47 protein-coding genes and 3 pseudogenes (1 of these 50 running past the window's edge) are annotated in these 57,100 nt (G+C 72.5%); 20 read left to right on the top strand and 30 right to left on the bottom strand.

The annotated features are described in order from the left end of the window. Both ACFW48_RS06515 and ACFW48_RS06510 read right to left on the bottom strand, forming a co-directional pair. Window positions 1–343: the 5' portion of a hypothetical protein gene (locus ACFW48_RS06515; RefSeq protein WP_386310979.1), read on the bottom strand. 161 nt of this gene lie to the left of the window's left edge; only the first 343 of its 504 coding nucleotides appear in the window; the start codon lies at window positions 341–343; the stop codon falls past the left edge of the window. 635 nt (window positions 344–978) lie between these two features. Continuing rightward, window positions 979–1,146 carry a hypothetical protein gene (locus ACFW48_RS06510; protein ID WP_310874904.1) on the bottom strand — a complete coding sequence of 56 codons (168 nt, stop codon included), beginning with the start codon at window positions 1,144–1,146 and terminating at the stop codon, window positions 979–981. Window positions 1,147–1,341: 195 nt separating this feature from the next. Here ACFW48_RS06510 and ACFW48_RS06505 point away from each other — a divergent pair, with 195 nt between their 5' ends. Then, window positions 1,342–1,782 carry an SPW repeat protein gene (locus tag ACFW48_RS06505; protein ID WP_386310978.1) on the top strand — a complete coding sequence of 147 codons (441 nt, stop codon included), beginning with the start codon at window positions 1,342–1,344 and terminating at the stop codon, window positions 1,780–1,782. 138 nt (window positions 1,783–1,920) lie between these two features. After that, window positions 1,921–2,190 (top strand): GlsB/YeaQ/YmgE family stress response membrane protein, encoded by a 270-nt coding sequence (locus ACFW48_RS06500; protein ID WP_386310976.1) that lies wholly within the window; start codon window positions 1,921–1,923, stop codon window positions 2,188–2,190. 13 nt (window positions 2,191–2,203) lie between these two features. Here ACFW48_RS06500 and ACFW48_RS06495 read toward each other — a convergent pair whose 3' ends face one another. Together ACFW48_RS06495 and ACFW48_RS06490 are read right to left on the bottom strand one after the other, a co-directional pair. Next, window positions 2,204–3,163 (bottom strand): NAD-dependent epimerase/dehydratase family protein, encoded by a 960-nt coding sequence (locus tag ACFW48_RS06495; RefSeq protein WP_386310975.1) that lies wholly within the window; start codon window positions 3,161–3,163, stop codon window positions 2,204–2,206. Window positions 3,164–3,593: 430 nt separating this feature from the next. Beyond that, on the bottom strand, window positions 3,594–4,820 hold the full coding sequence (locus tag ACFW48_RS06490; RefSeq protein WP_386310973.1) for an MFS transporter: 1,227 nt from the start codon (window positions 4,818–4,820) through the stop codon (window positions 3,594–3,596). Between the two features lie 126 nt (window positions 4,821–4,946). On the opposite strand from ACFW48_RS06490, the gene ACFW48_RS06485 reads away from it, so the two are divergent. Beyond that, on the top strand, window positions 4,947–5,519 hold the full coding sequence (locus ACFW48_RS06485) for a TetR-like C-terminal domain-containing protein (RefSeq protein WP_386310972.1): 573 nt from the start codon (window positions 4,947–4,949) through the stop codon (window positions 5,517–5,519). A gap of 91 nt (window positions 5,520–5,610) precedes the next feature. Further along, a complete protein-coding gene (locus tag ACFW48_RS06480) occupies window positions 5,611–6,102 on the top strand; it encodes a nucleoside deaminase (protein WP_386310970.1) in 492 nt (163 codons plus the stop codon). Window positions 6,103–6,225: 123 nt separating this feature from the next. On the opposite strand, the gene ACFW48_RS06475 is transcribed toward ACFW48_RS06480, so the two are convergent. Next, on the bottom strand, window positions 6,226–6,927 hold the full coding sequence (locus ACFW48_RS06475; RefSeq protein ID WP_386310969.1) for a chaplin: 702 nt from the start codon (window positions 6,925–6,927) through the stop codon (window positions 6,226–6,228). Window positions 6,928–7,186: 259 nt separating this feature from the next. Between ACFW48_RS06475 and ACFW48_RS06470 the strand changes: the two genes are divergently transcribed. From ACFW48_RS06470 to ACFW48_RS06455, 4 genes are all read left to right on the top strand, one after another. Beyond that, entirely contained in the window at window positions 7,187–8,791 is a 1,605-nt protein-coding gene (locus tag ACFW48_RS06470) for an alpha/beta hydrolase (RefSeq protein ID WP_386310967.1), read from the top strand. Between the two features lie 110 nt (window positions 8,792–8,901). Then, window positions 8,902–9,996 (top strand): chemotaxis protein, encoded by a 1,095-nt coding sequence (locus tag ACFW48_RS06465; protein ID WP_386310966.1) that lies wholly within the window; start codon window positions 8,902–8,904, stop codon window positions 9,994–9,996. A 116-nt stretch (window positions 9,997–10,112) separates the two neighbouring features. Continuing rightward, the gene (locus ACFW48_RS06460; protein ID WP_386310964.1) at window positions 10,113–11,132 is read left to right on the top strand and encodes a Gfo/Idh/MocA family protein; all 1,020 of its coding nucleotides are present in this window, start codon (window positions 10,113–10,115) and stop codon (window positions 11,130–11,132) included. Between the two features lie 272 nt (window positions 11,133–11,404). After that, entirely contained in the window at window positions 11,405–12,727 is a 1,323-nt protein-coding gene (locus ACFW48_RS06455; RefSeq protein WP_386310963.1) for a PP2C family protein-serine/threonine phosphatase, read from the top strand. A 15-nt stretch (window positions 12,728–12,742) separates the two neighbouring features. On the opposite strand, the gene ACFW48_RS06450 is transcribed toward ACFW48_RS06455, so the two are convergent. Then, window positions 12,743–14,257 carry a hypothetical protein gene (locus tag ACFW48_RS06450; RefSeq protein ID WP_386310962.1) on the bottom strand — a complete coding sequence of 505 codons (1,515 nt, stop codon included), beginning with the start codon at window positions 14,255–14,257 and terminating at the stop codon, window positions 12,743–12,745. A 304-nt stretch (window positions 14,258–14,561) separates the two neighbouring features. Here ACFW48_RS06450 and ACFW48_RS06445 point away from each other — a divergent pair, with 304 nt between their 5' ends. Together ACFW48_RS06445 and ACFW48_RS06440 are read left to right on the top strand one after the other, a co-directional pair. Then, window positions 14,562–15,704 (top strand): aminoglycoside phosphotransferase family protein, encoded by a 1,143-nt coding sequence (locus ACFW48_RS06445; RefSeq protein WP_386310960.1) that lies wholly within the window; start codon window positions 14,562–14,564, stop codon window positions 15,702–15,704. A gap of 275 nt (window positions 15,705–15,979) precedes the next feature. Further along, window positions 15,980–17,914: an N-acetylmuramoyl-L-alanine amidase gene (locus ACFW48_RS06440; protein ID WP_386310958.1), complete on the top strand. Its 1,935-nt coding sequence runs from the start codon at window positions 15,980–15,982 to the stop codon at window positions 17,912–17,914. Between the two features lie 9 nt (window positions 17,915–17,923). Here the strand turns inward: ACFW48_RS06440 and ACFW48_RS06435 are convergent, their stop codons facing one another. The 4 genes from ACFW48_RS06435 to ACFW48_RS06420 form a co-directional block, all read right to left on the bottom strand. Then, complete coding sequence (locus tag ACFW48_RS06435) at window positions 17,924–18,421, bottom strand: hypothetical protein (RefSeq protein ID WP_386310957.1); 498 nt, start codon at window positions 18,419–18,421, stop codon at window positions 17,924–17,926. A gap of 58 nt (window positions 18,422–18,479) precedes the next feature. Next, window positions 18,480–19,082: a CGNR zinc finger domain-containing protein gene (locus ACFW48_RS06430; RefSeq protein WP_386310955.1), complete on the bottom strand. Its 603-nt coding sequence runs from the start codon at window positions 19,080–19,082 to the stop codon at window positions 18,480–18,482. Between the two features lie 169 nt (window positions 19,083–19,251). Next, window positions 19,252–20,157: a universal stress protein gene (locus ACFW48_RS06425; RefSeq protein WP_386310953.1), complete on the bottom strand. Its 906-nt coding sequence runs from the start codon at window positions 20,155–20,157 to the stop codon at window positions 19,252–19,254. Between the two features lie 164 nt (window positions 20,158–20,321). Beyond that, window positions 20,322–20,564, bottom strand: a complete 243-nt coding sequence (locus ACFW48_RS06420; protein WP_121751142.1) for a DUF397 domain-containing protein — start codon at window positions 20,562–20,564, stop codon at window positions 20,322–20,324. A gap of 303 nt (window positions 20,565–20,867) precedes the next feature. Between ACFW48_RS06420 and ACFW48_RS06415 the strand changes: the two are divergent. Then, window positions 20,868–20,956 (top strand): annotated as a pseudogene (locus ACFW48_RS06415) (alpha/beta hydrolase); the annotation flags it as partial. A 96-nt stretch (window positions 20,957–21,052) separates the two neighbouring features. Here the strand turns inward: ACFW48_RS06415 and ACFW48_RS06410 are convergent. After that, window positions 21,053–22,558, bottom strand: coding sequence for an acyl-CoA synthetase (locus ACFW48_RS06410; RefSeq protein ID WP_386310951.1), 1,506 nt, complete (start codon window positions 22,556–22,558; stop codon window positions 21,053–21,055). A gap of 142 nt (window positions 22,559–22,700) precedes the next feature. Here ACFW48_RS06410 and ACFW48_RS06405 point away from each other — a divergent pair, with 142 nt between their 5' ends. Then, window positions 22,701–25,121: a penicillin acylase family protein gene (locus tag ACFW48_RS06405; RefSeq protein WP_386310950.1), complete on the top strand. Its 2,421-nt coding sequence runs from the start codon at window positions 22,701–22,703 to the stop codon at window positions 25,119–25,121. Between the two features lie 171 nt (window positions 25,122–25,292). Beyond that, on the top strand, window positions 25,293–27,068 hold the full coding sequence (locus ACFW48_RS06400; protein ID WP_386310949.1) for a serine hydrolase: 1,776 nt from the start codon (window positions 25,293–25,295) through the stop codon (window positions 27,066–27,068). 24 nt (window positions 27,069–27,092) lie between these two features. Here the strand turns inward: ACFW48_RS06400 and ACFW48_RS06395 are convergent, their stop codons facing one another. The 5 genes from ACFW48_RS06395 to ACFW48_RS06375 all read right to left on the bottom strand — a co-directional run bounded on the left by ACFW48_RS06395 (window position 27,093) and on the right by ACFW48_RS06375 (window position 32,778). Continuing rightward, window positions 27,093–27,284 (bottom strand): DUF2795 domain-containing protein, encoded by a 192-nt coding sequence (locus tag ACFW48_RS06395; protein ID WP_386310948.1) that lies wholly within the window; start codon window positions 27,282–27,284, stop codon window positions 27,093–27,095. Window positions 27,285–27,372: 88 nt separating this feature from the next. Beyond that, entirely contained in the window at window positions 27,373–28,950 is a 1,578-nt protein-coding gene (locus tag ACFW48_RS06390; RefSeq protein ID WP_386310946.1) for a phytoene desaturase family protein, read from the bottom strand. 241 nt (window positions 28,951–29,191) lie between these two features. Next, window positions 29,192–31,414, bottom strand: coding sequence for a tetratricopeptide repeat protein (locus tag ACFW48_RS06385; protein WP_386310945.1), 2,223 nt, complete (start codon window positions 31,412–31,414; stop codon window positions 29,192–29,194). A 61-nt stretch (window positions 31,415–31,475) separates the two neighbouring features. Continuing rightward, window positions 31,476–32,357, bottom strand: coding sequence for an oxygenase MpaB family protein (locus tag ACFW48_RS06380; protein WP_386310943.1), 882 nt, complete (start codon window positions 32,355–32,357; stop codon window positions 31,476–31,478). A gap of 43 nt (window positions 32,358–32,400) precedes the next feature. Continuing rightward, on the bottom strand, window positions 32,401–32,778 hold the full coding sequence (locus ACFW48_RS06375; RefSeq protein WP_073732046.1) for a four-helix bundle copper-binding protein: 378 nt from the start codon (window positions 32,776–32,778) through the stop codon (window positions 32,401–32,403). Window positions 32,779–32,931: 153 nt separating this feature from the next. Here ACFW48_RS06375 and ACFW48_RS06370 point away from each other — a divergent pair, with 153 nt between their 5' ends. Genes ACFW48_RS06370 through ACFW48_RS06355 form a run of 4 tightly spaced genes read left to right on the top strand, consistent with a single transcriptional unit; the run spans window position 32,932 to window position 35,785 of the window. Next, complete coding sequence (locus tag ACFW48_RS06370; RefSeq protein WP_310875944.1) at window positions 32,932–33,336, top strand: ChaB family protein; 405 nt, start codon at window positions 32,932–32,934, stop codon at window positions 33,334–33,336. A 37-nt stretch (window positions 33,337–33,373) separates the two neighbouring features. Next, on the top strand, window positions 33,374–33,730 hold the full coding sequence (locus ACFW48_RS06365) for a DUF6479 family protein (protein WP_386310941.1): 357 nt from the start codon (window positions 33,374–33,376) through the stop codon (window positions 33,728–33,730). Window positions 33,731–33,765: 35 nt separating this feature from the next. Continuing rightward, entirely contained in the window at window positions 33,766–34,116 is a 351-nt protein-coding gene (locus ACFW48_RS06360) for a hypothetical protein (RefSeq protein ID WP_386310940.1), read from the top strand. Window positions 34,117–34,171: 55 nt separating this feature from the next. After that, window positions 34,172–35,785 carry a cytochrome bc complex cytochrome b subunit gene (locus ACFW48_RS06355; protein WP_386310938.1) on the top strand — a complete coding sequence of 538 codons (1,614 nt, stop codon included), beginning with the start codon at window positions 34,172–34,174 and terminating at the stop codon, window positions 35,783–35,785. Here ACFW48_RS06355 and ACFW48_RS06350 read toward each other — a convergent pair. From ACFW48_RS06350 to ACFW48_RS06320, 7 genes are all read right to left on the bottom strand, one after another. After that, window positions 35,713–36,171 (bottom strand): cytochrome c oxidase subunit 4, encoded by a 459-nt coding sequence (locus tag ACFW48_RS06350; protein ID WP_386310936.1) that lies wholly within the window; start codon window positions 36,169–36,171, stop codon window positions 35,713–35,715. The genes ACFW48_RS06355 and ACFW48_RS06350 overlap by 73 nt on opposite strands. Then, window positions 36,171–37,901, bottom strand: a complete 1,731-nt coding sequence (gene ctaD / locus ACFW48_RS06345; protein ID WP_386310935.1) for a cytochrome c oxidase subunit I — start codon at window positions 37,899–37,901, stop codon at window positions 36,171–36,173. Before ctaD ends, ACFW48_RS06350 begins: the two co-directional genes overlap by 1 nt. A gap of 13 nt (window positions 37,902–37,914) precedes the next feature. Then, entirely contained in the window at window positions 37,915–39,117 is a 1,203-nt protein-coding gene (locus tag ACFW48_RS06340) for a CaiB/BaiF CoA transferase family protein (protein ID WP_386311128.1), read from the bottom strand. Between the two features lie 160 nt (window positions 39,118–39,277). Continuing rightward, entirely contained in the window at window positions 39,278–42,076 is a 2,799-nt protein-coding gene (locus ACFW48_RS06335; RefSeq protein ID WP_386310934.1) for a hypothetical protein, read from the bottom strand. Between the two features lie 97 nt (window positions 42,077–42,173). Next, complete coding sequence (locus ACFW48_RS06330; RefSeq protein ID WP_386310932.1) at window positions 42,174–42,842, bottom strand: hypothetical protein; 669 nt, start codon at window positions 42,840–42,842, stop codon at window positions 42,174–42,176. Next, window positions 42,839–44,350 (bottom strand): ATP-binding protein, encoded by a 1,512-nt coding sequence (locus tag ACFW48_RS06325; RefSeq protein ID WP_386310930.1) that lies wholly within the window; start codon window positions 44,348–44,350, stop codon window positions 42,839–42,841. Before ACFW48_RS06325 ends, ACFW48_RS06330 begins: the two co-directional genes overlap by 4 nt. After that, window positions 44,347–45,036, bottom strand: a complete 690-nt coding sequence (locus tag ACFW48_RS06320) for a response regulator (protein WP_386310928.1) — start codon at window positions 45,034–45,036, stop codon at window positions 44,347–44,349. The genes ACFW48_RS06325 and ACFW48_RS06320 overlap by 4 nt, the downstream gene beginning before the upstream one ends. A gap of 113 nt (window positions 45,037–45,149) precedes the next feature. Between ACFW48_RS06320 and ACFW48_RS06315 the strand changes: the two genes are divergently transcribed. Beyond that, complete coding sequence (locus tag ACFW48_RS06315) at window positions 45,150–46,079, top strand: DUF3152 domain-containing protein (RefSeq protein WP_386310927.1); 930 nt, start codon at window positions 45,150–45,152, stop codon at window positions 46,077–46,079. A 55-nt stretch (window positions 46,080–46,134) separates the two neighbouring features. Here the strand turns inward: ACFW48_RS06315 and ACFW48_RS06310 are convergent, their stop codons facing one another. The 6 genes and pseudogenes from ACFW48_RS06310 to ACFW48_RS06285 all read right to left on the bottom strand — a co-directional run bounded on the left by ACFW48_RS06310 (window position 46,135) and on the right by ACFW48_RS06285 (window position 50,660). Further along, complete coding sequence (locus ACFW48_RS06310; RefSeq protein WP_386310926.1) at window positions 46,135–47,004, bottom strand: GyrI-like domain-containing protein; 870 nt, start codon at window positions 47,002–47,004, stop codon at window positions 46,135–46,137. A gap of 120 nt (window positions 47,005–47,124) precedes the next feature. Next, window positions 47,125–47,611 (bottom strand): annotated as a pseudogene (locus tag ACFW48_RS06305) (FAD-dependent oxidoreductase); the annotation flags it as partial. 225 nt (window positions 47,612–47,836) lie between these two features. After that, a complete protein-coding gene (locus tag ACFW48_RS06300) occupies window positions 47,837–48,046 on the bottom strand; it encodes a hypothetical protein (protein ID WP_386310924.1) in 210 nt (69 codons plus the stop codon). A 46-nt stretch (window positions 48,047–48,092) separates the two neighbouring features. Then, complete coding sequence (locus ACFW48_RS06295; RefSeq protein ID WP_386310922.1) at window positions 48,093–49,106, bottom strand: TerC family protein; 1,014 nt, start codon at window positions 49,104–49,106, stop codon at window positions 48,093–48,095. A gap of 73 nt (window positions 49,107–49,179) precedes the next feature. Then, entirely contained in the window at window positions 49,180–50,226 is a 1,047-nt protein-coding gene (locus ACFW48_RS06290; RefSeq protein WP_386310920.1) for an SPFH domain-containing protein, read from the bottom strand. A gap of 2 nt (window positions 50,227–50,228) precedes the next feature. Beyond that, window positions 50,229–50,660: an NfeD family protein gene (locus tag ACFW48_RS06285; RefSeq protein WP_386310919.1), complete on the bottom strand. Its 432-nt coding sequence runs from the start codon at window positions 50,658–50,660 to the stop codon at window positions 50,229–50,231. A gap of 346 nt (window positions 50,661–51,006) precedes the next feature. On the opposite strand from ACFW48_RS06285, the pseudogene ACFW48_RS06280 reads away from it, so the two are divergent. After that, a pseudogene (locus ACFW48_RS06280) lies at window positions 51,007–51,192 on the top strand (DoxX family protein); the annotation flags it as partial. A gap of 222 nt (window positions 51,193–51,414) precedes the next feature. Here the strand turns inward: ACFW48_RS06280 and ACFW48_RS06275 are convergent. Continuing rightward, the gene (locus ACFW48_RS06275; protein ID WP_386311126.1) at window positions 51,415–52,419 is read right to left on the bottom strand and encodes a LacI family DNA-binding transcriptional regulator; all 1,005 of its coding nucleotides are present in this window, start codon (window positions 52,417–52,419) and stop codon (window positions 51,415–51,417) included. Window positions 52,420–52,972: 553 nt separating this feature from the next. Between ACFW48_RS06275 and ACFW48_RS06270 the strand changes: the two genes are divergently transcribed. After that, on the top strand, window positions 52,973–56,971 hold the full coding sequence (locus tag ACFW48_RS06270) for an endo-alpha-N-acetylgalactosaminidase family protein (RefSeq protein ID WP_386310917.1): 3,999 nt from the start codon (window positions 52,973–52,975) through the stop codon (window positions 56,969–56,971). The last annotated feature ends 129 nt before the right edge of the window (window positions 56,972–57,100 follow it).

Raw genomic sequence — 57,100 nt, 5'->3', positions numbered from 1 at the left:
CGTCGAAGCGCGGGCCGCCCCGCTCGTCGGTGGCGCACACCTGGACCCGGGACGCGGAGCGGACGTGCGCGTAGGCGATGCCGCCCAGCAACTCGCCGGTCGCGAGCGGACGCAGCAGGCGTTCGCGGGCGGGCAGCCCGGGCTCCGCCTTCGCGAGCAGCCGAACCGGCGTGTGCGCGACCGAGCGGACGAGGTGGTGTTCGCCTTCACCGACGCCCGCCCGTGAGCGTCCGGGGCTGCGGCCGTCACCGCCCATGCGGCTCGCGGTGCTGACGGCGGCCCGGACGGTGTCCGTGGAACTGGACGCCCTGTGGGCGCCGGAAGCCTCCGTGGTTCTGCGCACTCCGCGCGAGGAGTCCGCCCGGGTCGACGTACCCCGCGGCACCAACACCGCGCGACACGGCCCGCTCGCTGCACCCGGCTCGACGAGGTCAGGGCGCGGGCGTACGCACTCGCCGACCGTCCCGCAGCGGCACGAGCACGTCGAGGAACGGCCGGCACTGCGGACGCGCGTGTACGACCTCTTACGGGCGGCCACGACGACGGCGGTCGTGACCGGTGGCGGGCGGGCCATGAGCCTGGACAGACCGGCCGGGCGCCTCGCGAGGGAGGGGATGTTCCTGCTGGTGCAGGGCCGGACGGCGCCGGTGCGTCAGGCCCGACTGGCCGCGCCGACGTCGCTCTGTACCGCGAGTCGCAATGGTACGCCGCCGCCTTCCCGCACCCGCGCCGGGCGGCGCGCGGCGCTCGACGGCCCGACCTTCCCGAGCCGCGCGGGCAGGGGACGTCCGGCGGCGGGCTCACCGGTGGGAAACGCCGACGGTCGACGGCGACATCGGCGGAGCCGGAATCAACGGGCCTGCGGGGGCACGGGATCCGGGCGGCGCGGCGAGTCGCTCGCACGGCGGTGCCGGGCCGCGGCGAGGTGGGGTCGGCCGGGGGCGGGGAACGCGCAACCGCTCCTTCCCCGGCCCCCGTTCAGTCCTCGTCGCGGGCCGGTACGACCACCAGGAAGGCGTCCGACTGCAGGTCCATCACGACGGTCGCGGCCTCGCCCTGCGCACGGCGGCGCGCGGCGTACTCCTCCGCCGGCCACGATCCGCGCGGCGACCCCGCTGGAAATCGTTCCAACACCTTCGCGCCCATAGCGGCGGTCACCTCCACTGCCCCTGTGTCCGTTCGTGCTCTCGTGCCTGAGCGTTTGCCCGCGATCCGCATGGACATGTCCCACCAACCCACGACTACACATAAGGGAAAAATAAGAGCAGAATGGACACATGCGGCGTCACCGCACACCGCAACCAGACGCGGTCAAGGCCCGTAAGTCAAAGGAGACGACTCATGGCCAACGTCTCGCACACCCGAGGTGACATCTCCAGCCACCCCGACGCTCCGGAAATGCAGGCGCGCTACGCCCGCATGCTCGGCGGTCGGGATGTGGCACTCGTGGACGGGCCGGTGTTCCTGGTCGGCCTGTACTGTGCCGTGTCCCCGTGGATACTCCACTTCACCACGAGCCAGCCCGCACTAGTGGCCCACAACCTGATCATAGGGATCGCCATCGGCCTGCTGGCCCTCGGCTTCACCCGCGCCCCGGAACGCATGTACGGCCTCAGCGGGGCGATGTGCGCGATGGGCATCTGGATGATCATCTCGCCGTGGATCGTCGGCACCAACCCGGACGCCGGCGTCATCTGGAACAACATCATCATCGGCGCCCTGACCCTGGCCCTGGGCGCGGTGTGCGCCGCTACGGCGGCGAAGACCATGCGCAAGCCCTAGACGCGCGGAAAGGGAACACGACGGGCCGGCCCGCCCCCACGGACCGGCCCGCGCTGCGCCCCGAGACCTCTGGCGGACTGCGCCCGCCCGCAGCGGGCACACGCACTACCGCGGGGGTCTTGACAAGAAGGGGCGGAGATGGAGATCGACGGCATCATCAGTGCCATTGTCATCGGAATCGTCATCGGCGTCCTGGGGCGACTCGTCGTCCCGGGCCGTCAGCGCATCGGGGTCCTGTGGACGATCCTCGTCGGCATCGCGGCCGCGCTGATCGGGTCGTGGATCGCGATGGCGTTCGACGTGGCCGACACCGACGGCGTCGACTGGGTCGAGTGGCTCATCCAAATCGGCCTGGCCGCGGTCGGCGTGGCCGCGCTGGACCGGTCGCGGCCGCGCACACGCCGCTGAGGACGCGGGACCGTCACCGACCGCCGAGCCACTCCTCGTACCAGGTCACGGTGGCCTCCACGGTGTCGGCGAGCGGCTTCGGGGCCACCCCGAAGGAGCGCTCGAAGGCGGTGGAGTCCATTATCTGGGGTTCCGTGTGCTGGTAGAACATCTCCGCGTACTCGGCCATGAACCGCTCGTCGAAGGGGCCGATGGGGCGGGGCTCCGCGAGCACCGTGACGTTCAACGGCCGGCCCACGCGCTTCTCGATCATCGTGTGGATCTCGCGCGTGCTGACGGCGGGCGCGGTGGGCAGATGCCAGACACGGCCGTCGCCCTCCGGTCGCTCACCGAGGGTCGCGAGACCGGCCGCCACGTCCCGGATGTCCGTGTAGCTGTGCGGCAGGTCGATGTCGCCGAACCCCAGGACCTCCCCGCCGGTGAGCGCGCCCGGGAAGACGGCGGCGCCGAGGGACGAGTTGAGCACTCCGGGACCGACGAAGTCGGCGCTGCGGCCGAGGGCCACCCGGGCCCGGCCGGCCCGGTGTGCGGCGAGGTACCGCTCGTCGAGTTCGGCACGCATCCGCCCCTTGCGGCTGGTCGCCTGCCAGGGGCTGTCCTCGGTCATCACCGCTCCCCCGGTCTCGCCGTACGGGTAGAGCGTGTCGAGTACGACCAGCCGGGCCCCGGTCGCTTCGACGGCCGCCAGGACGGCTGCCTGGACGCGGGGCATCACCTCCGTCTGGAGGTGGTAGTCCACGTTGACGCAGTGGTACACGACAGCGGCGTCACTGGCCGCGGCCCGGGCCCCGTCGGCCGTGCTCACATCGGCGGCGAACCGCTCGACACCCTCGATCGCGGGACCGTCGGCCTTCCGGTCGACGAGACGGACGGGATACCCCCTGCGGACCAGCTCACGAGCCAGTCCGGTACCGGCGGGTCCGGACCCCAGGACGGTGTGCGGGGCGTACGGCTGCGGGGTGGCGGCGGACATGACGGCCCTCTTCTCTTCGTTTCCTTCGCGCGGACAGCGAGAGGTTCCGCTATCCCTACTCCCTTTAGTTAGAGACTGTAACTCTCGCAATTGGCCTTAGCAATAGGCCACCGGCCAGCAGGGCCAGCTACACGATCCCGGCGCGCCGCACGCGTGCTCCGGGGGCAACACCGCTCACGCGACGAAGAGTGGCGTACGGAAGCGGCAGGAGGCGCCTGGTCAGCCCGCCCCTGCACGAGTGGGTGAACGACGCGGCGTGTTGGGGGCCACATCGCCGCCACGCGGCCATCCGGTCCGCGGCGGTGTGGGCCTCCACGTCGGCCAGAGGCCTCGCCGTGGCTTCGGGGGACTCCCCCGGGAAGTGGTGGCTGCCCAGGTCGACGAGCACGATGTCGAGGGAGGGCTGCGGCGGTCGCCGCGGGCCGGTGCCTCACTCGCCCGGGGTCGCGACGGCGCGGCGCCGCGTCCGTAGCTGGTTCAGGCGCAGGAGGAAGGCGGCGGAGACGATCGCGACGATCGCCAGCGCGTAGATCTCGGTGGCGGTCCGCAGGCCCAGGGCGGTGACGGCGATGCCGCCGAGCACGGCGGGCACGCTGTTGCCGAGGTAGTTGATGATGTTCGCTGAGGCGAAGACCGCGCTGCGTTCGTGCGGCCTGGCGATCCGGGCGAAGGTACCGAACGTCGCCAGCACGGAGGCGCCGAAGCCGACGCCCGCGACGACGGTGCCGAGGGCGCAGAGCCATACGAGGTCCGCCACGATGCCGGCGAGCGCGGTCAGGACGCCGAGTCCGAGCAGCGCGGACGAGGGGGCCAGCAGCGAGGACGCGGAACGGGAGCGGAGCGCGGCGACCGTGAGCGCTCCGGTGCCCGCCAGCAGGGCCACGACGATGCCGCCGACCAGGCGGCTGTGCAGCCCCAGCAACTGGGCCGCGACCGACGGGCCGAGGGAGAGGAACAGCCCGGCCAGCGCCCAGCTGGCGATCATGGCCGGTACCACCGGGACGATGTCCGCGCGCAGGTGCGGGGGCAGCGCGGCCCGCGGGCGCAGGGAGGCGACGGCTCCCGGCCGGCGCGGGGAGGTCTCCGGCAGGAGAGCGGCGACCATCGCCGCCGGCACCATGGCGCCGAGCAGCAGGGCGTAGACCAGTCGGGTCGGGACGGGGCCGAACTCCACCAGTGCACCAGAGCCCAGAGCGCCGAGAGCGAGCCCGGTCAGGGGGGCCACCGAGGTGACGACGCCCGCGAGCCCAGGGGCGTGCGGCGGTTCGAGGTCGACGAGGGTGGCGCTCAGGGTGGCCGTCGCCGCCCCGGTGGCGATGCCCTGCAGCACCCTGGCAGCAGCCAGGACGGTCACGTTCCCGGCGGTGAGGAACAGGACGAGCGCGACCATCTCCAGCGCGATCGCCGCGGCGAGCACCGGTCGGCGGCCGAGGTGGTCCGACAGCCCGCCGACGAGAAGCAACGAGCCCAGCAGGCCAACCACGTACAGGGCGAAGACGACTGTCAGCACCCACGCCGAGAAGTGCCATTGCTGCTGGTAGATCGGGTAGAGCGGGGACGGCACGCTGGAGGCGGCCAGGAAGACGACGAAGACGGCGGCCGCGCCGGGGAAGGCGGCCCCGCGCAGCACACGGTGCGTGCCCCTGTCGGACGGCACGGCGGATACAGCAGAGTCGATAGACATAGACTTCTCGCAGTGATCTGTGCGTTAGTAGCCCCGACGCTAACACAAACGCAGCGATCACTGCACTAATAGCGCAGTGATCAGTGCGATACTGGTCGGGTGTCCACTCCCGCTTCCCCCGCCCCACAGACCGGGAGCCGGCCTGGGGGCCGCTCCGCCCGAGTCCGCGCGGCCGTACACCGGGCCGTCAAGGAACTGGTCGCCGACGAGGCCGGCGAACCACTGACGATCCCGGTCGTGGCCGGCCGCGCCGGCGTGCACGCCACCACGGTCTACCGCCGTTGGGGCACCGTCGGTGAGCTGCTCGCCGACGTCGCGACCAGCCGCTTCTCCGGCGGCGTCGTGGTGCCGGACACCGGGAGCCTGCGCGAGGACCTGGAACGCTACGCGTCCGACCTCGCCAAGGACCTCTGTGACCCGGACACCCTCGCCCTGGTGCGCGCCACCATCGGCACCGGCGGAGAACAAGGCGCCGCCGCGTGCCGCGGAGAACGCCGGCAACAGCTCGAAGCCATGCTCGAACGGGAACAGGCGCGGGGCGGACGACCCCCGAGCCTGGAACGCGCCACGGACGCCGTGCTCGCGCCCCTCTACTACAGGGCCGTCTTCACCGACGAGCCCCTCGCCCCCGAATGGACACGCACTCTCGTGTCACACCTACTGCCGGACTGACCACGTCCCGTACGACTGCGACGAGACCGGCGGGCACCGCCTGCTCTCCCGCCGCCGGAAAGGATCACATGATCGAGGAGGGCCGTGCGCCATGGTCGTGAAGGAAACGGAGCTGCCGTATCTGCGCCGATGCGTGGAGCTGGCGGCCGAGGCACTGGAGGCCGGCGACGAGCCGTTCGGGTCGGTGCTGGTCGGCGCGGACGGCACGGTGCTGGCCGAGGACCGCAACCGGGTGGCCTCCGGCGACCGCACCCGCCACCCGGAGTTCGAGCTGGCGCGCTGGTCCGCCGCCCACCTCGCCCCCGAGGAGCGGGCCGCCGCCACGGTGTACACGTCCGGCGAGCACTGCCCGATGTGCGCCGCCGCACACGCCTGGGTCGGCCTGGGACGCATCGTGTACGTCGCCTCGTCGCAGCAGCTCGGCGAGTGGCTGGCGGAGCTGGGTGTCCCGGCACCGCCGGTGCGGACGCTGGCGGTGCGGGAGGTGGCGCCCGGCGTGCCAGTGGCGGGCCCGGTACCGGAACTGACGGAGGGGATCCGCGCCTTGCACCGCCGTTTCCACGAGGGACGGGCCCGAGCGTAAGGGGTCACGGACGAGGTCACCGAGCGGCCTCTGCCGCGCCGGGCGCCGTCGTACGTGTCCCGACGAAGCGGGTCGCCCCGGCGACGCGCTGTCCGGCGCCCCGGGACGAACGTCCGCTCTCGGTCAGCTCCCGGTCCCCGGCCGGAACCGCCGGTAGAGGACGACTCCGCCCAGCACGAGCGCCGTGCCGCCCGCGAGAGCGGGCAGGGTCTGGTCCGCCCCGGTGCGGGCGAGGGACGCCGACGTCTGCGGCGGGGCGGCGTGCGGGACCGGCTTCGGCCGGGCGCGCTCCTCTTCGGGTACGGACGGCTCCGGCTCCTGCTCCGCGGGGGGCCGCTCGGACTCGGGGTGGTCGCCGGAGGTGTTCGTCGACTCGTTGCCGACGGCCGGGTTGCCGATGCCGACGACGTTGACGCTGTTGCCGGTGACGTTCACCGGGAGGTGGACCGGCAGCTGCACGCCGTTGCCGGAGAGCACGCCCGGTGAATCCTTTCCGCCGCCCTCGGCGACCGCACCGCCGGACGAGCCGGTGTCGGCGGAGGTGGCCGTCCCCTTGTCCGTCGCACCGGCACCCTCGGTGTTGGCGCAGCTGTTGCCCGCGGCCGGGTTGAGGAGCCCCACCACGTTCACCGTGTTGCCGCAGACGTTGACCGGCACGTCCACCGGGAGCTGGACGGTGTTGCCCGAGATCAGCCCGGGCGATCCGGCGGCGGCACCGTCGGCGGCGGCGCCGCCGGACGCGAACGCCGCGTATCCCGGCATCGTCACGGCCAGCGCGCCGGAGGCGGCGACGGCGAACACCGCGTTTCGGGTAACCCTTCTCATGAGGTTCCCTGCCTTCCAGACATGGTCACGGGCGCTCGCCCGCACCGGTTAAAACGCGGGCGCACCATCCGAGTTATGGCTTATAGGTCTTTCACTCCATCGAGTGGCCGTTTTGTCGAACGAGCGGCAAAGCGTCCGTACACCCGCCAAAGCCCCCGTGCGACCGGGGGCGCCGCCCGGAGGCGAGGCGAGCGAGGCCCGCTTATGGTGATCGAGGGCGCCGACCACCGGTCCGCGACGGGGCGTCCGGGAGGCATCGATGCAGGCCAAGCTGTCGACTCGGCCCTCGGTCCGGCGCTGCGCGGTCACCGGAGCGCTCGGGCTGGCCCTGCTGTCCACGGGGCTGCCCGCCGCGACCGCACGGAACACCGGGCCCGACCTGTCTCGGTTCCACGACCAGAAGATCAAGTGGTCGGCGTGCGAGGGCATGGACGTACCGAAGGACCTGCAGTGCGGTAAGGTCACCGTCCCCCTCGACTACGACCGCCCCAAGGCGGGAACACTCGACCTGGCCCTCGCCCGGTACCGGGCGACGGGTGAGTCGCGGGGCTCGGTGCTGCTGAACTTCGGCGGGCCGGGCGGCTCCGGCGTCAGCGAACTCTCCGCCGGCGGCAAGGACTTCATGCATCTGACCAACGGCTACGACGTGGTGACCTTCGACCCCCGCGGCGTCGGCCGGTCCTCGCCGGTCACCTGCGGCCCGGCCACGCTGGACATCGTGGAGGCGACGGACGGGGACGAGAAGCTCACCGACCCGCAGGACGTACTACGGCGCCTGCGGGAGGCGGCGGCCGACTGCGCCAAGCACTCCGGCCCGGTGCTGCCCCACATAGGCACGGTGAACGCGGCGCGCGACATGGACGTGATGCGCCGGGCGCTCGGTGACGACCGGCTCAACTACCTCGGCTTCTCCTACGGCACCCGGTTGGGCGCGGTCTACGCCGCCCGGTTCCCGGACAAGGTCGGCCGGATGGTGCTGGACGGCGTGGACACGCTGACGGAACCGCTGACCGAGCAGGGGCTGGCCGGTGCGCGGGGGCAGCAGACCGCGCTGGAGAACTTCCTCGACTGGTGCGTGGAGGACATCGCCTGCCCGTTCGGACAGGACGCCCGTCAGGCCCGGCGCCAGGTCGAGCAGGTCATCGCCTCGCTCGACGAGGACCCGGTACCGACGGGCTTCGGCGAGCCCTTCTCCGGACAGGACATGGTGGGCGCCATCGGTCAGGCGCTGTACAGCGAGGAGCTGTGGCCCTCACTGGAGCGGGCGCTCGCGCAGCTGCTCGAGGACGGCGACACCCGCGGCCTGGAGGGCTTCGTGTCCGGCGGCGTCACCTTCCCGGTCCGCGCGCGGACTCCCGCGGACACCGGCGGCGGCCTCACCGACCCGGAGGACGTCCCGATGGACAACCTGCCGGCCGCCCTGATGGCGATCAACTGCGCCGACGACCCCGACCGCCCCACCGCCGACCAGGTCGCGGGGTCCCTGGCACGGCTGCGCGCGCGGTACGAGGAGGCCTCGCCGGTCTTCGGCCGGTACCGCCTCACGCAGGTGCTGATGTGCTACGGCCGGCCCAAGGGCACGGACTACATCCGTGACGACGTGAAGGACCTCGACACCGCGAAGATGCTCCTCGTCGGCACCCGGGGCGACCCGGCCACGCCGTACCACTGGACGGTGGAGACGGCCGAGCGGCTCGGCCCCTCGGCGGTGGTTCTCGACAACAAGGGCGAGGGACACACCGGCTACGCGTCCTCCGAGTGCGTGCACCGCAAGGTCGACGACTTCCTGCTGTACGGCTCCCTGCCGCCCGACGGCAGCTCCTGCGGCTCCGAGGCCTCCCGGACCTCCCGGGACGACGACTGAACCGGACGGCCGAACCGGACCGCCGAACCGGACCGCTGAACCGGACGGCCGAACCGGGATAATGAATTGCTCCGAATGCCCGATACGCCCATCAGTCCTATCGTGCTGACATGGAGCACGATCTGAGTCCCGCCACCCTCGCCGAACTGCGGCGCCCCCGCCCGTACCCGGCCGTGTCCGTGCTGACGCCGACGCACCGCCGTGAACCGAACAACGCCCAGGACCCCGTGCGGCTGCGCAACGTGGTCGCCGAGGCCAAGAAGCAGCTGGAGGACGACCCGGCGGTCACCCGGGAGCGGCGCATGGAGGTGTCCCGGGAACTCGACCGGGCGCTCGCCGAGGTCGATCTGTCGCACGCCGAGGACGGCCTGGCGCTCTTCGCCGCGCCGGGTGAACACCAGGTCTGGACGCTCGCCCGCTCCGTCCCCGAGCGCGTGGTCCTGTCGGACACCTTCCTGACCCGCAACCTCGTCGCCGCGCAGGCCGCCGAGCGGCCGTTCTGGGTGCTGTCGGTCGCCACCGACCGCGTCACGCTGTGGAGCGGCGGCGCGGGCCGGGTCGTCGAGGACCGCACCGGCGACTTCCCTCTCGACCGGCCTCCGGAGAACTTCGACCCCGAACGCCAGGAACGGATCGGCGACGCGCCGAGCACCTTCCGGGACGAGACCACCCGCCGGTTCCTGCGCGAGGCCGACACCGTGATGGGCAGGGTCCTGCGCGCGCATCCCCGGCCGCTGTACGTCACCGGGCCGCAGCCCGCGCTGTCCCTGCTGGAGGAGACCGGGAACACCGTGCGGGACGCGGTCCTCGTCCCCCACGGAGGCCTCGCGCACGGCACGGCGGAGGCCGTGTGGCAGGCGGTGCGACCGGTCCTCGACGACGAGGCGCGGGGCGCCGTCGAGGCCGTCGCCAGGGAGTTGGACGCGGCCCGCGGGCGCAAGGACTTCGCGGCCGGCGTCGACGAGTTGTGGGAGAGCGCCCGCGCCGGCCGGGTCCGGCTGCTGGCCGTCGAGGAGAACTACAAGGTGACGATGCGCGACGACGGTGAGCACCTGCTCCCGGCGGACAGCGGCGACCTCGACGCCCGCGGGGACGTCGTGGACGAGATCGTCGAGCAGTGCCTGGAGACCGGCGCCGACGTCCGCTTCGTACCGGACGGCGCGCTCGGGGACGTGGACGGAATCGCGGGGGTGCTGCGGTACTGACGCCCCCCGCCGCGTCCCGGGAGCTCCGCCCCTCTTGACGACCATGAAACCCTGTTCGCCGTACCCGCGCCCGCTCCTCGGCGGGTGTGCGGCGGACGGGAAGGAGCCGGCGGAGCGTGAGCGAACTTCTGGGTGTGGCGGTCCTGGGCGCGGGACACATGGGCGCCGATCACGTACGACGCCTCGACCGCGTGGTGAACGGCGCCAGGGTCGCCGCGGTGGCGGACACCGACGCCGAGCGGGCCAAGGCGGCCGTGGGCGGGATCGACGGGGTCGTCGTGCACACGGACGTCGAGGCCGCGCTCGACGCGCCGGGCGTCGAGGCCGTGCTGATCGCCTCGCCGGGCGAGGCGCACGAGGAGGCGCTGCTGGCCGCCTTCGCGCGGGGGTTGCCGGTGCTGTGCGAGAAGCCGATGGTGCCGGACTCCGCGGGAGCGCTGCGCGTGGTGGAGGCGGAGGCGCGGCTGGGCCGGAGGCTGGCGCAGATCGGGTTCATGCGGCGGTACGACGCCGAGTACCGGCGGCTGAAGTCGCTGTTGGACGGCGGGCGGCTGGGCCGGCCCCTGATGCTGCACTGCGTCCACCGCAACGTGTCCTCTCCGCCGCACTTCACCTCCGCGATGCTGGTCACCAGTTCCGTCTCGCACGAGATCGACGCGGCCCGCTGGCTGCTCGGGCAGGAGCTGACCGCGGTGACCGTGCTCCGGCCGCGCCCGTCGGCGGGCGCGCCCGGGGGGCTGCTCGATCCGCAGTTCGTGCTCTTCGAGACCGAGGGGGGCGCCCTGGTCGACGTGGAGATCTTCGTCAACTGCGGCTTCGGCTACGAGGTGCGCTGCGAGGCCGTCTGCGAGGCGGGCAGCGCCCGGATCGGTCAGGCGCACACCATGGTGGTGACGGCGGCGGGCGGTGCCCGGGAGGAGGTGCCGCAGGACTACCTCGTGCGGTTCGCCGACGCCTACGACCGCGAGGTGCAGAGCTGGGTCGACGCCACCCGGCGGGGCCGGGTCACCGGGCCGGGCACCTGGGACGGGTACGCCGCCGCCGCGGTCGCCGAGGCAGGGGTGCGGGCCCTGGAGACGGGAGCACGCGCACCCGTCGACCTGGCGCCCCGCCCAGCGCCGCACGACCCGTCATAGAACAGGGGTCCGACGAACACCAGCACGACGACACCGCCGGGCTCCGGCGCCCATCAAGTCCCGTAGGAATCCTACGACTTGGCGCTCGGCTCACGTACGCCGTTCGCGCGCCGAAGTCGCTCCGGGAAGACTGTGGCATATGCCCGGAGCACGACCGTATCGTGTGTCGCCAAATCCCTTACGGGGCGTCGCGGGCTGTGCAACAGTCGTAACGGTCCTTCCGCCAGCCTCGTTTCCGCCTTGGTCGTACCGTCAGCACATCGGAGTGCGTCATGTCGTCCCATCTCTCCGCGGACCACCCGGCCGCCCAGCCACCGGGACACGGCTCGGTCGAGGCCCTGATATCGCAGGCACGGCGGCTGCGGGGCGACGTGGACGCGGTACGGCGGGACAGCCAGGACGACGGAACGAACCCCCGCGGACGCTGGCAGCGCGCCCTGTACGACCTGGCGCTGCACCAACTCAGCGACCTCGACGCGCACTTGGCGCAGCTCCGGGACGGCCCGGCACCCGCCCCGCGGCCCGGTTCGCTGCTCAGCCGGGTCGGCAGCGCGGAGTGGAACCTGCTGACGGACGAGGCCGAGTGGTCCGGCGAGTTGTTCCAGATCCTCGGCCGCGACCCCGCCACCGCTCCGCTGAGCCTCGACGAACTCCCGTCCCTGGTACTCGCCGAGGACCGGCCCAAACTGACCGCGATGGTCACGGACTGCCTGGTCGACGCGCGGCCCATCGACGGCGAGTTCCGCGTCGTGCGCCCCGACGAGACGGTGCGTACCGTGCACATGATGGGCGAGCCCGTGCTCGACGCCGACGGCAGCACCGCCTCGATGTGGGCGGTGCTGCGGGACGTCAGCGAACTGCGCCGCAGCCAGCGGGCGGTGAGCGAGACCCGTGACTCGCTCCGGCGCCAACCGCTGTCCGCGGACACCGGGCAACGGGCCGCGGTCGAACCGCGGGAAGCCGTGCCGCCGCCCTGGCACGGCCTCCTGCGGTTCCCGCACGAGGGACGGCCGGGCCTGGATCTGGCCGCCGGGTACCTGCCGTCGACGGCACACGCAGCCGGGTGCGGCGCCTGGTACGACGCGTGCCCGCTCGCCGGCGACGAGACCCTGCTCAGCGTCGGCGACCTCGTCGGCCGGGGCGCCGACGCGGCGCAGGGCCCGGCGACGCTGATCGGTGCCCTGCGCGGCCTGGCGATGGCGGGTATCCGGCCCGCGCACCTCCAGGACCGACTCGACCGGTTGCTCGAGACCACCGCCCTGCCGCCCGTGCGCTCCGCCCTGTACTGCGGTTACCGGCCCCGCGCCCGCGCCCTTGCGTGGGCGCACGCCGGACACCCCGTCCCGCTGCTGTTCCGCGACGGGACGGGGCGGGGACTGGCCGGGCAGGCCGAGGCGACCCTCGAAGCCGGTGACCTGCTGCTCCTGCACACCGGCGAACTCGGACCGCCCGACGTGCGCCGGCTGCTCTCCCTGTCCCCCCGTCTGGCCGAGGTGCGCTCGGCACAGGACGGCGCACGGATCGTGACGGAGGAGTTCGACGAGTCCCCGCGCCACGCGGACGCCTGCGTGCTGGTGGCCCGGGTGACGCCTTAGCCAACGCGTCGCGCCCTACGCCGGAGCGATGTCGCCGCCCTTCCCCTTGGGCGACCTGCTGGGCGACTTGCCCTTGGGCAGCGCCAGTTTGATCTCCTCCCGCAACTCCTGGATCTTGGGGTAGCCGGCGTACTCGGCGGTGAGCCGGTACATCTGACGCAGTCGGTCCCAGGTCCGCTGGGAGGAGTTGGACCCCATCGACACCAGGGCGAGGCGGGCGTAGCGGTCCGCCTGTTCGGGGTCGTCGGCGATGAAGCAGGCGGAGGCCATGGACAGATAGTCGAAGATCTTCGACCGCTGCCGGCCGTCGATCCTCAGTGCCAGTGCCTTCTCCGCGTAGTGCTGCGCGTGCGCGGCGGCCCCCGGCTCGAAGTCGGCGAGCGTCCGGTAGGCCAGGGCCTGCATTCCGTACAGGTCCTCCTCCTTGAACGTCTGCATCCAGTCCGGCGGCGGCACGTCCGCCTTGTCGGAGACGAAGAGGTCCTCGGCCCGCCCCAGGGTGCGGCGCATCGCCTGGCCCTTGCCCATGGAGGCCTGTGCCCAGGCCTCGATGGTGTACAGCATCGCCTGAGTGCGCGGCAGCACCTCTTCGCCCGAACCGGACTTGGCGAGCTTCATCAGGTCGAGCGCGTCGTCGGGCCGGCCCAGGTGGACCATCTGACGGGCCGCCCGGGAGAGTGCCTCACCGGCCCGGGGCCGGTCGCCGCCCTCGCGCGCGGCGTGGGCGGCGATGACGAAGTACTTCTGAGCGGTGGGTTCCAGGCCGACGTCGTGCGACATCCAGCCCGCGAGGACGGCGAGGTTGGCGGCGACGCCCCACAGGCGCCGCTGGAGATGGGGTGGGTGGTGGTAGGCGAGCATGCCGCCCACCTCGTTGAGTTGGCCCACCACGGCCTTGCGCTGGAGCCCGCCGCCCCGGGCGGCGTCCCAGGCGCGGAACACCTCGACCGAGCGCTCGAGTTCCTCCACCTCCTGCGACCCGATGGGGGCGGCCTCGTAGCGGTCGAACCCGGCGGGGTCGGCGTGCAGGGGTTGGCGGAGGTCGGGAGCGTCGGCAGCCAGGGCCGGGTCGGTGTGCAGCCAGTCGTGCATGGCGCTGCTGAGTGCGGAGCCCGCGGCGAGCGCGGCGCCCGCGCCCACCAAGCCGCGTCGGTTGAGCATGAGGTCCATTCCCGTGAATTCGGTGAGGACCGCCGCAGTCCGCTCGGGCGCCCACGGCACACCGTCGGGATGTTCCTCGCTCCCGCCGCCCTGCCGTTTCCCCGCACGCCCGTGCCGGACCAGACCGAGGTCCTCGATGGTCACGACACGGCCGAGACGCTCGGTGAACAGAACCGCCAGCACCCGCGGCACCGGATCACGCGGGATCTCTCCCATGTCGATCCATCTCCGCACCCGCGAGGTGTCGGTCGCCAGCTGGGGGTGGCCCAGGGCCGCCGCCTGCCGGTTGACCAGCCTCGCGAGCTCGCCCTTGGACCAGCCGGCCAGGCCGAACAGGTCCGAGAGACGGGTGTTGGGTTCTTTGCTCACGTCAAGCCCCCAGGTTCTCGGCTGAGTTGACAGTAGCCCCGTGCAGGTTGCCGGGCGACTATTCGCCACCGTTCGCCAGGGTGCGCCAGATGGTGTGCCACGGGCGGCCGGGTGTCAGGTAGGAATGCGCCACCCCGACCCGGTTGCCGTGGGGTTACTCCCCAGGGTGGCCCTCGGCGGCCGGGCGGGTAGCGCGACGGCTTTCAGAAGGCGTGACCTTCCGGATCGGATCTTCCGGGATCGACCGGACGGGCACCGCGCTTCAGGCAGGCACAGCAGGCACACGAAGGGATCTGTCTCGCCCATGTACGCAGCATCGTCCTCCGTGTCCGCCCCGCAGCGTTCGCTGTACCCCCGTCCGGCGGCGGGCGGCGGCCCCTATCTCGCCCCCGCGCGTCCGGCGGCCCCGGTGCTCGGGGCGGGCAGGGCGCGGCGCGGCGCGGGCCCCGGCACGCAGCCGCTCAGCGGAAGAATCGACCTGTCCGGCCCCCAGGGCACCCAACTGCGCACGGCGATCGCCTCCGTGCACCGGATCTGCCCGGAGTTCGCCCCGGTGCAGGTGCTGCGCCGCAGCGGGCGGTCCGTGCTCCTGGTCGGTACGACCGGGCGCAGCACGGCGGTGGCCAAGTGTTTACTGGACCCCTCCCCCGCGTGGGCGGAGCGGATCCGGCACGAGATAGGGGCATACCGCTCGTTCGTCCGGCACCGCCCCCCAGTGCGGGTGCCGAGGCTGATCGCAGCGGACCCGGACAACTGCACGCTGGTGATCGAGCGGATGCCGGGGCGGGTGGCGGCGCTGCAGCGGCACCCGCTGGAAGCCCCGCCGCGGGCGGACATCAGGGCGGCGCTCGGCGCGATCTGCCGGCTCAACGCCTGGCGGCCGCCCGCGGGCACCTTCGACGCCCCGCTGGACTACGCGGCGCGGATCTCCCGGTACCACGAGCTGGGTCTGCTCACCGACCGGGACCTGGGCGATCTGCAGAAGCTGCTGCACGGCATCGCCCATGCGGGCGGACGCCAGGGCATGGGCCAGTTCTGCCACGGTGACGCGCTGCTGTCCAACATCCTCATGTCACCGGCCGGTCCGGTGCTGGTGGACTGGGAGCACGCGGGCTGGTATCTCCCCGGCTACGACCTGGCGACCCTGTGGGCGGTCCTCGGTGACGCCCCGGTGGCCCGCCGTCAGATCAGTCAGATCGCCCAGTCGGCGGGGACGGCCGCGCGCGACGCGTTCCTGGTGAACCTGATGCTCGTGCTGACCCGGGAGATCCGTACGTACGAGACGGCCGTGCAGCGTTCGATGCACGACACGGTTCCGGCACCACCGGCGCCGGCCCACCCGGGCGCCGCGCCGACCGGCGAGGAACAGCGGCTGCTGCTGCGCCGGCTGCACGACGACTGCCAACTGGCCCGCCGGGCCGTGCGTGCGGCGGTCGGCACGCGCTGACCGGAGCGACGGTTCGAGGAGGCGACGGTCCGCGGTGTGCCCTTCGGGGGCCACCGCGGATTTCGTGTGCCCGGGAACTCGCAGCGGCCATTGGTGTACGCCACTGACGCCGCGCAGGCCCGTGCGCCGCCGCCGCGAAACTCGCCCGACCCCCTGCTGACGTGGGAAATCGCCGTTGTGACGGCATGATTGACGGATCGTAGGACCGCCGGGTACCACTGACCCACGCTCGGCCCCGCACGCCCCGCCACGCCCCACCGTCACAGGAGGCCGCTTTGCGAGGTTCCCCCGTCGTGCCCGCCCTGGCCACCGCGGCACTGCTGCTGCCGCTGCTCGGCGCGGCACCGCCCGCCGCCGGCCCCTCCGACGCCCCGCCCGCCCCCGACCGCCTGCAGCGGGCGTTCGCCACCGCGGCGGCCGAGCACCACGTGCCGCAGAGTGTCCTGCTCGCCGTCTCCTACCTCCAGTCCCGCTGGGACGCGCACGGCGGTGCGCCGAGCGTGACCGGCGGCTACGGCCCGCTGCACCTCACCGACGCGCGCACGGCACTGGCCGGGGCGTCGCACCACAGCGAGGGCACCGAGGACCCGCGCGGCGACGACGCCCGCGCCCCGCTGCACCCGACGGCCACGGCCGCGCTGCCCACCGACCTGCCGGCCCGGCTGACCACGCTGCCGAGGGCTGCCGAGCTGACCGGGCTGAGCCCCGGCGCGCTGCGCGAGGACCCGGCGGCGAACGTGTCCGGCGGTGCCGCGCTGCTCGCCGCCGCCCAGCGGGAACTCGGTGAGCCGCTCAGCACGGACCCGGCGGACTGGTACGGGGCGGTGGCCCGCTTCTCGGGCGCGGAGGACTCCGCGACGGCGGCGGCGTACGCGAACGACGTCTACGAGGTGATCCGCGCGGGCGAGCACCGGACCACGGACGCCGGGCAGCGGGTCACCCTGGCCGCCCGGCCCGACGTGGCCCCCGACGTCTCGCAGCTCGCGGGCACGGGCCTGCGCGCCGCCTCGGCCGCCGGCACCGAGTGCCCGAAGACGGTGTCCTGCGAGTGGATCCCGGCACCGTACGAGGAGTTCGGGGACGGCGACTACGGCAACCACGACCTGGGTGACCGGCCCGCCTCCCAGCGCATCCGGTACATCGTCGTGCACGACACGGAGGGCGCCTGGAACGGGGTCCTCAACATGGTCCAGGACCCGACCTACGTCTCCTGGAACTACACGCTGCGCTCCACCGACGGCCACATCGCCCAGCACGTGAAGGCGAAGGACGTGGCCTGGCACGCGGGCAACTGGTACGTGAACGCGAAGTCGATCGGCCTGGAGCACGAGGGCTTCCTGGCGGACCCGGACGCCTGGTACACGGAGGCGATGTACCGCTCGTCGGCTCGGCTGGTGAAGTTCCTGGCCAAGAAGTACGGCATCCCGCTGGACCGGCAGCACGTCCTCGGCCACGGCAACGTCCCCGGCACCACCACCGCGACGATCCCGGGCATGCACACCGACCCGGGCCCGTACTGGGACTGGCGGCACTACTTCCAGTTGCTCGGCCGCCCCTTCGAGCCCACCGCCGGCAAGAAGTCCGGCCTGGTGACGATCCGCCCCGACTACGCCACCAACCGCCCCGAGTACACCGGCTGCGAGACGAAGGGCGAGCCCTGCGCGCCGCACGGGTCCAGCGAGGTGCGGCTGTACGCGGACCACGACGTGAACGCGCCTCTCATCAAGGACATCGGCCTGGGCACCACCCCGACGACCGGGGTGAACGACCTCTCCTCCCGGGTCTCCACGGGCCAGCAGTACGCGGTGGCCGACCGGTGGGGCGACTGGACGGCCATCTGGTACCTGGGTCAGAAGGCCTGGTTCCACAACCCGAAGACGAACCCGGCGGCGGTGCCCGCCTCGGGGAAGGTGATCACCCCGAGGGAGGGCCTGGAGAGCGTCCCGGTGTACGGACGCGCCTACCCGGAGAAGGCCGCCTATCCGGCGGGCGTGCCGGCCCAGGCCGTGTCCCCGCTGCCGTACCGGCTGTCCGAGGGGCAGAAGTACGTGGTCGGTGAGAAGGTGCCCGGCGAGTACTACTACGCGGTCACCTTCGACGAGGCCTCCCACCGGGTGGTGACCGGCGAGGACATGTACTACGAGATCCAGTACGGCCACCGGGTCGGGTACGTGCGCGCCGCCGACGTCACGCTCGCGACCGTGCGGTAGCCGGCCGGGTCAGCCCTGCTGGAAGAGCTCCGCCGGGAGCGGCTTCAGCAGGGCGTACAGGTCGTCGGTGATGGGGCGGTCCCAGGCGGCGATGGTCACCAGGACACCGTCGCTGCGGTCGAACTGCACGCAGGAGATCCGGCCCTCGGAGAGCTTGAGGCGGCGCACGATGAGCAGGTTGTCGCCCTGCATCACCGGTACGTCCTCGGCGCCGACGACCGTGATCTCCTCGTCGTTCTCCAGCGCGAGCAGCAGCTGGGCCACCTCGAACGGGATCTCCCCCTCGGGGACCTCACGGGCCGGGGAGCCGGTCGGCAGATTGCCGATGATCATCGCGGGACCGCGGCCGCCGAAGAGGTCGTAGCGCAGGAAGACGCCCTGGCAGCTGCCGTCGGGCGCGGGCAGCAGGCCGGCGCCCAGGTTCCCGGGCCAGTCGCCCGGGTCCATGGCCAGTACGTCGAAGTCGGGCCCGGCGGGCGTGGCGCTGCGGCGGCGGAGGAACGACATGCCGCCATGGTACGTGGCCCGGGCCCATGAACGGCGTGCGGGCGGGAGCCCGACCGGGCTACGCGGTCCGCTTGTGCCGTTCGTGGTGGCGGGCCACCCGGGCCCGGTTGCCGCAGGACGGCTTGCACCACTCCTGGCGGGAGTGCTCCTTCAGGAAGTAGCGGACACAGCGCGGTGCGTGGCAGGCCCGCAGCCGCGGCCGGTCGGGCCCCGTGAGGAAACCGATCACCGCCCGCGCGAGGGCGGCGGCGAGATCGGGCCGGCCACCGTGCGCGGGCTCCGCGCGTACGGCGGGTCCGGCGCCGTCGGCCCAGTCCAGGACGGGAACGGTGGGAGTGCGGGCGGCCGCCTCGTTCAGGCGCCGCACGGCGTCGGCGACGGGAAGCAGCCGGGCGGCGTCGGCGGGGCTCGGCTCGCCGGGGCGCACGGCGCGGGCGAAGAGGGCACGGGCGGCGGCGCGTACCTCGCGGACGGCGGCCAGGGCGGGCTCGTCGGCGGTGAAGACGCCGGCGCCCGGCAAGGTGTCGGGGTGCGCCCGCACCCAGGTGGTGAGCCCCGCGAGGTCGGTCAGGTCGTCGGCGACCCCGCCGTTCCCGTCGTGCCGGACGGTCAGAGCGAGGTCGAGGGCGATCCGGGTGTCCCTGCTGGGCGAGTCCTGCATGGCCCGATGATAGGCACGCCGGGTTCCGCCGAGGGCCGGGGTGCGTCCCGCCCTCGGGCGCCGGGCGGGCGGGGCCGACGACGATCCACTCCTGCTGGGAGTCCGCGCCCTTCGGGCCCAGCCGGGTGCCGCCACCGCCAACGGCGTCGGCGGGCACAGGCCCGCGCCCTCACTCCTCCGGCGGAGCCGGTGGTACCACCGCGACCGGGGACGTCGCGTGCAGCAGCACGGCGTGGGTGACCGAGCCCATCATGCGGGCCGGGGCCAGCAGGCGTCGGCGGTGGCGGCCGACGACGACCAGTTCGGCGTCGCGGGAGGCGGCGACGAGGTGGCCGGCGGCGTCGCCGGGCGCGACGTACGGTTCGGCACGGACGTCGGGGTGGCGTTCCCGGTACGGGGCGAGGAAACCGTCGGCCAGTACCCGGGTCTCGCTCTCGATGGAGACCTCGTCGATCACCGGGGGCATGATCTGTCCGGCGGCGGCCCAGGTCTGCACCGGCCACGGGTAGGCGGCGACCACCTGGAGGCGGGCGCCGCGCAGCGCGGCCTCGGCGAAGGCGAAGGACAGACTGGCGTCGTCGGGGCTGTCCACGTGCAGGCCGAGGACCACCCGGGGGCCGGATTCGGCGGGCGCCTCGCCGTGGACCTCGCGTCCGGGGCGGGGCACGACGACGACGGGGCACTCGGCGTCGCGGGCGGCGGCCAGGCCGCCCGAGCCGAGGAGCAGGCTCGCGAAGCCCCCGCGGCCCCTCGATCCGAGCACCATCAACTGGGCGTCGGCACCCAGTTCCGGCAGTACGGCGCCGGGTACGCCCTCCATGCCGACGTACTCCGTCGCCACCGCGAAGGCCCGCCCCTGCAGGTGCGCGCGGGCCTGGTCGAGCACCGGGTCCTCGCCGGTGTCCGGCGGGCCCGCGACCAGGACGTCGGCCTGCGCCCAGGGGGCGTACTGGCGCACATGCACCACCCGCAGACGTGCCTCGCGCCGGTGGGCGGTGTCGAGGGCCCAGTCCAGGGCGCGCAGGCTGTCGTCCGAACCGTCGACCGCCGCGATGACCGGCAGGGTGGTGCTCATGGGTTCCTCACCTCCGGAGTGCAACCGTTCCCCCTCCTGGCGTCAGCCTCGCTCAGGCGTCGGCCATGAAGGGGCACTCACGGTCGCGTGTCCGGAAAATCGGGCGGAACACTCCCGGATCGGCCGGACGCACCCCGGCCCGGCTCACCGCCCCGGCAGGCGTTTCACGTGAGGTCGAACTCCCCTTCCCGCGCTCCCGACACGAACGCGCCCCATTCCGCGGGGGTGAAGATCAGGGAGGGACTTTCCGGGCTGCCGCTGTTCCGCATGGCGATGAACCCCTCGACAAAGGCGATCTGGACATCCCCCAGGCCTCGGCTGCTGGACTGCCACTGCGCGTTGCTGAGATCCAGCTCCGGCTTGTCCCAGCCCATGAGCGGGCGCTGTTGGGTGGTGCTCTCGGCCACGTCCGTGCTCCTCCCGATTTCGTCGTCCGCGGTCAGCCTAGCGATCGGGTCCGAGCGCCGACAGGCCACGCGACGGGTGCCTTTCGGAAGATCGGCGCCGCGGTTCCCACGCGTCACACGCGCCGGTGGTGTCCCGGTGGCCTCAGCCCTGTGCGAGGAACGCGACGACACACCGTACGAACCACCGCGGATCGTCCAGCCGCGGAGGGTGCCCGGCGCCCGGCTGGACGGCCATCTCGGCGTACGGGAAGACGTCGGCGCAGCGGCGGGCGAGGGCGGCCCGGGTGACGGCGGGTCGAAGGCGTCCGGGGAGACGGCGCCCCGCTGGTCGTCCTGCCGGGCGGCCCCATGCGGGCCTCCGCCTCCTGGGCGGCCTCGGTGGCCTGGCGGCCCGTGCCGCCCGCGGAGTGCGCGAGTACGTCCATGCGGTCGAGGCCGAGGTGGGGATCCCCGACGTCCGCCGCTTCGGCCGCAACGCGGTTGCCGGGTCACGAACCGGTGAACCGGTCCCGCAGTTCCCGTTTGAGGATCTTCCCGCTGGCGTTGCGCGGCAGCGCGTCCACGAAACGGACCCGCTTGGGTGCCTTGAACGCGGTGAGCCTCTCGCGGGCGTGGGCGATGAGTTCGTCCTCCGTGACCTCGCCGCGCGGGACGACGACCGCCGTGACGGCCTCGATCCACCGCTCGTCGGGCAGGCCGATCACGGCGGCCTCGGCGACGGCCTCGTGGGTGTAGAGGGCGTCCTCCACCTGGCGGGAGGCGACCAGTACGCCGCCGGAGTTGATGACGTCCTTCACGCGGTCGACGATCGTGAAGTAGCCGTCCGCGTCCCGCACGGCGAGGTCGCCGGAGTGGAACCAGCCGTCGCGGAAGGCCGCTTCGGTCTCCTCGGGCTTGTCCCAGTAGCCTTCGCACAACTGCGGGGAGCGGTAGACGACTTCACCCGGTGTGCCGTCGGGTACGTCCTTGCCGTCCTCGTCGACGACGCGTGCGTCGACGAACAGCACGGGCCGGCCGCAGGAGTCCATCCGGCCCTCGTGCTCGTCCGGGCCGAGGACGGTGGCGAGCGGGCCGATCTCGCTCTGGCCGAAGCAGTTGTAGAAGGCCAGGTCGGGTAGGCGTTCGCGCAGCCGCTCCAGGACGGGCACGGGCATGATCGACGCCCCGTAGTAGGCCTTGAGCAGGCCGCCGAGGTCGCGGGTGGCGAAGTCGGCGCGGCCCGCGAGGCCGATCCACACGGTCGGCGGCGCGAACAGGCTGTCCACGCGGCCGGCCTCGACCAGGTCGAGGAGCCGGTCGCCGTCGGGTGCGTCCAGGAGGATGTTCGTCGCGCCGACGGCGAGGTAGGGCAGCAGGAAGACGTGCATCTGCGCCGAGTGGTAGAGGGGCAGCGCGTGCACGGGGCGGTCGCCCGCGCCGAGGTCCAGGGCGGTGATGGCGCTCAGGTACGCGTGCACCAGCGCCCGGTGGGTCATCATCGCGCCCTTGGGCAGTGCGGTGGTGCCCGAGGTGTAGAGCAGTTGCACCAGGTCCTCGGCGCCCGGCTCGGGACCGTCGTACGCGGGGGCCGTGGCCAGCCGGGTGAGCAGCGAGTCGTCGGCGTCGCGCAGCGGCAGCGTACGCACGCCGCCGGGGAGCCGGCCGGCGAGGTCCGGATCGGCGAGGACCAGGGTGCTGCCTGACTGGCCGACGATGTAGGCGAGGTCGTCCCCGGTCAGGTTCTGGTTGACCGGGACGTGCACCAGGCCCGCGCGGGCGCAGGCGAGGAAGGCGATCAGGTAGGCGTCGGAGTTGTGCCCGTAGGCGCCGACCCGGTCGCCGCGGGTCAGTCCGTGCTCCAGCAGGACGCTCGCCGCGCGGGAGACGGCGGTGTCGAGTTCGTCGTACGTCCAGGAGCGGTCGCGGTACTCCACCGCGACGCGTGCCGGAGTACGCCGGGCACTGCGCCGCAGTACCCCGTCGACCGTGCTGCCGTGTCCGGGCGTCAGCGTCATGACATGATCCTCGGCCGATCGGCGGGGCGGGTCAAGACGTGCGCGCCGCACCGGAAGTGGCTCGTGTCATGCCACTGACACATACACATACCGACTGGTACGCTCAGCCGCCCCTTCTCCCCCAAAGACGTCGGGAGGCACGATGCGCACACGCCTGAGACGGCTCGTCGTCACGGCCGTCGCCCTGCTCACCGCCGCGACCACACTGCCGGCCGCCGCGGCCGAACGGTCCGGTGACCGGCACGAGCGTCCGTCCCGCGGCGGGCTGTCCGCCGTCATCCGCTACACCGAGTACGGCATCCCGCACATCGTCGCCAAGGACTACGCGAACCTCGGCTTCGGCACGGGCTGGGCCCAGGCCGCGGACCAAGTGTGCACACTGGCCGACGGTTTCGTGACCGTGCGCGGCGAACGCTCCCGCTACTTCGGCGCCGACGCGGGATCCGACCCCGCGCTCTCGTCGGCCGCCACGAACCTCTCCAGCGACCTGTACTTCCGGGGAGTACGCCGGGCGGGCACGGTGGAGAGGCTGCTCGCCGAGCCCGCGCCGCGCGGTCCCAGCCGGGACGCGAAGGAGCTGATGCGGGGCTTCGCGGCGGGTTACAACGCCTGGCTGGAGCAGAACCGGATCACCGACCCGGCGTGCCGGGGTGCCTCCTGGGTGCGGCCGGTGACCTCGATGGACGTGGCCGTGCGCGGCTTCGCCCTGTCCGTGCTCGGCGGGCAGGGACGGGCCGTGGACGGCATCACGGCCGCGCGGCCGCCGTCCGGGAGCACCGCGGCGGCCCCGGAAGAGAAGCCCAAAGCAGAGGCGACCGCGCGCGCCGCCCGGGAGCTGTTCGCCGCCGACAACGCCGACATGGGCTCGAACGCCGTCGCCTTCGGCGGGCGCACCACCGCGAACGGCCGCGGGCTGCTGCTCGGCAACCCGCACTACCCGTGGCACGGCGGGCGCCGCTTCTGGCAGTCGCAGCAGACGATCCCCGGACGGCTCAATGTCGCCGGAGGTTCTCTGCTCGGCACCACGACGGTGTCGATAGGCCACAACGCGCACGTCGCCTGGAGCCACACCGTCGCCACCGGCGTCACCCTCAATCTCCACCAGCTGACGCTGGATCCGGCCGACCCGACGGTCTACCTGGTGGACGGCAGGCGCGAGCGGATGACGAAGCGGTCCGTCACCGTCCCGGTGAAGAACGGCGCCCCGGTGACGAAGACCCAGTGGTGGACCCGGTACGGCCCGGTGGTGACGTCCCTCGGCGCCTCGGTGCCCCTGCCGTGGACCACGACGACGGCGTACGCGCTGAACGACCCGAACGCCGTCAACATGCGCGCCTCGGACACCGCGCTCGGCTTCAGCAGGGCCCGCGGCACGGACGACGTACTGGACTCCCTGCGCCGCACGCAGGGGCTGCCGTGGACGAACACGATCGCCGCCGACTCCCGCGGCCACACGCTGTTCACCCAGTCGCAGGTGCTCCCCCGCATCACCGACGAGCTGGCCGAGCGCTGCTCCACTCCGCTCGGCGAGGCCACCTATCCGTCCTCGGGGCTCGCGGTGCTGGACGGCTCGCGCGGCGACTGCGCGCTGGGCCGTGACCGGGACGCCGTACAGCCGGGGATATTCGGCCCGGACCGGATGCCGACACTCAAGGACGCGCCGTACGCGGAGAACTCCAACGACAGCGCCTGGCTGACCAATGCGGACCGCCCGCTGACCGGCTACGAGCGGGTCTTCGGCACCGTCGGCACCCAGCGGTCGATGCGGACGCGGGGTGCCATCGAGGACGTGGCGGCGATGGCGGACCGGGGCGGGCTGACCGTGCGGGACCTGCAACGGCAGCAGTTCGCCGACCGCGCGCCCGCCGGCGACCTGGTCGCGGCCGACGCGGCACGGGCCTGCGCCGCACTGCCGGACGGCACCGCCACGGACAGCGACGGGAACGCCGTCGACGTGCGGGAGGCCTGCGACGTGCTCGCCGGCTGGGACCGCACCGTCGACACCGGCAGCCGGGGCGCGCTGCTCTTCGACCGGTTCTGGCGCGGGCTCACCAAGGCCGTACCGGCGGGGCAGTTGTGGAAGGTGCCGTTCTCGCCCACGGACCCGGTCACCACCCCGAACACGCTGAACACGGACGTGCCGGGTTTCACCACCGCGCTCGCGGACGCGGTGGTCGAGCTGCGGACGGCGGGCATCGCACTGGACGCGCCGCTCGGCGAGCACCAGTTCGTCGTGCGGGGCGGCAAGCGCATCCCCGTGGGCGGCGGCACGGAGTCGCTGGGCATCTGGAACAAGATCGAGCCGGTGTGGGACCCGGCCCGCGGTGGCTACGCCGAGGTGACCACCGGTTCCAGCTACATCCAGGCCGTGGGCTGGGACGGAAGCCGGTGCCCGGTGGCCCGTACGCTCCTGACCTACTCCCAGTCCGCAAACCCCGCCTCGCGGCACCACGCCGACCAGACCCGGCTGTTCTCCGGCGAGAGGTGGGTGACGTCCCGCTTCTGCGAGCGCGACATCCGGGCGTCGCCCGACCTCCGGGTGGTCCGGGTGCGCGAGCGCTGAGCCGCACCCCACCGCACCGCACCAGGACCCGTCCGGCGCCGTGCCGGACGGGTCCGACGGTTCGTCAACTCCGCACGCCCCATTGACACGACCCGTCACTGACAGGAAAGTTTCACTCCGCACGGCGATCCAGGAAAGATACTTTCAGCTTCGATGGCGGGAGGCTCTTCGATGGCCGGACAGGCGACGAGCGGATTCACCCGGCGCCAACTGGGCGCCGGCGCACTGGCTCTGGGCGGTGCCCTGGCCATCGCCCCGTTCGCGGCCGGGCCGGCCGAGGCCGTCGCGGACAAGGGCCGCCGCCCCACCCTCCGGCGCGGCTCCGCCGAGCGCGCCGGCCTGCTCCCCGGCCATCTGCGCCAGCTCGTCACCGACGCCGAGGCGTTTCTCGGTCCCTCCCCCAAGCACCCGTGGTACGCGGGCGCCGTGCTGCTCGCAGGCCGGGGCGGCACGGTGGCGCTGCACGAGCCGATCGGCATGGCGGTGCGCTACCGGGCCTACGACGAGGAGTCCGACACCGGTGTCGAGTTCCCGGCCGGGCAGCAGATCCCCATGGCCGGGGACACGGTGTTCGACCTCGCCTCGATCTCCAAGCTGTTCACCTCGATCCTCGCCGTGCAGCAGCTGGAGCGGGGCGCGCTGGAGCTGGAGGCGCCGGTCGCCTCGTACCTGCCGGGCTTCGGGCGCGCCGGCAAGCAGGACGTGACGGTGCGGCAGCTGCTGACGCACACCTCCGGCTTCCGGGCGTGGATCCCGCTGTACAAGGCGCCCACGTACGAGGAGAAGGTCCGGCTCGTCTACGACCAGGAGCCGGTGAGCGCGCCCGGCACGGCGTACCTCTACTCGGACCTGAACATGATCTCGCTCCAGCTGGTGCTGGAGAAGGTCACGGGCCGCACCCTGGACGTCCTGCTGCGCGACGAGATCACCGCCCCGCTCGGTCTCGACCGCACCCGCTACAACCCGCCCGCCTCCTGGAGGCCCCGGATCGCGGCCACGGAGGACGCCCGCCTGCCCTGGTCCGGCCTCGACCGCGGACTGGTGTGGGGCGAGGTGCACGACGAGAACGCCTTCAGCCTCGGCGGCGTCGCCGGCCACGCGGGGGTGTTCTCCTGCGCGTGGGACCTGGCGGTGCTCGGCCGTGCGCTGCTCAACGGCGGCTCCTACGGCCGGGCACGCATCCTGCGGCCGGAGTCGGTGGAGCTGATGTTCACCGACTTCAACACCGACTTCCCGGGGGACGAGCACGGTCTCGGCTTCGAGTTGTACCAGCACTGGTACATGGGCGCCATGGCCACCCCGCGCACGGCCGGGCACACCGGCTTCACGGGGACCTCGCTGGTGCTCGACCCGACGACCGACTCGTTCCTGGTGGTGCTCGGCAACTCGGTGCATCCGGTTCGCGGTTGGCGCTCGGGGTCGGCGCCCAGAGTCGCGGCCGGCACCAACATGGCGCGGGCCGTGCCGGTCCGTCCCGCGCACGGACGTACGGCGTGGTTCTCGGGGACGGCGAGTTCCTCGACCGCGACGCTCACGCTGCCCGCGCTGGACACGTCCGGCGGCGGGGCGCGGCTGCGCTGCTCGCTGTGGTGGGACACCGAACCGGGGTCGGACGCGCTCGTGCTGGAGGCGACGACCGACGGTGGCACCACCTGGCAGCCGGTCCCGTTCACCACCGCGCGCCGCGGCGAGGCGCAGCGGGAGCACCCGGCGGGTTCGGCCACCGGCTGGTCGGGCCGCGTCTGGCACCGGCTGACGGCCGGACTCCCGGCCGCTCGCGGGCTCACCCTGCGCTGGCGGTACACGACCGACCGGCTGTACGTGGGCCGCGGCGCGTACGTCGACGGGCTGCGCGCGGAGGCGGCCGACGACGTCCTGTTCCACGACGCGCGCCCCGCGGACGCGGCGCGGATCGAGGCGGTGGGGTGGACGGCGTCGGCCGACTAGGCGATCGTTCGCGCCGGGTGACGGCTAGCCGTTGAAGACGGCTTTCTGCACCTCGTTCGGCCCGTCGAAGCTGTTCTCCTCGAGACCGTCGAGACGGCTCACGACCTTGTCGTCGGCCTTGTTCTTGCGGGCGCGGTCGACGAGCGCCTTCTTGTCCGCCGGGTAGTCCATACCGCTGAGGGCCTTCTGCAGGTCGATGGGGCTGAGGTCAGCCATGGCAGGCTCCTTGTCGTACTGATCACTGAACACAGGGGCGGAATGTCCGCTATGTCGCGGTACCCATCCCCGTCCGGCGCATGCGCCGTCAGTTCGCCGTCCGCTCCAGCACCGCCATCGCCGCGTTGTGCCCCGGCACTCCGCTGACCCCTCCCCCGCGCACCGCGCCCGCCCCGCACAGCAGTACGTTCGCCGACCCGGTCTCCACGCCCCAGTGGCCGGTGCCCTCCTCGGCGTGGGGCCAGGCCAGCTCCCGGTGGAAGATGTTGCCGCCGGGCAGGCGCAGGTCGCGTTCCAGGTCGAGCGGCGACCTGGCCTCGATGCAGGGCCGCCCGTCGGCGTCGGTCGCCAGACAGTCGGCGAGGGGCTCGGCCAGGTGGACGTCGAGCTGGGCGAGGGTCGACTTCAGCAGTTCCTCGCGTACGGCGTCGTTGTCACGGGCGAAGAGGCGGGCGGGCGTGTGCAGGCCGAACAGGGTGAACGTGTGCATGCCCTTCGCGGCCAGGTCCGGGCCGAGGATCGTGGGGTCGGTCAGTGAGTGGCAGTAGATCTCGGAGGGCGGGGCGGTGGGCAACTCGCCGGCCGCGGCCTGGGCGTGCGCCGTGGCCAGCTGTTCGTAACCCTCCGCGATGTGGAAGGTCCCGGCGAAAGCCTCGCGCGGGTCGGCCGCGGGGTCGCGCAGCGCCGGGAGCCGCGTCAGCAGCATGTTGACCTTGAGCTGGGCACCCTCGGCGGGCGGGGGCGGCGCCTGCCCCGTGAGCGCCGCCAGTTCCCTCGGGGAGGCGTTCACCAGGACGTGGCGTGCGGCGGCGACGCCCTCGCCGCCGTCCGAGCGGTAGGTGACCTCGGCCGTGCGCCCGTCCGTGTCGATCCGCACCGCCTCGTGCCCGGTGGCGAGCACGGCGCCCGCCGCGCGCGCCGCGTCGGCCAGGGCGTCGGTGAGGGCGCCCATGCCGCCGACCGGCACGTCCCAGGCGCCGGTTCCGCCACCGATCACGTGGTAGAGGAAGCAACGGTTCTGGCTCAGGGAGGGGTCGTGGGCGTCGGCGAAGGTGCCGATCAGGGCGTCGGTGAGGGCCACCCCCCGGACCAGGTCGTCCGCGAAGTGCTCCTCGATCGTGACGCCGATCGGTTCCTCGAACAGCGCTCCCCAGGCGGCATCGTCGTCGACCCGGCGCCGCAGCTCGTCCCGGGGGGGCAGCGGCTCGGTGAGGGTGGGGAAGACCCGCTGGGCGACGTGGCCGGTCATCGCGTAGAAGCGCTGCCAGGCGCCGTACTCGCGCTCCGAGCCCGTGAGCCGGGCGAACGACTCCCGTGTCCGCCGCTCGCCCCCACCGACGAGGAGCCCGGTGGGCCGCCCGTTCCGCTCGACGGGCGTGTACGAGGAGACGGTGCGTCCGCGTACCCGGAAGTCCAGGTCCAGGTCCCGCACGATCTTCTTCGGCAACAGGCTGACCAGGTACGAGTACCGCGACAGCCGCGCGTCGACCCCGGCGAACGGCCGGGTGGACACGGCCGCGCCCCCGGTGTGGTCCAGCCGTTCCAGCACCAGCACGGAGCGGCCGGCACGTGCCAGGTAGGCGGCGGCGACCAGGCCGTTGTGGCCACCGCCGACGATGACGGCGTCGTAGGTGCGGGATGCTCGGGGCTCGGTGGGCGGCGTCATGGCTCTTGGTAACACGGGGTGGCAGTGGGCTGCCAGAGGTGTGGCGGGCAGGGGCCGGCGGCGCGCGGCGCCCCCCATGGGCATGGACGCGTAGGGCCGACCGGCTCCGGCTCGACGCGCGCGGTCCGCAGCCCGACCGGCCGTGCCGGCACCCGCACGCCCCGCTTCACGCGGGTCTCGTCCCCACTCCGGCTCCGGCTCCGGCTCCGGCTCCGGCTCCGGCTCCGGCTCCGGCTCCGGCTCAGCGTGCCCCCGCGCCTCGCAGTACCGCCACCCTGCGGTACAGCTCCACGGCCTCGGCGCCGCGGCCGAGTTGTTCCAGGCAGTGGGCCTCGTCGTCGCGCCCGGCGAGGGTGTCGGGGTGGTCGGGGCCCAGGACGCGTTCACGGGCGGCGGCGACCCGGCGGTACTCGGTGAGGGCGGCGGCCCAGCGGCCCAGCCAGCCCAGGCCGACGGCGACCTCGCGGCGGCTGACCAGCGTGTCCGGGTGGTCGGGGCCGAGGACGCGTTCACGGATCGCGCACACGTCGCGGGACTCGGCGAGGGCCTCCTCCCAGCGGCCGAGCCGGCCGAGGTTGACGCCCAGACCGTGCCGGGCGCGCAGGGTCTCGGGGTGCTCGGCGCCCTGGGCGCGGGTGCGGTCGTCGATCAGCTCCTCGTAGAGCGCCAGCGCTTCGGTGCTGCGGCCGAGCCGGCCGAGGCTGATGCCGATCTCGTAGCGGGCGGCGAGGGTGTCGGGGTGGGCCGGACCGAGCGCGCTCTCGCGGGCCTCGGCGACCTCCCGGTAGGTCATCAGGGCCTCCTGCCAACGGTCCAGCCTGCTGAGTTCGTAGGCCACCTCGTAGCGGGTGACCAGGGTGTCCGGATGCTCGGGTCCGAGCACGCGGGCGCGGGCGGCGGCCACCTCGCGGGCCATGCGGTGGGCGTCCTCGGGGCGGCCGAGCCGGCCGAGGTTGAAGGCGAGGTTGTGCCGGCAGCGCAGGGTGTCGGGGTGGTCGGCGCCCATGACGCGCTCGCGGGCGGCGAGAACCGACGTGTAGACCTGGTGGGCGTCGGCGTACCGGCCCAGCCGGCCCAGGGCGTACGCCATCTCCTGCCGGACGGCGAGCGTGTCGGCGTGGTCGGGGCCCAGCACCCGGATCCTGGCCTCGGCGACCCGCTTGTACGCGCGCAGTGCGTCGGTGGCGTGACCCGTGCGGCTGAGCGTGAAGGCGGCCTCGTAGCGGCTGGCGAGCGTGTCGGGGTGGTCGGGGCCGAGCAGGCGCTCGCGCTCGTCGGCCACCGCGCGGTGCACCTCGCCCGCCTCCTCCCAGCGGCCGAGCCGCCCCAGGCTCAGGCCGGCGCCGTGCCGCCCGGCCAGCGCGGCGACCTCCTCGGGCGCCGGGCCGGGTCGCTCGTCGGGGGCGGGTGCGGCGGCCTCGCCGCCCGCCGGCCGCGGAATCCACTCGCCGGACAGGCCGGCGGCGGGGTCCGGGAGTGTGGAGCGCAGCCCGATGCCGGTCGCCTTGTGGCCGGTGGTCATGCCGTGGGTCCAGGACGGCAGCGCGGCCCGGCCCCCGACCGGCTCGGGCGTCCGCGTCCGGGGCGCCGGAACGGCCGGCGCGTACGCCGGTGCCGTGCGGCCGGCGGTGATCCGGTGGCCCAGCTCGCGGGCGTCGTCCGGACGTTGGTCGGGCCGCTTGGCCAGCAGGTCCAGGATGATCCGGTCCAGGTAGGCGGGGAGTTCGGCGCGGTGGGTGCGTGGGGGCTCGGGCTCGGTGTCGCGGTGGCCGACGAGGATCGCCCAGGCGTCGTCGAGGTCGAAGGGCGGGACGCCGGTGGCGATCTCGTAGAGCACGCAGCCCAGCGAGTAGAGGTCGCTGCGCCGGTCGACGTCGTCGCCCCCGATCTGCTCGGGCGACATGTAGTGCGGGGTGCCCATGGCGATGCCTGTGCCGGTCAGCCGGGCGGTGAACCCGACGTCGTGGCCGAGCCGGGCGATGCCGAAGTCGCAGATCTTCACGGTGCCGTCGGCGAGCCGGACGATGTTCGCGGGCTTCAGGTCGCGGTGCACGATGCCCTGTTCGTGGGTGTAGGCGAGCGCGGAGGCGACCTGTTCGGCGATGTCGACGACGTCGGGCACCGGCAGTGGATGGTGCTTGTTGTCCTCCAGGAGCCGGCTCAGGTCACGGCCCTCCAGCAGCTCCATGACCAGGAAGAGCACACCGTCCGACTCACCGAAGTCGTGCACCACGGTCACCCCGCGGTGCTGGAGCGCGGCGGCCACCCTGGCCTCGCGCCGGAACCTCTCCCGCAGGACACGGGTGAAGGAGTGGTCGTGCCCGGTGCCCAGTGGCTTGAGGCACTTGACGGCGACGCGACGGCCCAGTGACTCGTCCCGCGCCCGCCACACCTCGCCCATGCCGCCGCGCCCGATCCGCTCCAGCAGTCGGTACCGGCCCTGGATCAGCGTGCTGTCCCCCATCTCGCTGCCCGCCCCCGTAGCAGTCCGCCCCGCCCTCCCCTGGCCGGTCCAGTATGGCGGTCTATGGTCCGAGTTTGTATGGTGCCGGGCGCGCGGCCGGTCCGAGCCGCGCCATGGCGCGCAGGATGTGTTTGGGCGGCAGCTGCCAGCGCAGACGTGCGGGAATGGCGCGCAGCAGGGTGCCCGTGGCACGCAGCCGCCTGGTGACGGTGTCGGGTGCGGGGGCCGGTCTGCCGTAGAGCTCGTGCGCGTACCGCGGTAGGGAGTCGTACGCCAGATGTGCCACCCGCCGCCACAGCAGCGCACGTGCCGGGACCAGGAGGGGGTGCGTGGGCGGGCGGAGCAGGAAGTCGTCCACCTCGTGGGCGTCGTCGCCCGCGGCCAGTTCGGGCCGTACCCGCGCGAAGTAGGCGGCCAGCTCGGTCCGGCTCGCGGGTACGGCGTCGGGGTCGAGTCCGACCAGGCGGGCGCTGTGCCGGTGTTCGGCGAGGTAGCGGTCGGCGTGGGCGTCCGTGAGCGGGAATCCGGAGCGGCGCAGGACGTGCAGGTAGGAGTCGATCTCGGCGCAGTGCACCCACAGCAGCAGCGCGGGCTCGTCGACGCCGTACCACTCACCCGTGTCGGGGTCCGTCGCCCCGAGCATGCGGTGGATCCTCCGCACCCGGGCGCCGGCCCGCTCGGCGGCCTCGGTGGTGCCGTACGTCGTCGTGCCGACGAAGCTCGCGGTGCGCATCAGCCGCCCCCAGGCGTCGCGCCGGAAGTCGCTGTTCTGCGTCACGCCGCGTACGGCGCGCGGATGCAGGGCCTGGAGGTACAGGGCGCGGATGCCGGCGATCCACATCATCGGGTCGCCGTGCGCCTGCCAGGTCACCGAGCCGGGGCCGAACAGTCCCGGATCGCCCGCCGGGCCGCCCGCCCGATCACCCGTCCGTGTGGCCGTCATACCGGCAGGCTAACGCCTCGCGCCCGGCGGCCCCAGGGGCACCTCAGCGCAGGGTGGCGAGGAACTCTCCGCAGGCCCGGGCGCAGGCGCGGCAGGCCTCCGCGCTCTCCTCGGCGCCCGGGTGCGCGTCGAAGACGTGCGCGCTCTCCAGGCACACCTGGCGGCACCACTCCAACTGGACGCGGATCGCGGCCTCGTCCACCTGGTTCTGTTCGGACAGCACCCGGCAGGTCGCGTCGCACACCTCCGCGCACATGATGCCCTTGCGTCGTACGAGCTCCTGGTTCTCGGTCCCGTCCGGGTCCACGAGGCTCGCCCGCAGCGCGCACGCCCGTGCACACTCGGTGCACGCCTGCGCGCAAGCGAAGCGGTCCTCCAGGAAGCGGAACAGTTCCTGCTGGGAAGTCGTCGTCGATGTCACACCGCGCGGGTTGCCGCTGCGGAGTGCGTCAAACCGCCGGCCCCGTTGTTCCCAAGGGTTCCGGCCCGTTTTCCGGGTGCGCCGCCGGGCACCCGTGGACTCTGCCGAGGCTGGTGACAGCGACGACGTCGACCGCACACGGAGGTGCACGACATGCCGGGACGACAGGAACTGCCGTCGACCCTGGAACGCTCCCCCCGGGAAGCCCAGCGCACCTGGATCAAGGCGCATGACTCGGCCGTGGAGGAGTACGGCGAGGGTGAGCGCGCCCACCGGGTGGCGTACGGGGCGCTGAAGCACAAGTACGAGAAGGTCGGCGACCACTGGGAGCGCAAGGAGGGCGGCCGCAAGGGCCCCTCCGACCCCCAGTCGGGGCGGCCTCGCGGGCAGGGCGGACGCAGCGGCGAGGGCGTCGACGAGAAGGCCTCGAAGGAGCACCTGTACGGCGTCGCCAAGCGACTGGGCGTCGAGGGCCGGTCACGGATGTCCAAGGCGGATCTGCTCACGGCGATCCGGAAGGCCAACCGTTCGCAGACGCGAGCGTCCCGGTCGGGCTGAGCTGGTTGGTCGCCCGGGCCGGGGGTACCCGCGCCCCATGACCAACGCATGGATGGACCTGGCGGTGAGCTCCAGCGGCATCGGCATCGGGATCGGTGCCGCGGCCGTCGTGGTGGTGGGCCTGCTGATCGGCGCCTTCGCCTTCGGTAGCCGCCAGAAGCGCCGGGAGCCGCCGCCGCCGCGTCCGGATGAGCAGCCCCGTATGCCCGACGAGGGGCCCGTCCACGAGACGCGGGAGCGGCGGGAGCCCGACGAGATGCCCAGGAGCGACGACCGGACGCTGCCGCACGACCTCGGGCACCAGGGCAGCCGCACCGCTTCCGATCAGGAGCGGCCCCGCTGGGACGAGGGCAGCAGCGGTTCGTTCGGCAGCGGCGGACCGGGCGGACGCTGATCCCCGAGGATGTCGTACAGAGGGAAGTGAGAACCATGGCCGACCCCGCTCGCAACACCCTGCCGTTGCCGGACTACGACCAGCTGCCGATCGGTGGGCTGGAGAGCCGGATCCGGTCCCTGGGCGCGGAGGAGGTGGAGGAACTGCTGGCGTACGAGAGGTCGCACGCCGACCGCCTCCCCGCCACGGAGGTGCTGGCGGCCCGGTTGGAGCAGTTGAAGTCCGGTGCGGAGCCGTCCTCCGGTGACCCGAACGCCGTACGCCCGGAGCAGGGGCAGGGCCGCACGGGCTCCCCCGTGTCGCCCGCGACCTCCCCGGAGCCGTTCTCCCCGCCGCCGCACGGCACTCCGGACCAGCCGGGCAAGCCGAAGGGGGACCGTACGTAGTCGGTGTCCGGCGCGGGTGTAGTTTCCGGCCCGGGCGCCGGGGAACCCATGCGCCGTGCTGTTGCAGAGGAGAAGGGCCCGCGCGGGCGCGCGGGCCCGCCACGCGGCCGAACACACCGTCAACTGGGCCGACGGGCGGTTCCCCGTCTCCGAGGGCGGTGGGCTGCTGCGCAAGGCCTTCCCGGAACACTGGTCCTTCCTCCTGGGCGAGATCGCCCTCTACAGCTTCGTCGTGCTGCTGCTGACCGGGGTGTGGCTGACGCTGTTCTTCAAGCCGTCGATGGCGGAGGTCGTCTACGACGGGTCGTACGAGCCGCTGCTCGGGCTGAGCATGTCGGAGGCGTACCGGTCGACGGTGGACATCAGTTTCGACGTGCGCGGCGGGCTGCTGATCCGGCAGCTGCACCACTGGGCGGCCCTGGTCTTCCTGTCGGCCATCGGAGTGCATCTGCTGCGGATTTTCTTCACCGGGGCGTTCCGCCGGCCGCGTGAGGTGAACTGGCTGATCGGGGTGACGCTGTTCGTGCTGGCGCTCGCCGAGGGCTTCGCCGGCTACTCGCTCCCCGACGACCTGCTGTCCGGGACCGGGCTGCGCATCGCGCAGGGCATCATGCTGTCCATCCCGGTGGTGGGGACGTACATCAGCATGTTCGTGTTCGGGGGCGAGTACCCCGGCGACGACGTGATCCCGCGGTTGTACTCGCTGCACGTCCTCCTGCTCCCCGGGCTGCTGCTGGCCCTGGTCACGCTCCATCTGGTCCTGGTCTTCTACCTGAAGCACACCCAGTGGGCGGGCCGTGGCCGAACCAACCGCAACGCCGTGGGCAAGCCGATGTTCCCGCAGTTCATGACGAACTCGACGGGCTTGTTCTTCATGGTCTTCGGCGTCCTGACGGTGCTCGCGGCGGTGGCGCAGATCAATCCGATCTGGGCGTACGGCCCCTACCGGCCCGACGTCGTCTCCTTCGGCTCGCAACCGGACTGGTACGTCGGCTTCCTGGAGGGGTCACTGCGGTTGATGCCGCCCTTCGAGACGGCGGTGGCGGGGCACACCGTCATGTGGAACGTGCTGGTGCCCGCGGTCGTGCTGCCGGGCGCCCTGTTCGCGGTGCTGTACGCCTACCCGTTCTTCGAGCGCTGGGTGACGGACGACCACGCGGAGCACCATCTGTGCGACCGGCCCCGGGACAAGCCCGTGCGGACCGGGCTGGGTGTCGCCGCGATCTGCTTCTACGGGGTGCTCCTCCTGGCGGGCGGCAACGACATCCTCGCCCACGTCTTCGACGTCTCGCTGAACCTGCTGACCTGGGTGTTCCGGATCTCCCTGGTGCTGCTGCCGCCGATCGCCTTCATGGCGACCAAGCGTGTCTGCCTGGCCTTGCAGGAGCGGGAGCGCGAGCGGCTGGCCGAGGGCGGGGAGACGGGCGATCTGGTGCAGACCCTGGCGGGCGGCTACGTCGAGAGCCACGCGCCCCTCGACGCCGAGGAGCGGTACGTGCTGCGGTCGCGGAAGGAGCCCGAACCGCTGGCGCCGACGGCGCCCGACGAGGACGCGCCGCAGGTGGGGCGGCTGCGGGCGACGCTCAGCGAGTGGTACTACGGCGACCGGGTCGACGTCGAGGAGACGGAGTCCGAGCCGGAATCGTCCTCGGGCGAGCTGGAGCGCTGAGCGTCCCGGCCGGCGTACTGGAGGACGAGGCCGAGGACGGCCAGGGCGAGCACGCCGAAGCCGATCAGCGCGAGCCACAGGCCGTAGACGATGCCCAGCGCGAGGACGACGGCGCCGAGGGCGGCGACGATGGGCCAGGGGCTGTGCGGCGGGAAGAAGTCCAATGGGCCCGCCGTCTCCAGGACCTCGGCGTCGCCGCGGTCCTGCGGCCGCGGACCGCGCTTGCGGTGCTGCACGTACAGGAAGAACGCGACGAGCGAGGCCATCAGGAAGGCGATGGTCAGTGCGGCGGTACCTGCGGGTTCCTCGGAGAACCAGCCGTACCCGGCCGCGGTGACGGCGAAGAAGGCCGCCACGCCGGTGAACAGACGCGCTTCGGTCCTCACTACTGTTTCCTCTGCTCGTGCCTCTGGTCGTGCCGGCCGATGTCGGGGTGGCGCAGGTCGAACGCCGGGGACTCGGAGCGGACCCGGGGCAGCGACGTGAAGTTGTGCCGCGGGGGCGGACAGGTGGTGGCCCATTCGAGGGAACGTCCGTAGCCCCAGGGGTCGTCGTGCTCCACCCTGGTGCCGTACTGGCGGGTGCGCCACACGTTGTAGAGGAACGGCAGCGTGGAGAGGCCGAGCAGGAAGGCGCCGATGGAGCTGATGGTGTTCAGTGTGGTGAAACCGTCCGCGGCCAGGTAGTCGGCGTAGCGGCGGGGCATGCCCTGCTGGCCGAGCCAGTGCTGGACGAGGAACGTGGTCTGGAAGCCGACGAAGAGCGTCCAGAAGTGGATCTTTCCGAGGCGTTCGTCGAGCAGCTTGCCGGTGAACTTCGGCCACCAGAAGTAGAAGCCGGCGAACATCGCGAAGACGACCGTGCCGAACAGCACGTAGTGCAGATGGGCGACGATGAAGTACGAGTCCGTCAGGTGGAAGTCCAGGGGCGGTGAGGCGATGAGGACACCGCTCATGCCGCCCAGCAGGAACGTCACCAGGAAGCCGGTCGACCACAGCATGGGTGTCTCGAAGGACAGGGAGCCGCGCATCATGGTGCCGATCCAGTTGAAGAACTTCACTCCCGTCGGCACCGCGATGAGGAACGACATCAGGGAGAAGAACGGCAGCAGCACCGCGCCGGTGGCGAACATGTGGTGGGCCCACACCACGGCGGACAGCATGGTGATGGCGATGGTGGCACCGACCAGGCTGACGTAACCGAAGATCGGCTTGCGGCTGAACACCGGGATGATCTCGGAGACGATGCCGAAGAACGGCAGCGCGACGATGTACACCTCGGGATGGCCGAAGAACCAGAACAGGTGCTGCCACAGCAGCGCCCCGCCGTTCGCCGCGTCGAAGATGTGCGCGCCGAACTTCCGGTCGGCCTCCAGCGCGAGCAGCGCGGCGGTGAGCACGGGGAAGGCCGGCAGCACCAGGATCGACGTGAACAGCACGTTCCAGGTGAAGATCGGCATCCGGAACATGGTCATGCCGGGGGCGCGCAGACACAGGATGGTGGTGATGAAGTTGACCGCGCCGAGCGTGGTGGAGACGCCGGTCACCACCAGCCCCATGGTCCACAGGTCACCGCCCGTGCCGGGGCTGAACACCGCGCTGTTCAGCGGCGCGTAGGCGAACCAGCCGAAGGCGGCCGCTCCCCCGGGCGTCAGGAAACCGGCCACCACCATCAGACCGCCGAAGAGGTACAGCCAGTACGAGAGCGCGTTGAGCCGGGGGAACGCCACGTCCGGGGCGCCGATCTGCAACGGCATGATCGCGTTGGCGAACCCGGCGAACAGCGGGGTCGCGAACAGCAGCATCATGATCGTGCCGTGGACGGTGAACAGCTGGTTGTACTGGTGGCTGGTGACCAGCTGGAGTCCCGGGCGGGCCAGTTCACTGCGCATCAGCAGGGCGAGGACGCCACCGAAGAGGAAGAACCCGAAGGAGGTCGTCATATAGAGGTTGCCGATCACCTTGTGATCGGTCGTCGTCGCCCACCGGGCCAGCGCCCGCCCGAGCGTGCGGTTCGTCCGCTGCCGCGCCGGTGCCCGGCGCGGCGGCTCGGTCCTCCTGTCCACCGCCATGCGGCGGAGGGTACCCAGGCGCTGTGGGCTCAGTCGTACGGCCACGCCGGACCCGGTGTCAGGCGTCCGAACCCTCGTCGGCGCGAAAGACTTCGTCGGTGTGTTCGCCCAGCTCAGGTGGTGCGAGCCGGTAGCTCGCCGGAGTGGCGCCGAGGCGGATCGGATGGGCCACCTGGCGGGTACCGCCGACGTCCACCACGGCCTCGACGCCCAGCCGTTCGGCGTAGGCGAAGGCCTCGTCGAGGGCGTTGACCGGACCGGCCGGCACTCCGGCCGCGGGCAGCACGTCGGCCCAGTGGTCGGCGGTGCGGGTGCGCAGCCGGTCCTGGAGGAGCGGGCGGAGTTCACTCCGGTGGGCCACGCGGTCGGGGTTGGTGCGGAACCGGGCGTCGTCGGCGAGCCGCGGTGCGCCGAGCAGCGCGGTGAGCGCGGCGAACTGCCGGTCGTTGCCGACCGCGAGGGCGATCGGCCGGTCCGCCGTGGGGAAGGTCTCGTACGGGGCGATGCTCGGGTGGGCGTTGCCGAGCCGGCCCGGGACGACGCCCGCCGCGACGTAGCCGGAGGCCTGGTTGGCCATCGCCGACAGCAGCGAGCCGAGCAGGCTGACCTCGACGAGCTGGCCCTCGCCGGTGCGTTCCCGGTGACGGAGGGCGGCGAGGATGCCGACCGTGGCGTGCAGTCCGGTGATGACGTCGACGAGGGCCACGCCCGTCTTGGTCGGTTCCCCGTGCGGGTCCGGCGCGCCGGTGACGCTCATCAGCCCGCCGACGGCCTGCACCAGCAGGTCGTAGCCGGGCAGTCCGGCGCCCGCTCCGGTGCCGAAGCCGGTGACGGAGCAGTAGACGAGCCGCGGGTCGGCGGCGAGGAGTGCCTCGTGGCCGAGGCCGAGCTTCTCCATGGTGCCGGGGCGGAAGTTCTCCACCACGACGTCCGAGCCGGCGATCAGCGCGCGGGCCCGGTCACGCCCCTCGTCCGTGGTGAGGTCGAGGGCGACGGACCGCTTGTTGCGGTTGACGCCCAGGAAGTACGTGGAGGTGCCGGAGGCGTCGGCGGGCGGGCGCCAGGCCCGGGTGTCGTCACCGCCGCCGGGCCGTTCCACCTTGACGACCTCGGCGCCCAGGTCGGCGAGGAGCATCGTCGCGTACGGTCCGGCCAGCACGCGGGAGAAGTCCGCGATGCGCACGCCCTGGAGGGCTCCCGTGTGGTGCGTGCCGTCGTCGGTGTCGCTGTCGGGCGTGCCGTTCTCGGGCGGGGCGTTCATGGGCATGGCGCGGCTCCTCGTGGGTCCGGTTCGTCGGGTCCGGTCTCCTGATCGGCATGCGCGCTCACCGGTGTCCTCACACGTGACCTGCGCCACGTGCGCGCGGGCCCGGCCCGGGCGTCGCCGGGTCCGGACCCGCGTGCGGGGTGCGGGGTGCGGGTTACGACGCGTCGAGCACGGTGCCGGTCAGCATCGGGCCCTGCGGCTCACCCTCGTCGTCGATGGTCCGGAAACCGATGTGCTCCGTGGGCTCCGTGACCTCGTCGCGGATCGTGGGCACCGTCACCTCGGCGTCCGACTCACCGGGCGGGACCGAGGCCCACAGCGAGAAGTACTCCAGCCGGGACAGCGGGACCTCCCCGTCGGGGATCTCGCCCACGGTCTCCAGCAGCCAGTCGCGGTCGACGTCCTTGGTGGACAACTCGGGACGGACGTCGTCCGGCACCGTCACCAGCGCCGTGCCCAGGTCCACGTCGGCGGGCTCGGACAGTGAGACCCGCCAACGCAGCGGCTGCCCCTCGGTGACCTCGTCGGCGATCGGCGACACGGTGATCTCCGGCATCGGGTCGTCGTTCTCGACCGTGACGCCGCCGGCGTACGAGCCGACGACCGAGCCCCGTACGGCCTTCACCAGCACGTCGTGGGAGGTGTCCCAGGCGTACCGCTCGTTGCCCTCCACCCGCACGGTCACATTGATGCCGGGGCTGCCGGGACGGACGGTGACCAGGCGGTCGTCGGTGGTCCCGGTGGCCGGGTCCGTGACGTACATCCTGACCATGCCACCGCCCTTGCCGGAGAGGCGCACCGGCACATGGTAGGTACGCGCGCCCGAGTCGCCCTCCTTGACCTTCGTCCGGCCGACGTCGACACGGGCCAGCGGGGCCGGCCGTACCTGAGGAGTGCCCGGCTGCCACGCGTAGGCGTCCATCAGCCACGCCTTGCCCGCGCCGGAACGCGGCGTCAGTTCCAGCGAGGTCACGCGGCGCAGGTCGACTCCGGCGCGGCCTGCCGCGGCGAGGGGTACGCGCAGTTCCCGCGCCCAGTAGGACGCGGTGCGTTCGCTGCCCGGCAGTCCGTCGGCGCGGACGCGGCCGAGGGTGGCACGCCTGCCCCGGGTGTCGGCGACGGTGACGTCGAACCGGGTGCCGGTACTGTTGGGCGGGACGATGACGCGCAGTGCGAGGCTCTTCGCACCCTTCAGGGAGACGGGTGTGCCGGGGCGGATCCGGGTGGCGGTGCCCGGTGCGGACCAGTCCAGGGCGATCGCGCCGCGGCCGGTCTCTCGTTCCGGCCGCCAGTACGCGAAGTGCGGTGAGGAACCGCCCGCGTCCTCGCCGAGGCATGCGGCACCCGGGTCGGGGTCGATCGCGGAGCACAGTCGTCCGCCGGTCACCCTCACCCCGCCGTCCGGCAGGAATCCGGCACCGCGGCCGGCCCCCACCGCGTGGGTCAGCACCCGTGCGGGGTCGGCCGAGGGGGCGCGGCGGCCCGTGCCGTCGATCAGCTCGCGCACCCGGTCGTCACCCGCGACGAACAGCCGTGCGGCGGCGGCGACGTAGGTCGCGCCGGCCCGGTGCTGCTGCTCGGCGGTGAGCCGGGTGGGGCTGCCCACGGAGCAGACCGGGTCGCGGTCCTCGGGGTCGTCCCAGAAGTCGTCGTCGGCGGGTGCCTCGGCCTGGCCGGGCGTCCACTCGCTGTTGAAGTAGTTGTGGTTCGCGCCGATGATGTGGACCGCGCTGTGCAGCGCCCGGCCCCGGCTCACGCCGCGGGTGCCGTCGACGTACAACTGCCCCTGGAGATCGGAGACGTCGCCGTCGCAGCCCGGCAGGATCGTCAGCGACGGCACGTCGGGGACCGGGTTCTGGCCGAAGGCGGTGGGGCCGATGAGCACGGTGCCGCGGATGTTCCAGCGGGCCCGGCCCTGGTGGCCGTCCTGGCTCGCGGGCGGCGGGTAGAGGCTGTCCATGGCGGCCCGGTCGACGCCTTCGCCGCCGCGTGAGTGGCCGACGAGCAGGACGCGGGACAGGTCGGCCCCCGGGCCCCGGCGTACGGCCGTCGGCGCCGCGGCGGGCCTCGCGGCCCAGTCCGCCCAGCGGGCCAGGTGCGAGCGCACCAGCGACGAACGGGCCTGGGCGCCGCCGTCCTCGACGTCGCCGTCCTGGCCGTTGATGCCGTTGGCGGAGATCGAGACGGTCACATAGCCCTGGGAGGCCAGCAGCTTCTGGTCCTTCAGATAGCCGCGGTGGCTGGGGACGGGCCGGGCCTCGTCGGCGCAGGGCCAGTCGATGGTGACGGCCTCGTCGCCCTGGCCGGGGACGTAGCAGGTGGCGTGGCGGCCGTGCAGGAAGAGGGCGAGGGGGCGCTTGCCGGTCGCTCCCTCGGGCGCGACGACCAGGCCGCGCATCTCGACCGGGGCGGGGAAGCCGGGCAGTCGGACCGGGGCGAGCGCGTACTCGCCGGTGGTCGTGGCGAACCGGCCGGGTCTGCCGGGGTCGACGGTGGCGGCGGGGAGCCGGGGCGGGAGTTTCGCCCAGGGCGCGTCGGTGGGGCGGCGCTCGCGGGCGGCGGCGCCGGGTTCGTCGTCCAGTCGGCGGCCGGCGGCGAGGACTTGGAGGTCCGTCAGCCCGTTCAGTGCGGACGGTTCGGTGCCGGCCAGGGGTAAGCGGAAGGTCCGGCCGTCCTCGTCCGGTTGCGGTACGCCGAGCAGGCGGCCGTCGGTGCGGAACTCCACCCGTGCGTCGCCGGGCGGGACGACCCGCGGGGAGCGCCACTCCAGGGCTCTCGCCTCGTCGGTGCCGGTGATCCGCCAGCCGGGCGGCAGGTCGGCGGTGCCGTTCGGTGCCGACCGCGCGGAAGCGGCGCCGGGCGGCCGCGGCAGGGCGTGGGCCGCGGCGGGCGCCACTCCCGCCAGCGTCAGCACCGCTGTGGCGGCGGCCCATGTCTTTCGAGCACGTATCAAGAATCCGCTCCCAATACCTCGGGTGGGGGCTCCGCCCGTGCGGGCCCCCTCGTTGGAGGAGGAGGGGACGATGAATCCTCGGGTTGCCTGCGAGGGGTCAGCCGCCGCCGGTGCCGCCGGTCCCGTCCGCGCTGTCCGTCCCGCCGGCCTCGCGGGCCTCGCCCGTCGGGCAGTCGTCGCTGGACCGGCCCGCCAGCCGGCCGCCGGGCTGCTCCACGGTCACCTGCGCGCTGCCCAGTGCCGGGTCCTGGCGCAGACGGGCGACGGCGACCGTGCAGGCCAGCTGGTCGACGGCCGTGCCGCTGAGGCTTCCGGCGCTCCGCGGCAGCTGGACGACGACCGCCGCTCCGTCGGTCCGGATGGTGGGCACCACGGAGGCCGGCGGCAGTTCGGTCGTCAGCCCCTCTTTCTGCTCCTGCTCGTCCGGGCCCTCGAGCAGCATGAGTACGGTGCTGCCGAGGTCGGTCGCGCCGGGCGTCGTGCGGGACACCGCCACCAGGGTGCCGTCCGTGACGAAGTAGAGCGGGACCGTGGCGACGGGCACGGCCATGGATTCGGCCTGCGACGGGGTGGGGGCCCGGCCCGGTTCCAGTACGCCGGTCGCGGGTTCGCCCGCCTCGACCACACCGGTCGCGGGGATGCCGCAGGCGGAGAGCGGGAGCAGCGCCGCCGCGAGGAGGAGGGGGAGCCGGCGTCGGGCGCTGCCGCCGACCGGTCCCACGCCCGGGGCCGTCGTGGTCGCCGGTGGTGGCGTCGGCGGGTTCATGGTTGTTCCTCCTTCGCCGCGTGCGGCATCCGGTCCTCCGTCCCGTCCGGTCTCAGCGGGAGGACGACCGTGAAGACGGCGCCGCCGTCCGGATGGTTGGCCGCCCGGACGGTGCCGCCGTGCAGGTGTACGTTCTCCGCGGTGATGGCCAGCCCGAGGCCGCTGCCCTCACTGCGGGTCCGGGCGCCGTCCGATTTGTAGAAGCGGTCGAAGACGTGCGGCAGGACGCTGTCGGCGATGCCGTCCCCGGCGTCGCCGACCACGACGACCGCCTGCCTCCCCGCGTGGGGGTCGTCCTGTCCGTAGAGGTGCAGGCGAACAGGGGGAGCGCCATGCCGGAGGGCGTTGGCGACGAGGTTCGCGACGACGACGTCGACGCGGCGCGGGTCGACCCGGCCGCGCAGCGTGCCCGGTTCCGGCAGGCTGGTCTCCACCGTGTCCAGCCAGCCGCGGGAGGCGAGCGTGCGCCGTACGGACTCGGCGAGGTCGATCTCGTCCAGGTGCAGGGCGGCCGCGCCCGCGTCGAACCGGGAGATCTCCATCAGGTCGTCCACCAGGCCGGCCAGCTTCGTGGTCTCCTCGCTGATGAGGCGCACGGCCATCGCGGTGTCGCCGTCGAGGCCGGCCGCGTCCTCGTCCAGCACGTCGGTCACCGCCGACATCGCCGCCAGCGGGGTGCGCAGTTCGTGCGAGACGTCCGCGGCGAAGCGGCGGGCACCGGCCTCCATGCGCCGCAGTTCCGCCACCGACCCCTCCAGCGCGGCGGCCGTCTCGTTGAAGGTGCGGGACAGGTCGGCGAGTTCGTCGGAGCCCTGCACCGCGAGCCTGGTGTCCAGGCGGCCCTCGGCGATACTGCGGGTCGCCCGCCGCAGCGCCCGCACGGGCCGCAGCACCCCGCGCGCGGCCAGGAGGGCGATGAGCACGGCCAGGGCCAGGGCGGGCACGGTGGCGCGTTCGATGGCGGTGACCAGCGCGTCGACGTAGCCCTGCTCCTCCCGCTGCGGCACGGTGAGGTAGACCTCCAGTCCGGAGGCGCGCCGCTCGGTGCCGTACTGGCCCGCGAAGGTGACGGGCATGCCGACGACCAGTGAGGGGTGGCCGTCCCGCGTCACCCGCTGGAACACGGTGGCGCGGCGGGTACGCACGGACTCGCGCATCGCCGGGGACAGTTCCCGGAACGAGTCCCCGGGGCCGGACGTGGCGCTCGCGTCCCGGTAGGCGACCAGCACCCGCCAGTTCTGGGACCGCCCGCCGCGCGACACGTCGACGGCGAACGACCGCAGGTCGGTCTCGTCGGGCGGGAACCGGTAGTTGGGGACCAGGGTGTTGACCCGGTGCCGGAAGTCCTCGATCACCGTGTCCTGGCTCTGCTGCAGGACCCCGGTACGTGCCTCACGGAAGGTCAGCGCGCCGGTGGTCACCGTGGCCACGACAGCGACCAGCGTGAAGGCCACCACCAGCCGCACGCGCAGGCCGCCCAGCGCGCGCAGTACCCGGGGAACTCTCACCGGGTCCCGAACCGGTAGCCGAAGCCGCGCACGGTGTGGACGTAACGGGGTCTGCCCGCAGGCTCGCCGATCTTGGCCCGCAGGCGCTTGACGCAGGCGTCCACGAGCCGCGCGTCCCCGTGGTAGTTGTGCTCCCATACGGCTTCCAGGAGCTGTTGGCGGCTGAACACCTGCCCGGCCGAGGCGGACAGTGTGAGCAGCAGCCGCAGTTCGGAGGGGCCGAGGGCGACGGGCCGGCCCTGGTGGGTGACGGTGAGTCCGGCCCGGTCGATGACCAGATCACCGTGGTGTTCGGTACGGGGCGTGCCGTGCTCGTCCGACGCGCCGCCCACGCGGCGCAGCACCGCCCGGATGCGTGCGTCCAGTACGCGGGCGCGGACCGGCTTGACCACGTAGTCGTCCGCTCCGGCCTCCAGTCCGACGACGATGTCGGTGTCGTCACCGCGGGCGGTGGCCATGATGATCGGCACCTGGTCGTGGGCGCGTATCCGCCGGCACACCTCCAGGCCGGGCATGCCCGGCAGCATCAGGTCCAGGACCACGGCGTCGGGCCTGAAGGACCGCAGCTGTTCCAGTCCGTCCTCGCCCGTCGCGGCCGCGGCGACCTCGTGTCCCTGGCGGCGCAGGGCGAGACGCACGCCCTCCCGGACGGCGCGGTCGTCTTCGATGATCAGGACCCGTGGCATGGATCTCAGTATGCGTATGAACGTGCGAATGTCCGCGCGCGGGTGGCGGCTGTTACACAGCGGTCCAAAAGCCGTCCACGGGCGATCACACGGCGAGGGCACGCTTCGTGATCATGAACGAGCACCGATCGACGTCCTCGCCGACCTCCGGCTCGGCCCACCGACGCAGCCGCGGCAGCCGCGCACGCCGCAGACGGGGCGGGCAGCCGCCGTGGCTGTGGGCGGGGCTCGCGGCCGGCGTCGTGCTGCTGCTCGCCGGCGGTCTGGTCCTCAAGGAGCGCGCGGACACCTCCCCCCGCTCCGTCGATGCGACCGATGCCGCCGGGCCGTCCTCGGCGTCCGAGCGACCCGCGTCGCGCAGCGTCGTCGAGACGGAGGAGGCGAAGGAGGACGAGCCCGAGGTCGAGGTCGGGAATGAGAAGGACGAGGAGAAGAAGAAGGAGGGGGAAGAGAGGACCCCGGGCCCCGGCTCGATTCCGTCGTCGGGACCGGGGACGTTCGCCACCGCGAGCGGCGGCGGCGACCGGGTAGGCGGGAGCGGGCGGACGCTGACCTACGTGGTCCAGGTCGAGGACGGCATCGGGATCCAGGCGCGGGACGTCGCGACCGAGGTCGAGCGGATCCTCGCCGACGAGCGGGGCTGGACGGCCGACGGGAAGGTGGGGTTCCGGCGGGTGTCCGGTGGCACGTCCGACTTCCGGGTACGGCTCGCCACGGCGGAGACGGTGGACGACATATGCGGCCAGTACGGTCTGGACACCGGCGGCGAGGTCAACTGCAACGTGGGTCAGGACGTCATGGTCAACCTCAAACGGTGGCTGCTGGCCACGCAGTACTACGCGGACGACGTGACGTCCTACCGCGCTCTGATCATCAACCACGAGGTCGGGCACTTCCTCGGCCACGGCCACGAGGGGTGCCCCGGGCCGGGGCGGCCCGCTCCGGTGATGATGCAGCAGATCAAGGGACTGCACGGGTGCCGGACCAATGTCTGGCCCTACGACAGCGAGGGCCGGCCCGTCACCGGACCGGCCCTCGACTGAGAAGAGCGTGCGGACGCGCAGGCCTCGGACGGCCGCCTCGGGGCGGACCCGCGGCTCAGGCGGTGGTGGTCCCCTCCACGGGAATCCACAGCTCCGCGTCGGCCCGCGCCCCGTCGTCCGACAGACGGACGCGCAGGATCTCGGGCCCGGGCCTGCTTCGGTAGGGGTTCGACGGGAACCACTGCGTGAACACGTCCCGCCACAGGTACTGGAGGGACTGCGGGAACGGACCGGAGTTCTCGAACACCGCCCACGCCCCCGCCTCGACCGGGAGGGCGTCCAGGTCCGTGGGTGCCTCCGCGCGCGTCACGGCACCGTGGTAGTAGTCGAGCTCGGTGCCCTCCGCGCGGCTCGGGTCGATCTGGTCGGACACCCCGACGATCCCCGCCGGTTCCTGGTCGGAGAGCGACCTGATCCGCTCCAGCGTGCCGGGGCCGATGCCCCGGATGAACTCGGCGATCGCGGGGTTGGCCCCCTCGTGGATCAGGGGGACACGGGCCTTCTTTCCGACGACACGGAATTCCTCCTTGTCCTGGATCCGGTATCGCATGCTGCTGCTCCCTTCGACGACGAGGCGGAAGGACATCCGGGGCTGGGCCCGCAGAACCGCGCCGGTTCGCCGGGCCTCGCCCGGGCCCACACCGTGCATGGCGCGGAACGCCCGCGCGAAGGCCTCGCCCGAGCCGTAGCCGCAGCGGACCGCGATGTCCAGCAGCGTCCGCTCGCCGGCGAGCACCTCGGCGCCCGCCACGGTCAGCCGCCTGCGGCGGATGTACTCCGAGAGCGGTATGCCGGACAGCGCGGAGAACATGCGCCGGAAGTGGTACTCCGACGTCACCGCGATGCGCGCGAGTTCGGCGACGTCGACCGGCTGGTCGAGATGCGCCTCGATGTGTTCCATGGCCTGGTTCAGCCGTTCCAGCATCCCGGGCTCCTTCCCTTTCGCTCACTCACGTTAGGGAGCCCGCACCCTCCGGGACCCGACATCCTGTGCCCGGCGCGGTCGGGTGCCTCCTGCCGTGTCGCGGCCGGTCAGCCCGGGCTCGGCGACGGACAGGCTGCGTGGGCGGCGCTCGGCGTCGTAGCGGGTCCGTGCGGAGGCGACGCCGGGCTCGGTGGCGAGCGCGGCGGTCAGCGTGGCGGCGTCCTCGAGTTCCTGGCGGGCATCCTGGCCGAGGCTGGGGGTCATGGCGTGGGCCGCGTCACCGAGCAGGGCGGCCCGGGCGGCGGTGAAGGACGGGAGTTCGGTCACCAGTTCGTGGATGTCGTGGTGCAGCACGGCCTCGGGGCGGGGTCGCGTCCAGCAGCGCGGGGACGGGGTCGTGCCAGTCGCCGAAGCGGTGCCGCGTCGCCACGAGGGCGTCCGGGTGGCGCAGTCCGGGCGAGGAGTTGAGTACCGCGTGCCGTTCGGCCCGTCCGTCGGGGAACGCGATGTGGCCGAACTCGGCGCCTCTCCCCCAGGTCAGCTCGAAGTCGCTGTCCAGCGCGACGGGACGCTCCGTGACGGCGCGCAGCACCGTCGACCCGCTGTAGGCGGCACTGCTCACGGCCCTGGTCCGGCGCCTGGTCGAGCGCGACCATGCGGAACTGCACGCGATGGGGCAGGAGACACCGGCGCCGCGGGACGTCGACGAGCGTGCCGTCACGCTGCTGACGTGCGTGGACGGGCTGGTTTCGACCGCCTCGTCAACCGCGGCAGCGTGTCCGGCACGGAGATCGGCAGGCTGGTGGCCGCGTCGTCGCGTTGAACCGGGCGGTCACCGGCGGCGGTCGGTCGCGGACTCGGCGCAGTCGGGGTTGCGGCATGTGCCCGGGCGCCACACCGGGACGTAGATCCCGAGGGTCTTGTGCCGTTTGACCTCCGCCGGGACGTGGTGGCCGCAGGACGGGCAGATGTGCCCGCGCTGCACGTCGGCCTGCCGCGGTTCGGCCTGCGTCGTCTTCGTGTGCTGCGTGTGACTGCTCATGATTCTCACGTCCACGCTAGGAAGAGCCTTTTAGAAGCTTTTGCCCCTACTTTACGTTCCCATGTCCGGGGGGAACAGTCCTGTCCAGTGCCTCCTCGTCCGGGCGGCCCGCGTCCTCGTCGGCCGTGTCGGTGGGGCGTCGCAGGCTCAGGGCCACCGACACCGCCAGGACCACGACGATGATCGCCAGGCTCACCGGGGACGGGATCTCCGGCACGGAGGTGCTGACCATCTTGTGGAGCGCCTGGAGGATGAGCTTGACGCCGATGAACCCGAGGATGATCGCCAGGCCCTTGCTCAGGTAGTGGAAGCGGTCCAGCAGTCCCGACAGCAGGAAGTACAGGGCCCGCAGGCCGAGGATGGCGAAGGCGTTGCTGGTGTAGACGATGAAGGCGTCGTCGCTGACCGCGAGCACGGCCGGCACGCTGTCCACGGCGAAGATCAGGTCGGCCGCCTCGATCGCGGCGACGACGGCGAGCAACGGCGTCGCCACCCGCTTGCCCGCCTCCTTCACGAAGAACTTCGGGCCCGCGTAGGTGTCGCGCACGGGGATGACTCTGCGCAGCAGCCGGACGGCGAAGCTCCGGCCCGGGTCGAAGCTCTCCTCCTCGCCCTTGAGGATCTTGTAGACGCTGTAGAAGAGGATGGCCGCGAAGACGAACAGAACGGCGGTGAACCGGCTGACCACGGCCACGCCCGCCGCCAGGAAGACACCGCGGAACACCAGGGCGCCGATGACGCCGAAGAAGAGAACACGGTGCTGGTAAGCGCGGGGCACCTTGAAGTAGGCGAAGATCAGGGCGAAGACGAAGAGGTTGTCGACCGAGAGGCTCTTCTCCAGCAGCCACGCGGTGGTGTACTCCGTGCCCGCCGTACCGCCGAGGACGAGGAAGACGACCCCGCCGAAGACGAGGGCGAGGCCGACCCACAGCCCGCTCCAGGCCGCCGCTTCCTTGAATCCGATGACGTGAGTGTCGCGGTGGGCCAGCAGATCGACGACGAGCGACACGACAACGGTCGCGGCGAAGGTTATCCAGAGCCAGAACGGCACATCGAACATGCGGGCCTCGCAATGATCCGCAGGGACACACCCCTACACCTGAGTGTGCCCCACGCGACGGCCGGGGACGATCTCAGCGTTCCTCGGCCCGGGGGGCGGGACGCAGCGCCTCGGACGTCACGCCGTTGGCCCTGGCGGCGTCGGCGAGGGCCTGAGCGGCGGCCTCCGCGGCCTGCGCCGTGTCGTCGGCCGCCTGGGCCGCGCCGTCGTCGGAGGCCTTCTCGCGGGTGGCGGGCGACTGGGGCAGCGCTTCGGTGAACGCGCGGGACACCCCCTGGAGCGCGGAGGTGACCTCGCTGGGGATGACCCAGAAGGTACTGCCCGACCCCTGGGCGAGCTGGGGCAGCACCTGGAGGTACTGGTAGGCGAGGAGTTTGGGGTCGGGGTCGTTGCGGTGCACGGCCTGGAAGACCTCGTCGATCGCCCGGGACTGTCCCTCGGCCTTGAGGATCTCGGCGGTGCGGTTGCCCTCCGCGCGCAGGACGGCGGCCTGCTTGTCGCCCTCGGCGGTGAGGATCTGCGACTGGCGCTGCCCCTCCGCGCCGAGAATGGCGGCCCGCTTGTCCCGCTCGGCCCGCATCTGCTTCTGCATCGCGTCCTTGATGGACTGCGGGGGGTCGATGGCCTTGATCTCCACCCGGTTCACTCGCAGCCCCCACTTACCGGTGGCCTCGTCCAGCACACCGCGGAGCTGGCTGTTGATGGTGTCGCGTGACGTGAGGGTCTTCTCCAGATCCATGGAACCCACGACATTGCGCAACGTGGTGACGGTGAGCTGCTCGACCGCCTGGAGGAAACTCGCGATCTCGTAGAAGGCCGCGCGCGGATCGGTGACCTGGAAATACAGCACGGTGTCGATCTCGACGACCAGGTTGTCCTCGGTGATGACAGGCTGCGGTTTGAAGGAGACGACCTGTTCCCGAAGGTCGATCACCGGATAGACGCGATCGATGTACGGAATGACGAGACTCAGGCCTGGTTTCAGGGTGCGGTGGTAGCGGCCGAGCCGTTCGACGTTGCGGGCGCGGGCCTGCGGCACGATGCGAACCGCCCGCACCACGGTGAAGACCGCGAGCAGCGCGACGATCACACCGGCGATGAGGAACGCCGAGGCTTCCATGGTCACTCCCGGGGGTAGACGAGTGCGGTGGATCCGCTGATCTCCATGACGTCGACGGTCGCTCCTCGAGGGATGACCAGCGTCTCGTCATAGGAACGGGCCGTCCATTCCTCGCCGCCGATACGGACCCTGCCCTCCATGCCCGTCACCTCGGAGACGACGTAGGCGGCCTTTCCGACCAGTGCGTCCACGCCGAATCGCTCCCTCTGCGGCTGGAGGACGTGGCGCAGCGCGACGGGGCGTACGAAAATCATGGTGACCGTGGCGACGACGGTGAACACCAGGAACTGGAATGGCGCTGAAAGTCCGGCCGCGGCGGATCCGGCCGTGATCAGCGCGGCCGCACCAAGCATTCCGAGCGCGGCGGTAAGAGTGAAGATCTCCGCCACGATCAGAACCGCTGCGACGATCAACCAGATCAGCCATGGATCCATTACGACCCCTCCTGGAAGGTGTGGGTACGCGAATGGCTGGGCGTATACCTCTGTTTTACCTTCTTCCAGGAAAACAGAACCCCTTCGGTGCTGTCACGGATTCGTCCGCAGAACGTTCCGGACCGCCTCGGAGGCAGCAGGAGGCCGTCGGCACCGCCGTGGGAGCCGACGTCGCGGGAGTGCCCCTTGCGCCGCGTGGGGCCGTCGCAGTGGGCTGTCCCCACGAAGAAGAGAAGCCTTGCGGCGCTGACCGCTGCCCTGGTGGTCACCCTCCGGAGGCCGCTATAGGTCTAGACCACGACGAGACCGACCTGCCGAGGTCGCCCAGCGAGAGAGGAGCCCCACCTATGGAGCCGCCTCCCTGTTCGACGCCCTGGGCGGTCCGCACGGAGCCGGGTCCGGCTTCGGCGAGTGGCCCGGCTGGTGGGCCGCCGTGATCCAACTGCTCGGCGGCACGATGGTTCTGTGCGGGGCGGGGGCCCGGGCCGCAGCCGTCCTGTGCTCCGGGTCCATGGCGTACGCCTACTTCACCGAGCGACGTCGCTTCACTGAGACGCGGGCGCTCCGTAGACGCCCAGCTCGTGGATCGAGTGGCCCAGGTTGGTCTTCCGCCCGGAACGCGATCGGCTCTCGTCCGTCCCGGGGCGTCGGGTCGTGAACGCCTGGCCTGTCGTCCGGAATCGAGGTGCCGTCGGGTCGCGGGCCCGATGCCGCGCCCGTGTCCATGCCTACGGGGAGGTCGTACGCCGGACGCTCACGGCTCCCGGCGCGCGTGGTCACCCGCCGGCGCCGTGCTGGCGCGGACGATCAACGTGGGGTCGACGGACGCGGGTTCCGGCGCCGCGCCCGGGTCCGCGATGTGCCGCAGCAGGTGGGCGACCGCGAGGGCACCCATCTCGGTGAAGGGCTGGGCCACCGTCGTCAGCGAGGGCGAGCAGTACTCCGCGAGCGCGATGTCGTCCACACCGACGACGGAGATGTCCTGCGGCACCCGGCGGCCGAGTTCGTGCAGGGCGCGGATCACCCCGAAGGCCATCTCGTCGCTCGCCACGAACACCGCGGTGACGTCGGGGATCTTCCCCAGGATCAGCCCGTTGCGGTACCCGGAGGCGGGTGTCCAGTCGCCCTCCAGCACCGGAGGCACGGACAGTCCGGCCTCCTCCAGGGTGTCGCGCCAGCCGACGCGGCGGCTGGCGGCGTCGAGCCATTCCTCGGGCCCCGCGACGTGCCAGACGGTCTCGTGGCCCAGCCCGATCAGGTGACGTGTCGCCAGGCGTGCCGCAAGGGTCTGGTCGACGGCGACGACCTCGGTGGCCGAGGTCCTCGATCCGTCGACGGTGACGGTCGGCACCGAGCGGGTGAGCTGCTCGATCCTCGGGCTCACATGGACCAGCGGCACCGAGAGGATGACCCCCTCGACGCCCTGCTCCGCCAGCCGGGACAACGCCCCCTCGATGGCCGCGGTGTCCAGCGACGCGGTGGTCGCGGTGCTGACCGCGTACCCGGCTTCGCGTGCCGCGGTCTCGATGCCGAACGTCAGGTTCGTGCGCGAGTAGAAGTTGGTCTGCAACGTCACGACGCCGATCGTCCGGCTGCGCCCCGACGACAGCACGCGCGCCGCGTTGTTCTTGCGGTAGCCGAGCTGTTCGACGGCGGCGAGCACCTTGGCGCGGGTCTTCTGCTGGACGTTGGGGTGACCGGCCAGGGTCCGGGACACCGTCTGGGCGGAGACCCCGGCGAGCCGGGCCACGTCCGCCATGCCGGGCTGCCGCGCGGCGCCGTCTTCGGCCGTCCGCCTGCTCACTGGCCTCTGGCCGGCTGCCGGTGTTTCCGATGACATCGCTCGCCTCTCCGGGGACGACGCGGTCCTGGCCGCGTCGTCGCAGATGGTGGTCCCGCACGGCAGTCTAGCCGCGCAGGCCCTATTGGCATCGATAACACCGTCTGCCATAGTTCCCGCCAGCGCATGGAGCCGGGCAGATTGGTCCGGTGCGGGGAGCCGTAGCCGGCGCCGAGGAGGCGGAATGGCACCAGGGTGGCAGCGATAACATCGCAGGCGGCCCAGTGAGCGGCGCTCCGGCCCGGGAGGACCACGTGCCCGCCCGCCTCGATGGGCGCCAACGGCTTCCCGCCCGGCGGCACCGGCCCGGCGACCGTCCCCTGGCGCATCCCCTCCCCGCCCGCGTCGCCGAGCCGGTGCCGGCCGCCCGTCACGAACTCGCCACCGTCTCCGTCCCTCATCCGACCCGAGGAGGAAGCACCAAGTGGAAACCATGACGTCCCCATCACCTCGCCCACCCGGACGCAGACGAGTGCCACGCCCCGGCGCCGTCGCCGCGGCGCTGGGCCTCGCCCTCGGCATGCTGTCGACCGCCGCGGTCCCCGCGGGCGCGGCCCTGCCCCGGGCCGTCTTTGTCCCGGCGCCGGCGGGGACGCCGGTGGAGCTGAGCCGCGGCGGGCTGACCGTCACCGTGGCGAAGGAGTTCCCCCAGGTCATCTCGTATCGGCTGGGCGAGCGCAGCCTCCGCGGGCAGGCGTCCGCCCTGGACAGCTTCACCATCAACGGCACACCGCACCGCGCCACCACGACCATGCGGGCGAAGGACGGCAGGGCGACCTACACCTCCACCTTCGAGGACCTGCCCCATCTCACCATCACCTCGACCATCACCGTGACCGAGGAGACGACGGTCGTCTTCGCCGTCGAGAAGATCTCCGGCGAGGCCGCGGCGACGGTGCGCACCCTCGCGATCCCCGGTCAGTCCCTCGTCTCCGTGGACTCCTCCGAACCGGGCGCGAACCTCGCCCGGACGAAGATCTCCACGGACTCGACGACGACCGCCGACCGGTTCATCCCCATCACCGGCGACACGGTCCCGGACAAGGAGCCGGTCGGCACCCCGTACGCGTTCGTCGGCAACTCGCGGCTGTCGGCGGGGATCATCACCAACGCGACCGAGGACTCGCCGCAGAACGACAACACCAACTGGAACACCCGCCTGCAGTCGCGCGTCGTCGACGCCGGAGACGGCCGGCGCCGGGCGGAGCTGTCGGCGGGCACCTACACGTACCAGCCCGACGGCGCGACCGATCCGCGGGTGGACACCTACGAACTGCCGCGGGCGACCGTGGTCCTCGCCGCCGACGCCAACGACGACGGCACGGTCGACTGGCAGGACGGCGCCGTCGCCCACCGGGAGCACATGCGGCGTCCGCTCGGCGCGGACCGGGTGCCCGAGCGGGTGGTGCAGCGGATCCCGTTCAACTTCGCGAGCCAGGCCACCAATCCGTTCCTGAAGACGCTGGACAACACCAAGCGCATCTCCATGGCCACCGACAACCTCGGGCAGTGGGCGCTGGAGAAGGGCTACGCGAGCGAGGGCCACGACTCCGCCCACCCCGACTACGGCGGCAACGAGAACGTCCGCGCGGGCGGCCTGAAGGATCTGAACCGGCTCACCGGAACGGGCGCCCGCTACAACGCCGACTTCGCCGTGCACGTCAACGCCACCGAGGCGTACGCGCAGGCGAAGACCTTCAGCGAGGACCTGGTCGCGGGCCAGAAGAACGGGTGGGACTGGCTCAACCAGGCCTACCACATCGACCAGCGCAAGGACCTCGGCACCGGCGCCGTCCTGGACCGGTTCAAGAAGCTCCGCAAGGAGGCGCCGGGCATCAGGACCGTCTACATAGACGCCTACTACTCCAGCGGCTGGCTGGCCGACGGACTGGCCGCCGAACTGCGGAAGATGGGCTTCGAGGTCGCCACCGAGTGGTCGTACAAGTTCGAGGGCACCTCGCTGTGGTCCCACTGGGCCGCCGACAAGAACTACGGCGGCGCCACCAACAAGGGCATCAACTCGAACATCGTCCGCTTCATCGCCAACTCCGACCGCGACGTGTGGAACGTCGACCCGCTGCTCGGCGGCGCCAACATCGTCGAGTTCGAGGGCTGGACCGGTCAGGACGACTGGAACGCCTTCTACCGCAACATCTGGACCGACAACCTGCCGACCAAGTTCCTCCAGCACTACCAGGTGATGGACTGGGCCCTCGGCGAGTCCGCGAAACTCACCGGCGGCGTGAGCGTGAGGTCCGTCGACGGCGAGCGGCGGATCTCCATGGGCGACGCCGTCGTCCTCAAGGGCGACACCTACCTGCTGCCCTGGGGGAACGCCGAGAAGGGCAACGGCACCTCCTCCCCCGGCGACGCCGACAAGATGTACTTCCACAGCGCCTCCGGCGGCACGCACACCTTCGAACTGACCGAGCAGTTCGCGGGCAACAAGAACTTCACCCTCTACGAACTCACCGACCAGGGCCGGGTGAAGAAGGCCGGGGTGAAGGCCGACGACGGGCGGGTGACGCTCTCCGCCGAGAAGGGGCAGCCGTACGTCCTGGTGCCGAACGGCGGCAAGGCGCCGCACAAGGACCCGCACTACGGCGAGTTCACCGGGCTGTCCGACCCGGGCTTCAACGGCGGGGACCTGGACGGCTGGAACGCACGGGGCGGCGCGCAGATCGTCCGGGCCGGCAACGGCGACAACGTCGTCCGGCTGGGCGACGGCGCCTCCGGCATCTCCCAGGAGGTCTCCGGCCTCACCCCGGGCAAGCGGTACACGCTCGGCGCGGACGTCGAGATCGGACCCGGTGAGCGACGGGACACCACACTCCGGGTACGCGGTGGCGAGAACCCGGCGGCGAAGACCTTCGACATCACTCCGGCGATCAACAAGATGGCGGCCGACGAGAAGCGGGACACCTACTCCCAGCAGGCCGCCGTCTCCTTCACGGCACCGCGCGGCGGCAAGGTCACGGTGGACCTCGGGGCCGTCGCGGGCAGCGCCCCGGTCGTCCTGGACGACGTACGCGTCATGGCGGACACCACCGCGCCGCTCCCCCGCGGCAAGGACGGCACCGTGACCGCCCACGACGACTTCGAGGGCAACCAACCGGGTTGGGGACCGTTCGTCAAGGGCGACGCCGGCGGTGTCACCGACCCCCGCACAAGCGTCAGCGACCTGCACGAGCCCTACAGCCAGAAGGCGTGGAAGAACACCTACTCCCCCTACGACGCCGGTGCGTTGAAGGGCAAGGCGGTCGACGACGTGCTCGCCGGGCGGCACTCGCTGAAGTCCCACGCGGAGAACACGGGGCTGGTCCACCGCACGACCCCCGCCACGGTGCCGTTCGAGGAGGGCCACAAGTACGAGGTCTCCTTCTCGTACCAGACCAACATCGAGGGTCAGTGGGCCTGGGTCACCGGCGCGGACCGGGTCGCCGACGGGAAGACCTCCTCCCGGGACATCACCCGTGACGTCCTGGAGCCCGCCCTGGACACGGCGACCTACTCCCGGGAGATCGTCGCCGGGTGCGGGGACACCTGGGTCGGGCTGCGCAAGCTCAGCAGTGCCCGGGGCACGGACCTCGTGCTCGACGACTTCACCGTGACCGACCTGGGCAGGGCCGACGCCGGAGCCGCCTGCGCCGGTGTCACCGCGCCGTCCGGCGCGGAACTGAGCCCGGGCGTTCCCGGTGAGTACGTCACCACGTTCACCAACCACGAGTCGGCCGACGCCGTGAACGTCGGTGTCCGGTTCCAGGGGCTGCCCGAGGGCTGGAAGGCCGAGGTGAAGGACAAGGACGGCAACCTCTTCGAGAGCGTGGAGCCGGGCGCGAGCGTGCGCACCACGTGGCTCCTCACGCCGCCGGCCGACACGTCCGACACCTCACCCGCCTGGAAGGTGACGGCCACGTACGCCCACGCGGGGGCGACCAAGACCGTGTCGGCGGACGCCCGGGCCGCGGTGACCGACGAACCCGTGCTCTCGCCCGGCTCGATGACCGCGACCGCCGACTCCGAGAACGGCTCCTCCGGTTCCGCTGAAGGGCCGGTGTCCAACGTGCTCGACGGTGACGCCGGCACCATCTGGCACACCGACTACACCACCTCCCAGGCCCCGTATCCGCACTGGGTGACGCTGAAGCTCGACGGCACGGCCGACATCGACGGCTTCGGCTATCTGGGCCGGCAGAGCGGTGGCCAGAACGGACGTGTCGCCGGCTACGAGGTGGCGGTGTCCCAGGACGGCGAGGCGTGGACGACCGTGGCCCGCGGCACCCTCAAGGACGTCCCGCAGACGCAACGGGTCTCCTTCGACCGGGTGCGCGCCTCCCATGTGCGCTTCACCGCGCTGGACGCGCTCAACAAGCAGCCGTACGCGGCCGCCGCGGAGATGCGTGTGTACGGCGTCCCGGTGGACCTTCCGACGGGCTACCCTCCGGGCGAACGCCCTGCCGACGCCCACTGAGCCGGCGTCCGTGGGGGGGGCCCCCCCCCCGGGGGGGGGCCCCCCCCCCGGGGGGGGGGGGGGTGGGCCCCCACCGCACAGGCGCAGACAGCCCAGGGCGCGGTGGGCGGGGGGGGGGGCGGGGGTGGT

Source organism: Streptomyces sp. NPDC058812 (assembly GCF_042744565.1).
Taxonomy (GTDB): domain Bacteria; phylum Actinomycetota; class Actinomycetes; order Streptomycetales; family Streptomycetaceae; genus Streptomyces; species Streptomyces thinghirensis.
The sequence above is the reverse complement of the archived record's forward strand: the minus strand, read 5'-3'. Positions and strand labels throughout refer to the sequence as shown.

Bases quoted from the DNA above. Each gene is read 5' to 3' on its own strand.
- ACFW48_RS06510 (WP_310874904.1), bottom strand. From the start codon at position 1,146: ATGGGCGCGAAGGTGTTGGAACGATTTCCAGCGGGGTCGCCGCGCGGA.
- ACFW48_RS06430 (WP_386310955.1), bottom strand. From the start codon at position 19,082: ATGCAGGACTCGCCCAGCAGGGACACCCGGATCGCCCTCGACCTCGCT.
- ACFW48_RS06505 (WP_386310978.1), top strand. From the start codon at position 1,342: ATGGCCAACGTCTCGCACACCCGAGGTGACATCTCCAGCCACCCCGAC.
- ACFW48_RS06395 (WP_386310948.1), bottom strand. From the start codon at position 27,284: ATGGCTGACCTCAGCCCCATCGACCTGCAGAAGGCCCTCAGCGGTATG.
- ACFW48_RS06405 (WP_386310950.1), top strand. From the start codon at position 22,701: ATGCGCACACGCCTGAGACGGCTCGTCGTCACGGCCGTCGCCCTGCTC.
- ACFW48_RS06495 (WP_386310975.1), bottom strand. From the start codon at position 3,163: ATGTCCGCCGCCACCCCGCAGCCGTACGCCCCGCACACCGTCCTGGGG.
- ACFW48_RS06480 (WP_386310970.1), top strand. From the start codon at position 5,611: ATGGTCGTGAAGGAAACGGAGCTGCCGTATCTGCGCCGATGCGTGGAG.
- ACFW48_RS06380 (WP_386310943.1), bottom strand. From the start codon at position 32,357: ATGACGGCCACACGGACGGGTGATCGGGCGGGCGGCCCGGCGGGCGAT.
- ACFW48_RS06445 (WP_386310960.1), top strand. From the start codon at position 14,562: ATGTACGCAGCATCGTCCTCCGTGTCCGCCCCGCAGCGTTCGCTGTAC.
- ACFW48_RS06330 (WP_386310932.1), bottom strand. From the start codon at position 42,842: ATGAACCCGCCGACGCCACCACCGGCGACCACGACGGCCCCGGGCGTG.
- ACFW48_RS06300 (WP_386310924.1), bottom strand. From the start codon at position 48,046: ATGAGCAGTCACACGCAGCACACGAAGACGACGCAGGCCGAACCGCGG.
- ACFW48_RS06465 (WP_386310966.1), top strand. From the start codon at position 8,902: ATGGAGCACGATCTGAGTCCCGCCACCCTCGCCGAACTGCGGCGCCCC.
- ACFW48_RS06470 (WP_386310967.1), top strand. From the start codon at position 7,187: ATGCAGGCCAAGCTGTCGACTCGGCCCTCGGTCCGGCGCTGCGCGGTC.
- ACFW48_RS06435 (WP_386310957.1), bottom strand. From the start codon at position 18,421: ATGTCGTTCCTCCGCCGCCGCAGCGCCACGCCCGCCGGGCCCGACTTC.
- ACFW48_RS06370 (WP_310875944.1), top strand. From the start codon at position 32,932: ATGCCGGGACGACAGGAACTGCCGTCGACCCTGGAACGCTCCCCCCGG.
- ACFW48_RS06390 (WP_386310946.1), bottom strand. From the start codon at position 28,950: ATGACGCCGCCCACCGAGCCCCGAGCATCCCGCACCTACGACGCCGTC.
- ACFW48_RS06360 (WP_386310940.1), top strand. From the start codon at position 33,766: ATGGCCGACCCCGCTCGCAACACCCTGCCGTTGCCGGACTACGACCAG.
- ACFW48_RS06310 (WP_386310926.1), bottom strand. From the start codon at position 47,004: ATGCTGGAACGGCTGAACCAGGCCATGGAACACATCGAGGCGCATCTC.
- ACFW48_RS06315 (WP_386310927.1), top strand. From the start codon at position 45,150: ATGAACGAGCACCGATCGACGTCCTCGCCGACCTCCGGCTCGGCCCAC.
- ACFW48_RS06290 (WP_386310920.1), bottom strand. From the start codon at position 50,226: ATGGAAGCCTCGGCGTTCCTCATCGCCGGTGTGATCGTCGCGCTGCTC.
- ACFW48_RS06275 (WP_386311126.1), bottom strand. From the start codon at position 52,419: ATGGCGGACGTGGCCCGGCTCGCCGGGGTCTCCGCCCAGACGGTGTCC.
- ACFW48_RS06400 (WP_386310949.1), top strand. From the start codon at position 25,293: ATGGCCGGACAGGCGACGAGCGGATTCACCCGGCGCCAACTGGGCGCC.
- ACFW48_RS06475 (WP_386310969.1), bottom strand. From the start codon at position 6,927: ATGAGAAGGGTTACCCGAAACGCGGTGTTCGCCGTCGCCGCCTCCGGC.
- ACFW48_RS06340 (WP_386311128.1), bottom strand. From the start codon at position 39,117: ATGAACGCCCCGCCCGAGAACGGCACGCCCGACAGCGACACCGACGAC.
- ACFW48_RS06500 (WP_386310976.1), top strand. From the start codon at position 1,921: ATGGAGATCGACGGCATCATCAGTGCCATTGTCATCGGAATCGTCATC.
- ACFW48_RS06385 (WP_386310945.1), bottom strand. From the start codon at position 31,414: ATGGGGGACAGCACGCTGATCCAGGGCCGGTACCGACTGCTGGAGCGG.
- ACFW48_RS06295 (WP_386310922.1), bottom strand. From the start codon at position 49,106: ATGTTCGATGTGCCGTTCTGGCTCTGGATAACCTTCGCCGCGACCGTT.
- ACFW48_RS06285 (WP_386310919.1), bottom strand. From the start codon at position 50,660: ATGGATCCATGGCTGATCTGGTTGATCGTCGCAGCGGTTCTGATCGTG.
- ACFW48_RS06455 (WP_386310963.1), top strand. From the start codon at position 11,405: ATGTCGTCCCATCTCTCCGCGGACCACCCGGCCGCCCAGCCACCGGGA.
- ACFW48_RS06410 (WP_386310951.1), bottom strand. From the start codon at position 22,558: ATGACGCTGACGCCCGGACACGGCAGCACGGTCGACGGGGTACTGCGG.
- ACFW48_RS06320 (WP_386310928.1), bottom strand. From the start codon at position 45,036: ATGCCACGGGTCCTGATCATCGAAGACGACCGCGCCGTCCGGGAGGGC.
- ACFW48_RS06365 (WP_386310941.1), top strand. From the start codon at position 33,374: ATGACCAACGCATGGATGGACCTGGCGGTGAGCTCCAGCGGCATCGGC.
- ACFW48_RS06425 (WP_386310953.1), bottom strand. From the start codon at position 20,157: ATGAGCACCACCCTGCCGGTCATCGCGGCGGTCGACGGTTCGGACGAC.